This is a genomic window from Sphingomonas faeni (assembly GCF_040407505.1).
Lineage (GTDB): Bacteria > Pseudomonadota > Alphaproteobacteria > Sphingomonadales > Sphingomonadaceae > Sphingomonas > Sphingomonas faeni_E.
Window position 1 is genome coordinate 54705 of the sequence record NZ_JAPZPQ010000006.1, and the last position, 56776, is coordinate 111480.

At 66.5% G+C, this 56776-nt stretch carries 55 protein-coding genes and 1 tRNA gene (2 of these 56 only partly in view); 31 read left to right on the forward strand and 25 right to left on the reverse strand.

Translation table 11 applies throughout. The features are described from left to right. Positions 1–280, reverse strand: the 5' portion of a protein-coding gene (rpiB, locus tag O6X71_RS16720) for a ribose 5-phosphate isomerase B (RefSeq protein ID WP_353466878.1). Its footprint begins 155 nt before the window's first position; the window shows 280 of its 435 coding nt (coding positions 1–280); it begins with the start codon at positions 278–280; the stop codon falls past the left edge of the window. 146 nt (positions 281–426) lie between these two features. Here rpiB and O6X71_RS16725 point away from each other — a divergent pair, with 146 nt between their 5' ends. The 5 genes from O6X71_RS16725 to O6X71_RS16745 are packed head-to-tail and all read left to right on the forward strand — an operon-like array spanning position 427 to position 3217. Further along, positions 427–849 (forward strand): hypothetical protein, encoded by a 423-nt coding sequence (locus tag O6X71_RS16725; protein ID WP_353466879.1) that lies wholly within the window; start codon positions 427–429, stop codon positions 847–849. A 10-nt stretch (positions 850–859) separates the two neighbouring features. After that, positions 860–1429, forward strand: a complete 570-nt coding sequence (locus O6X71_RS16730; protein ID WP_353443280.1) for a sigma-70 family RNA polymerase sigma factor — start codon at positions 860–862, stop codon at positions 1427–1429. After that, positions 1422–2144 carry an anti-sigma factor gene (locus tag O6X71_RS16735; protein ID WP_353466880.1) on the forward strand — a complete coding sequence of 241 codons (723 nt, stop codon included), beginning with the start codon at positions 1422–1424 and terminating at the stop codon, positions 2142–2144. The genes O6X71_RS16730 and O6X71_RS16735 overlap by 8 nt, the downstream gene beginning before the upstream one ends. Next, the gene (locus tag O6X71_RS16740) at positions 2144–2608 is read left to right on the forward strand and encodes a DUF3429 domain-containing protein (RefSeq protein WP_353466881.1); all 465 of its coding nucleotides are present in this window, start codon (positions 2144–2146) and stop codon (positions 2606–2608) included. The genes O6X71_RS16735 and O6X71_RS16740 overlap by 1 nt, the downstream gene beginning before the upstream one ends. 51 nt (positions 2609–2659) lie before the next feature. Further along, positions 2660–3217 carry a Uma2 family endonuclease gene (locus O6X71_RS16745; protein ID WP_353466882.1) on the forward strand — a complete coding sequence of 186 codons (558 nt, stop codon included), beginning with the start codon at positions 2660–2662 and terminating at the stop codon, positions 3215–3217. A gap of 31 nt (positions 3218–3248) precedes the next feature. On the opposite strand, the gene hemA is transcribed toward O6X71_RS16745, so the two are convergent. Together hemA and murI are read right to left on the reverse strand one after the other, a co-directional pair. After that, the gene (hemA, locus tag O6X71_RS16750) at positions 3249–4475 is read right to left on the reverse strand and encodes a 5-aminolevulinate synthase (RefSeq protein WP_353467023.1); all 1227 of its coding nucleotides are present in this window, start codon (positions 4473–4475) and stop codon (positions 3249–3251) included. Between the two features lie 172 nt (positions 4476–4647). Beyond that, the gene (murI, locus tag O6X71_RS16755) at positions 4648–5436 is read right to left on the reverse strand and encodes a glutamate racemase (protein ID WP_353466883.1); all 789 of its coding nucleotides are present in this window, start codon (positions 5434–5436) and stop codon (positions 4648–4650) included. Between the two features lie 226 nt (positions 5437–5662). Here murI and plsY point away from each other — a divergent pair, with 226 nt between their 5' ends. The 3 genes from plsY to O6X71_RS16770 all read left to right on the forward strand — a co-directional run bounded on the left by plsY (position 5663) and on the right by O6X71_RS16770 (position 8414). After that, on the forward strand, positions 5663–6280 hold the full coding sequence (plsY, locus tag O6X71_RS16760; protein ID WP_353466884.1) for a glycerol-3-phosphate 1-O-acyltransferase PlsY: 618 nt from the start codon (positions 5663–5665) through the stop codon (positions 6278–6280). Next, the gene (dprA, locus tag O6X71_RS16765) at positions 6273–7364 is read left to right on the forward strand and encodes a DNA-processing protein DprA (RefSeq protein WP_353466885.1); all 1092 of its coding nucleotides are present in this window, start codon (positions 6273–6275) and stop codon (positions 7362–7364) included. Before plsY ends, dprA begins: the two co-directional genes overlap by 8 nt. A gap of 504 nt (positions 7365–7868) precedes the next feature. Further along, the gene (locus tag O6X71_RS16770; protein ID WP_353466886.1) at positions 7869–8414 is read left to right on the forward strand and encodes a GNAT family N-acetyltransferase; all 546 of its coding nucleotides are present in this window, start codon (positions 7869–7871) and stop codon (positions 8412–8414) included. A 57-nt stretch (positions 8415–8471) separates the two neighbouring features. Here the strand turns inward: O6X71_RS16770 and O6X71_RS16775 are convergent, their stop codons facing one another. Both O6X71_RS16775 and O6X71_RS16780 read right to left on the reverse strand, forming a co-directional pair. Next, positions 8472–9263 carry a DUF72 domain-containing protein gene (locus tag O6X71_RS16775; RefSeq protein WP_353466887.1) on the reverse strand — a complete coding sequence of 264 codons (792 nt, stop codon included), beginning with the start codon at positions 9261–9263 and terminating at the stop codon, positions 8472–8474. 41 nt (positions 9264–9304) lie between these two features. Further along, positions 9305–9970: a Crp/Fnr family transcriptional regulator gene (locus O6X71_RS16780; RefSeq protein WP_353466888.1), complete on the reverse strand. Its 666-nt coding sequence runs from the start codon at positions 9968–9970 to the stop codon at positions 9305–9307. A 95-nt stretch (positions 9971–10065) separates the two neighbouring features. On the opposite strand from O6X71_RS16780, the gene O6X71_RS16785 reads away from it, so the two are divergent. Both O6X71_RS16785 and O6X71_RS16790 read left to right on the forward strand, forming a co-directional pair. Further along, complete coding sequence (locus tag O6X71_RS16785) at positions 10066–10863, forward strand: class II aldolase/adducin family protein (protein ID WP_353466890.1); 798 nt, start codon at positions 10066–10068, stop codon at positions 10861–10863. Positions 10864–10889: 26 nt separating this feature from the next. After that, positions 10890–12056, forward strand: coding sequence for an alpha-hydroxy-acid oxidizing protein (locus O6X71_RS16790; protein ID WP_353466891.1), 1167 nt, complete (start codon positions 10890–10892; stop codon positions 12054–12056). A 10-nt stretch (positions 12057–12066) separates the two neighbouring features. Here O6X71_RS16790 and O6X71_RS16795 read toward each other — a convergent pair whose 3' ends face one another. The 7 genes from O6X71_RS16795 to O6X71_RS16825 form a co-directional block, all read right to left on the reverse strand. Beyond that, complete coding sequence (locus tag O6X71_RS16795; protein ID WP_353466893.1) at positions 12067–12252, reverse strand: Trm112 family protein; 186 nt, start codon at positions 12250–12252, stop codon at positions 12067–12069. 2 nt (positions 12253–12254) lie between these two features. Continuing rightward, positions 12255–12404 (reverse strand): hypothetical protein, encoded by a 150-nt coding sequence (locus O6X71_RS16800; protein ID WP_353466894.1) that lies wholly within the window; start codon positions 12402–12404, stop codon positions 12255–12257. A gap of 35 nt (positions 12405–12439) precedes the next feature. Next, positions 12440–13081 (reverse strand): LON peptidase substrate-binding domain-containing protein, encoded by a 642-nt coding sequence (locus tag O6X71_RS16805; protein ID WP_353466895.1) that lies wholly within the window; start codon positions 13079–13081, stop codon positions 12440–12442. After that, the gene (locus O6X71_RS16810; protein ID WP_353467024.1) at positions 13078–13974 is read right to left on the reverse strand and encodes a tetratricopeptide repeat protein; all 897 of its coding nucleotides are present in this window, start codon (positions 13972–13974) and stop codon (positions 13078–13080) included. The genes O6X71_RS16805 and O6X71_RS16810 overlap by 4 nt, the downstream gene beginning before the upstream one ends. Positions 13975–14288: 314 nt before the next feature. Then, a complete protein-coding gene (locus tag O6X71_RS16815; RefSeq protein ID WP_353466897.1) occupies positions 14289–17798 on the reverse strand; it encodes an error-prone DNA polymerase in 3510 nt (1169 codons plus the stop codon). A gap of 13 nt (positions 17799–17811) precedes the next feature. Then, on the reverse strand, positions 17812–19281 hold the full coding sequence (locus O6X71_RS16820) for a Y-family DNA polymerase (protein WP_353467025.1): 1470 nt from the start codon (positions 19279–19281) through the stop codon (positions 17812–17814). Beyond that, on the reverse strand, positions 19250–20047 hold the full coding sequence (locus O6X71_RS16825) for a hypothetical protein (RefSeq protein ID WP_353466899.1): 798 nt from the start codon (positions 20045–20047) through the stop codon (positions 19250–19252). Before O6X71_RS16825 ends, O6X71_RS16820 begins: the two co-directional genes overlap by 32 nt. A gap of 359 nt (positions 20048–20406) precedes the next feature. On the opposite strand from O6X71_RS16825, the gene O6X71_RS16830 reads away from it, so the two are divergent. Both O6X71_RS16830 and O6X71_RS16835 read left to right on the forward strand, forming a co-directional pair. After that, complete coding sequence (locus O6X71_RS16830; protein ID WP_353466900.1) at positions 20407–23355, forward strand: TonB-dependent receptor domain-containing protein; 2949 nt, start codon at positions 20407–20409, stop codon at positions 23353–23355. 191 nt (positions 23356–23546) lie between these two features. Beyond that, a tRNA-Gly gene (locus tag O6X71_RS16835) sits at positions 23547–23621 on the forward strand. Positions 23622–24483: 862 nt separating this feature from the next. Here O6X71_RS16835 and O6X71_RS16840 read toward each other — a convergent pair. Then, complete coding sequence (locus tag O6X71_RS16840; RefSeq protein ID WP_353466901.1) at positions 24484–25230, reverse strand: DUF4157 domain-containing protein; 747 nt, start codon at positions 25228–25230, stop codon at positions 24484–24486. A 151-nt stretch (positions 25231–25381) separates the two neighbouring features. Here O6X71_RS16840 and O6X71_RS16845 point away from each other — a divergent pair, with 151 nt between their 5' ends. From O6X71_RS16845 to O6X71_RS16870, 6 genes are all read left to right on the forward strand, one after another. Further along, positions 25382–25528: a penicillin acylase family protein gene (locus tag O6X71_RS16845; protein ID WP_435368506.1), complete on the forward strand. Its 147-nt coding sequence runs from the start codon at positions 25382–25384 to the stop codon at positions 25526–25528. A gap of 63 nt (positions 25529–25591) precedes the next feature. Then, on the forward strand, positions 25592–26278 hold the full coding sequence (locus O6X71_RS16850) for an ABC transporter ATP-binding protein (RefSeq protein ID WP_247599546.1): 687 nt from the start codon (positions 25592–25594) through the stop codon (positions 26276–26278). Beyond that, complete coding sequence (locus tag O6X71_RS16855) at positions 26268–28829, forward strand: FtsX-like permease family protein (RefSeq protein WP_353466902.1); 2562 nt, start codon at positions 26268–26270, stop codon at positions 28827–28829. The genes O6X71_RS16850 and O6X71_RS16855 overlap by 11 nt, the downstream gene beginning before the upstream one ends. Further along, positions 28829–29905, forward strand: coding sequence for a carotenoid 1,2-hydratase (locus tag O6X71_RS16860; RefSeq protein ID WP_353466903.1), 1077 nt, complete (start codon positions 28829–28831; stop codon positions 29903–29905). Before O6X71_RS16855 ends, O6X71_RS16860 begins: the two co-directional genes overlap by 1 nt. Positions 29906–29988: 83 nt before the next feature. Then, a complete protein-coding gene (locus O6X71_RS16865) occupies positions 29989–30873 on the forward strand; it encodes a type 1 glutamine amidotransferase (RefSeq protein ID WP_353466904.1) in 885 nt (294 codons plus the stop codon). A gap of 28 nt (positions 30874–30901) precedes the next feature. Further along, positions 30902–31207, forward strand: coding sequence for a hypothetical protein (locus O6X71_RS16870; protein WP_056064484.1), 306 nt, complete (start codon positions 30902–30904; stop codon positions 31205–31207). A gap of 46 nt (positions 31208–31253) precedes the next feature. On the opposite strand, the gene O6X71_RS16875 is transcribed toward O6X71_RS16870, so the two are convergent. The 3 genes from O6X71_RS16875 to O6X71_RS16885 all read right to left on the reverse strand — a co-directional run bounded on the left by O6X71_RS16875 (position 31254) and on the right by O6X71_RS16885 (position 33524). After that, positions 31254–31604, reverse strand: a complete 351-nt coding sequence (locus O6X71_RS16875) for a response regulator (protein WP_353466905.1) — start codon at positions 31602–31604, stop codon at positions 31254–31256. A 91-nt stretch (positions 31605–31695) separates the two neighbouring features. Further along, positions 31696–32028: a hypothetical protein gene (locus tag O6X71_RS16880; protein ID WP_353466906.1), complete on the reverse strand. Its 333-nt coding sequence runs from the start codon at positions 32026–32028 to the stop codon at positions 31696–31698. Positions 32029–32042: 14 nt separating this feature from the next. Then, on the reverse strand, positions 32043–33524 hold the full coding sequence (locus tag O6X71_RS16885) for a PAS domain-containing protein (RefSeq protein WP_353466907.1): 1482 nt from the start codon (positions 33522–33524) through the stop codon (positions 32043–32045). Positions 33525–33720: 196 nt separating this feature from the next. On the opposite strand from O6X71_RS16885, the gene O6X71_RS16890 reads away from it, so the two are divergent. Next, the gene (locus tag O6X71_RS16890) at positions 33721–34089 is read left to right on the forward strand and encodes a hypothetical protein (protein WP_353466908.1); all 369 of its coding nucleotides are present in this window, start codon (positions 33721–33723) and stop codon (positions 34087–34089) included. Between the two features lie 4 nt (positions 34090–34093). Here the strand turns inward: O6X71_RS16890 and O6X71_RS16895 are convergent, their stop codons facing one another. From O6X71_RS16895 to O6X71_RS16905, 3 genes are all read right to left on the reverse strand, one after another. Further along, a complete protein-coding gene (locus O6X71_RS16895) occupies positions 34094–36511 on the reverse strand; it encodes a bifunctional diguanylate cyclase/phosphodiesterase (RefSeq protein WP_353466909.1) in 2418 nt (805 codons plus the stop codon). A 90-nt stretch (positions 36512–36601) separates the two neighbouring features. After that, positions 36602–37996: a sensor histidine kinase gene (locus tag O6X71_RS16900; protein ID WP_353466910.1), complete on the reverse strand. Its 1395-nt coding sequence runs from the start codon at positions 37994–37996 to the stop codon at positions 36602–36604. Beyond that, positions 37986–38651 (reverse strand): response regulator transcription factor, encoded by a 666-nt coding sequence (locus O6X71_RS16905; protein ID WP_183037996.1) that lies wholly within the window; start codon positions 38649–38651, stop codon positions 37986–37988. Before O6X71_RS16905 ends, O6X71_RS16900 begins: the two co-directional genes overlap by 11 nt. A 91-nt stretch (positions 38652–38742) precedes the next feature. On the opposite strand from O6X71_RS16905, the gene O6X71_RS16910 reads away from it, so the two are divergent. The 4 genes from O6X71_RS16910 to O6X71_RS16925 all read left to right on the forward strand — a co-directional run bounded on the left by O6X71_RS16910 (position 38743) and on the right by O6X71_RS16925 (position 43483). Next, positions 38743–39822: an ABC transporter substrate-binding protein gene (locus O6X71_RS16910; RefSeq protein WP_353466911.1), complete on the forward strand. Its 1080-nt coding sequence runs from the start codon at positions 38743–38745 to the stop codon at positions 39820–39822. Next, on the forward strand, positions 39819–41300 hold the full coding sequence (locus O6X71_RS16915) for an OprO/OprP family phosphate-selective porin (RefSeq protein ID WP_353466913.1): 1482 nt from the start codon (positions 39819–39821) through the stop codon (positions 41298–41300). The genes O6X71_RS16910 and O6X71_RS16915 overlap by 4 nt, the downstream gene beginning before the upstream one ends. 181 nt (positions 41301–41481) lie before the next feature. Further along, the gene (locus O6X71_RS16920; protein ID WP_056064457.1) at positions 41482–42783 is read left to right on the forward strand and encodes a CitMHS family transporter; all 1302 of its coding nucleotides are present in this window, start codon (positions 41482–41484) and stop codon (positions 42781–42783) included. A gap of 40 nt (positions 42784–42823) precedes the next feature. After that, positions 42824–43483 (forward strand): alpha/beta fold hydrolase, encoded by a 660-nt coding sequence (locus tag O6X71_RS16925; RefSeq protein ID WP_353466914.1) that lies wholly within the window; start codon positions 42824–42826, stop codon positions 43481–43483. An 8-nt stretch (positions 43484–43491) separates the two neighbouring features. Here O6X71_RS16925 and O6X71_RS16930 read toward each other — a convergent pair whose 3' ends face one another. From O6X71_RS16930 to O6X71_RS16940, 3 genes are all read right to left on the reverse strand, one after another. Beyond that, entirely contained in the window at positions 43492–44175 is a 684-nt protein-coding gene (locus O6X71_RS16930; protein WP_353466915.1) for a hypothetical protein, read from the reverse strand. Beyond that, the gene (locus tag O6X71_RS16935; RefSeq protein ID WP_353466916.1) at positions 44172–44531 is read right to left on the reverse strand and encodes a hypothetical protein; all 360 of its coding nucleotides are present in this window, start codon (positions 44529–44531) and stop codon (positions 44172–44174) included. The genes O6X71_RS16930 and O6X71_RS16935 overlap by 4 nt, the downstream gene beginning before the upstream one ends. A gap of 61 nt (positions 44532–44592) precedes the next feature. Then, positions 44593–45807 carry a UbiH/UbiF/VisC/COQ6 family ubiquinone biosynthesis hydroxylase gene (locus O6X71_RS16940; RefSeq protein ID WP_353466918.1) on the reverse strand — a complete coding sequence of 405 codons (1215 nt, stop codon included), beginning with the start codon at positions 45805–45807 and terminating at the stop codon, positions 44593–44595. 163 nt (positions 45808–45970) lie between these two features. On the opposite strand from O6X71_RS16940, the gene O6X71_RS16945 reads away from it, so the two are divergent. From O6X71_RS16945 to O6X71_RS16970, 6 genes are all read left to right on the forward strand, one after another. Beyond that, positions 45971–48283 carry a DNA translocase FtsK gene (locus O6X71_RS16945; RefSeq protein WP_056064299.1) on the forward strand — a complete coding sequence of 771 codons (2313 nt, stop codon included), beginning with the start codon at positions 45971–45973 and terminating at the stop codon, positions 48281–48283. Positions 48284–48510: 227 nt separating this feature from the next. Continuing rightward, on the forward strand, positions 48511–49899 hold the full coding sequence (locus O6X71_RS16950) for a carbohydrate porin (RefSeq protein WP_353466919.1): 1389 nt from the start codon (positions 48511–48513) through the stop codon (positions 49897–49899). Between the two features lie 82 nt (positions 49900–49981). Then, positions 49982–50611 carry a LolA family protein gene (locus tag O6X71_RS16955; protein WP_353466920.1) on the forward strand — a complete coding sequence of 210 codons (630 nt, stop codon included), beginning with the start codon at positions 49982–49984 and terminating at the stop codon, positions 50609–50611. Between the two features lie 345 nt (positions 50612–50956). After that, positions 50957–51739, forward strand: a complete 783-nt coding sequence (locus O6X71_RS16960) for an exodeoxyribonuclease III (RefSeq protein ID WP_353466921.1) — start codon at positions 50957–50959, stop codon at positions 51737–51739. Next, the gene (gene ribA / locus O6X71_RS16965; protein ID WP_353466922.1) at positions 51736–52782 is read left to right on the forward strand and encodes a GTP cyclohydrolase II; all 1047 of its coding nucleotides are present in this window, start codon (positions 51736–51738) and stop codon (positions 52780–52782) included. Before O6X71_RS16960 ends, ribA begins: the two co-directional genes overlap by 4 nt. 29 nt (positions 52783–52811) lie before the next feature. Continuing rightward, positions 52812–53291, forward strand: a complete 480-nt coding sequence (locus tag O6X71_RS16970) for a YdcF family protein (protein ID WP_353466923.1) — start codon at positions 52812–52814, stop codon at positions 53289–53291. Between the two features lie 133 nt (positions 53292–53424). Here the strand turns inward: O6X71_RS16970 and O6X71_RS16975 are convergent, their stop codons facing one another. Further along, entirely contained in the window at positions 53425–54105 is a 681-nt protein-coding gene (locus O6X71_RS16975; protein WP_353466924.1) for an HAD family hydrolase, read from the reverse strand. After that, a complete protein-coding gene (locus O6X71_RS16980; protein ID WP_353466925.1) occupies positions 54102–54776 on the reverse strand; it encodes a YggS family pyridoxal phosphate-dependent enzyme in 675 nt (224 codons plus the stop codon). Before O6X71_RS16980 ends, O6X71_RS16975 begins: the two co-directional genes overlap by 4 nt. A 22-nt stretch (positions 54777–54798) precedes the next feature. Here O6X71_RS16980 and O6X71_RS16985 point away from each other — a divergent pair, with 22 nt between their 5' ends. Beyond that, positions 54799–55356, forward strand: coding sequence for a thiamine phosphate synthase (locus tag O6X71_RS16985; RefSeq protein ID WP_353466926.1), 558 nt, complete (start codon positions 54799–54801; stop codon positions 55354–55356). Between the two features lie 128 nt (positions 55357–55484). Here the strand turns inward: O6X71_RS16985 and O6X71_RS16990 are convergent, their stop codons facing one another. Continuing rightward, positions 55485–56192: a hypothetical protein gene (locus tag O6X71_RS16990; protein WP_353466927.1), complete on the reverse strand. Its 708-nt coding sequence runs from the start codon at positions 56190–56192 to the stop codon at positions 55485–55487. Positions 56193–56483: 291 nt separating this feature from the next. Here O6X71_RS16990 and O6X71_RS16995 point away from each other — a divergent pair, with 291 nt between their 5' ends. After that, on the forward strand, positions 56484–56776 hold the 5' portion of the coding sequence (locus O6X71_RS16995; RefSeq protein WP_056053843.1) for a DUF3576 domain-containing protein. The gene runs 139 nt beyond the window's last position; only the first 293 of its 432 coding nucleotides appear in the window; its start codon is at positions 56484–56486; its stop codon lies off the right edge, out of view.

Below are 56776 nucleotides of genomic sequence, written 5' to 3' on the forward strand. Positions count from 1 at the left end.
GGCTCGCCGACAGCGGTTCGGACACGAGCGCGCAGCGGCAGGCGGGATTGCGATTGGCAGCGATCGAAATACCGATCCCGGAGCCGCACAGCGCGATACCGCGCTCGGCTCGACCGTCGGCGATCGCAGACGCGAGCTTGAACCCGTAATCGGGATAATCGACGCTGGCGGTGCCCTCGGGCCCGAGATCGAGTACGTCATGCCCCGCCTCGCGCAGCCATGTTGCGAGCACCGCTTTTAACGAAACGGCGGCGTGATCGGACGCGATGGCGATGCGCACCTGGCGTATTCCTGTGACGGGAGATCGGGTGCCCAGCCCCCTACCCCCCCAAGCCGGAATTTGCCACACCTGTTCGCGGGCGCTTTCGTCAGGATGACGCGTTAAGGTCGGGAATTACGTCGAACGAGACCGTGAAGGAGACATTCATGAAGGCCCTCACCCTGCTTGCCGCCGCCGCGCTGACCGCCTGCTCCGGCCCCGCCCCCGATACCAGCAGCGACGGCAACATGACCTCCGCCGGATCGGTCGAGCGCAAGGTCGCTGCCCCAAAGCCCAGAGCGCCCGACTACACCGGCCGCTGGATCGGCGTAGAAGGCATGGTTCTCGACGTCGCCCAAGCCGCGGCACCTGGTCACTACGCGCTCACCATGCAGTGGGACCTCGACAACAAGGGCAATTTCGACGGCACCGCGGCCGGCGACACGATATCGTTCGATCGCAAAGGCATCCGCGAAACCCTGCGCCCGACCAACGGCGACGCGACCGGGCTCAAATATCTCGCCGGCAAAACCGACTGCCTCACCGTAAAGCCCGGCGAAGGCTATTGCCGCGACGGACTTAGCCGCTAGGTTCCCGAGCGTGACTATCGCACATGCCAACGCCGACGCCGCCCGCGCGCACCTCTCAGAAGTGCTCCTGCGCACCGGGCAAGAGGACCGCGACGCGTTTCGCGAACTCTATACGCTGACCAGCGCGAAGCTTTTCGGGATCACCCACCGTATCTGTGGCAACGCCCAAGCCGCGGAGGATGTGCTGCACGAGGTCTATCTCACGATCTGGAAACGCGCCGGTGCCTGGGAACCCGGCCGCGCGAGCCCGATAACCTGGTTGGCGACGATCGCGCGCAACCGCGCCATCGACTGGCAGCGCGCGCAGGGCGTCCGCCGCACGAGCCCGCTCGACGACGCGCCCGACGTCGCCGATCCCGGCGAGGGTGCCGAGGCAGGGATGCTGGCTAGCGAGTCGTCGCGTGAACTGATCGAGTGCCTCGACGGTCTCGAACCGCAGCAGCGCGACGCGATCCGGACCGCGTTCTTCGACGGCATCACCTACGCCGAACTCGCGATCAAGCGCGCCGTGCCGCTGGGCACGATGAAGAGCTGGGTCCGCCGCGGCCTCGCCCGCCTGAAGGATTGCCTCGATGGTTGATCCGACCACCGACACCGGCGTGCCCGAGGACGTCGCCGCCGCCGAACTCGCACTCGGCCTGCTCGAAGGCGAGGAGCGCGGGGCAGCGCTGCGCCGCGTGCTCGCCGAACCCGGTTTCGCCGCCCAGGTCGAATGGTGGCGGTCGCGCTTGGCGGTCCTGTTCGACCTTTGGCCCGAACGCGCCGCGCCGCCGCATCTCGCCGCCCGGATCGAAGCCAGCCTCGACGGAACGCCAGCCCCCGCGCAAACGAGCCGCTTCGCATGGCCCGCGCTCGCCGCCGTCACGAGCGCGATCGCCGCTTCGCTGTTGCTGTTCGTCATGATCCGCCCGGAGCCGACCGTGCCCGTCTCGCAACCGATCGCCCCCTCAATACCGGCCGCGCGGCCGACTAGCGTGCTCGTCGCGATGCTCGGCGATGCGAAGTCGCCGGTTGCAGCAGTGTACGATCCCGCAAACGGCGCGCTCCGCGTCGCGGCCGGCCCCGGCGTTCCGGACGCGCGCGTCGCGCAGCTCTGGGTGATCGGCGGCGACGGCGTGCCGCATTCGCTCGGCCTGCTCTCGGGCCGTCCGACCTCGCTGGCACCCAAGGGCGTCGACCGCGGTCGCATAACCCCCGGCGCGACGCTAGCGATCTCGGTCGAGCCGCTCGGCGGCTCGCCGACCGGCCTGCCGACCGGCCCGGTCGTCGCTACCGGCGTGGTCGCGCGCGTCTGATGATCAAGCGACCTACCGCGACCGGCGGCATCCCGCCGATCGCGCGGCTGCTCGGGCTGAGCGGCCTCCTCCCGCAACTCGCGGCGGTCGCGCTGCTGCTGAGCGGCGATCCGCAAAGCCGGTTCTCCGCGCTGGCGATCGCGTACGCCTATGCCGCGATCATCCTGAGCTTCCTCGGCGGGCTCTGGTGGGGCTTGGCCGCACGTACCGACTCGCCGCCGCGCTGGCTGTGGTTCGCCAGCGTTGCGCCCTCGCTGGTCGCGCTGGTGACCGCCTGGCCCTGGATGGTCGGCCTGCGCTGGCCCGGCCCCTCGCTGGTCGTGCTCGGCATCAGCCTGATCGCCGCGCTGCTCGTCGACCGAGCCCTGGTCCGCGGCGGCATCGCCCCGCCGGGCTGGATGGCACTACGCATACCCCTGTCGCTCGGCCTGGGGGTCCTAACGATGCTAGCCGCCGCGCTTTAACGGTTTGCAGGGCGACTCGTCGGAGCGATGGATTCATGGTACAACTCGGCGATGAATAAATCCGCCGTTATTCTCCGCACCGATCAGCAGACCAGGGCGCGTTTTACGACCGCCGAGTTCCTGCGCATGGGTGAGACCGGCGCGTTCGACGACATCAAGGTCGAACTGGTCGATGGGGAACTCGAACGGATGAACCCACCTTTGACAGCACATGCTGCACGCCAGATGCAGATCGGCATCCGTCTTTCGCGCCTGTTACCCGAAGCTCGGATTATGGGGGAAATTGGCGTCGATCTCGGCAACGACACCGTGCTCGGCTGTGACGTTGCCGTATTGCGCGAACCAGCCGAGGGTAACCGCCTGCTGGCCGCTGACGCTTTCCTACTCGTCATTGAGGTCGCGGAAACGTCGGTCGCGCGCGATACCACGATGAAGCGCTTCGCCTATGCGCGCGGCGGCATTCCTCACTATTGGGTGGTCGATGGAAACCGGTCAGTGGTCCATGTCTACGCCAACCCCTTGGAAGGCGATTACACGCGGTTCCATTCGGTAGGTTTCGGGGAAACGCTAGACGTGCCGGGCACCGACGGCACGATCACGATCGACTGATCAGCGCTGCACCGCCTGGACGGGACCAACCTCAGGCCGCCTTGCGCAAGTCCAGCCGGCTCCAGATCTCCACCAGCGCATCGGTCAGTTCCCGCATCATCGCCTCGGTATGCGCCGGGCCCGGCGTGAACCGCAGTCGCTCGGTGCCGCGCGGCACGGTCGGATAGTTGATCGGCTGCACGTACACGCCGTATTCGGCGAGCAGCACGTCGCTGATCTTCTTCGCCTTGACCGGGTCGCCGACCATCAGCGGCACGATATGCGTATCGCCGATCATCACCGGCAGCCCCGCGTCCTTGAGCATCGCCTTCAGCATTGCCGCAGACGCCTGCTGCCCCTCGCGCTCGACGCTCGAGCTTTTCAGATGCCGCACGCTCGCGAGCACGCCAGCGACCAGCACCGGCGACAGCGACGTCGTAAAGATGAACCCCGGTGCATACGAACGGATCACGTCGACGATCGTCCGATCGGCGGCGATATAGCCCCCCATCACGCCGAACGCCTTGCCCAGCGTCCCCTCGAGGATCGTGATTCGGTGCGCGACCTCGTCCCGTTCCGAAATGCCGCCGCCGCGCGCGCCGTACATCCCGACCGCATGGACTTCGTCGCAATAGGTCAGCGCGTTGTACCGGTCGGCGAGGTCGCACACCGCGGAGATCGGCGCGATGTCGCCCTCCATCGAATACACGCTCTCGAACGCGATCAGCTTTGGGGCAGCCGGATCTTCGGCCGCGAGGAGCTCTTCGAGATGCGCGAGATCGTTGTGGCGGAACACGCGCTTTTCACAGCCTGAATTACGGATGCCCGCGATCATCGACGCGTGGTTCAGTTCGTCGGAAAAGATGATGCAGCCCGGCAGCACCTTCGCCAACGTCGCCAGCGTAGCCTCGTTCGAGACGTAGCCACTCGTGAACAGCAAAGCCGCTTCCTTGCCGTGCAGGTCGGCGAGTTCGCCTTCCAGATCGACATGATAATGCGTGTTGCCGCCGATGTTGCGCGTGCCGCCAGAGCCCGCGCCGACGTCGTGCAGCGCCTCTTCCATCGCCGCGATCACCTTCGGGTGCTGGCCCATCGCGAGATAGTCGTTCGAGCACCACACCGTGATCGGCTTGGGCCCGTTATGCCCGGCGAAACAGCGCGCGTTCGGAAAGGCACCCTTGTTGCGGAGAATGTCGATGAACACGCGGTAGCGCCCTTCGGCATGCAACCGGTCGATCGCCTGCGTGAACACGCGCGAATAATCGACTCGCGGACCCATTGCGGAGTCCGTTGCCGAGATGCCGTTGGTAATCATAGGCTTGGGCACTACGCCTCGCTTTCACTCGTTTCCAGCGCAATACCGCTCTTACGGTGATCGCTTTCCTCATCCTGGGTGCACATTGCCACGATGCGCCCGCGAAGCAAGGTGCCATAGTGTCCCAGGTTAACGCCTAAAGCTGCTCGATCCTGGCAAAGCCGCGCGCCGCCAACGCCGGTCCGAGCGCACGTTCGTCGCCGCCCAACCGGGTAAAGACGGCAACGCCCTCCCCCGCTCCCGACCATGATTCGCCCTGCATGAGATGCACGATCCGTCGCGCGATCCCAGGTCCGCCGTCGACGAAGCACACACCGGGCGCAGCGACCGCAAGCTCCGCCTCCACCAGTGGAAAATGCGTGCAGGCGTTGACGATCACGTCGATCGCGTCGCCACCGGGTTTCGAAAACAAGCCATCGAGCACCGCTGCATAGCGGTCCGGCGCGACGACTCGGCCGTGCAATTTCGCCTCGGCCATCTCGACCAGAGCCGCCGAGCCGTAGCGCAGCACCCTGCAATCCCCCGCAAACTTCGTCGCCAGATCATCGACATACGCCTGCCGCACCGTCGCCTCGGTCCCTAGCACGCCGATCGTCCGCGTTTTCGAAAGCAGCGCGGCGGGCTTGATCGCCGGCACCGTTCCGACCACCGGCAAGTCAAGCGCGGCGCGCACCACCGGCAGCGCGATCGTCGAGGCCGTATTGCATGCGATCACGATCAACCGCGGCCGATACCGCTCCGCCAACCGCCCCAGCAACGCCGGCACCCGCGCCGCAATCTCCGCCTCGCTCTTGGTCCCGTAGGGAAAGCCCGCCGAGTCGGCGGCGTAGACGAACGGTGCATCGGGTAGCGCCGCGCGCGCCGGACCGACGATCGACAACCCGCCGACGCCGGAATCGAAGAACAGGATGGGGCGCGTGTCCATACAGCGCTCTTAGGCCCTATCAGCCCACCTGAGCCAGACCTACCGTCATCCCCGCACACCTCGTCATCCTGACGAAAGTCAGGACCCAGAGCCACGAAAGTCGTCCCCTGTAATCCTGGGTCCTGACTTTCGTCAGGATGAGGGATGGTGTGAGGTCGATGCCCAGCGACGCCATTTGCCGTCAGCCCCGCGTGGCCTATAAGCCCCTCCAGAACGGGGGACATAGTTGCAGACGGAAATTCTCTGGGTCGCGCCCACGCTATCGCTTGTGCTGAGTTATCTGCTCGGCTCGATCCCGTTCGGCGTCATCCTGACGCGGCTCGGCGGCGCAGGCGATCTGCGGACGATCGGCTCGGGCAACATCGGCGCGACCAACGTCCTTCGCACCGGGCGGAAAGGCCTCGCCGCCGCCACGCTGCTGCTCGACATGGCCAAGGGTGCGGTCGCCGTGCTGCTGGTCGCACACCTGTTCCCCGGCAACGCACTGCTCGCGGCTGCCAGTGCGTTCATCGGCCATTGCTACCCCGTCTGGCTGAACTTCAAGGGCGGCAAGGGCGTCGCAACCCTCATGGGCATCGTCGTCGCACTCCATTGGCCGCTTGGGCTGGTCTACGCGGTAGTCTGGCTCGGCCTGCTCGCCGGCCTGCGCATCTCATCGGTCGCCGGCATGGCCGCAGCCCTCAGCGCGCCATTTGCCGCGGCCCTGTTCGGTCGCTTCGACTTGGTCCTGCTCCTCCTCGCGCTCGCGCTGATCGTCCTGTGGAAGCACCGCGAGAACGTCGATCGCCTGTTCTCAGGCACCGAGCCACGCATCGGCCGCTCCAAACGACCACCGGGTGACTGACACCACCGTCTCAAGACTTCGGCTCATCCGCACGACCGGGATCGGACCGGTCACCTATCGCCAACTCATCGCCCGCTTCGGCAGCGCGGACGCCGCCATCGAGGCGCTCCCCATGCTCGCCCAACGCGGCGGCGGACGCGCACCGAAGATCGCTGACTCCGCCCTGGCCGAACGCGAAATGGCCGCCACCGCCAAGCTCGGCGCACGCTACCTCTTCCTCGACGACCTCGACTATCCCCGCCTGCTCGCCGAGATCGAGACTGCACCCCCGGCGCTCATCCTGCGCGGCGACGTCGCCCACGCAGCGCGCGCCTGCATCGCCATGGTCGGCGCGCGCAATGCGTCCGCCGCCGCCTGCCGCTTCGCCCGCCAGCTCGCGCTGCAACTCGCCGAGGAAGGCACCACCATCGTCTCCGGCCTAGCCCGCGGCATCGATACAGCCGCCCACATCGGCGCGCTCGGAGGCGGATCGAGCGGCGCCACGATCGGCGTGATCGCCAGCGGCATCGACATCGCCTACCCGCCCGACAACACCGCGCTACAGGAACGCATCGCCACCGAAGGCCTCCTGCTCGCCGAACAGCCCCCCGGCACCGAACCCAAGGCGCGCAACTTCCCCTCGCGCAACCGCATCATCGCCGGCCTGGCAATCGGCACGGTGGTGGTCGAGGCCGTCCCCAAATCCGGCTCGCTCATCACCGCAAGGCTTGCGAACGAATCCGGCCGCGAAGTCATGGCCGTCCCCGGCAGCCCACTCGACCCCCGCGCCCAAGGCTGCAACCTCCTGATCCGCGAAGGCGCCACGCTGGTGCAGTCGGCCGCCGATATCCTCGAACAGATCCGCCCGTTCGACCCGCGCTCCGTCCGCGCCCCGATCGACGCTTACGCCGCTTCGCCTCCGGAAGACGCGAGCGACACCGACCGTCGCAGAATCGCCGACCTGCTCGGCCCCGTCCCTGTCACGATCGACGAACTTATCCGCCAGTCGCAGCTCGCCCCCGCCGTCGTCCACACCGTCCTGCTAGAACTCGAACTCGGCGGCCGCCTGGAACGTCATGCTGGCGGTCGGGTAAGCGCAGTCTGATCAAACTGCATCGGATACACTCGACGTAGTGGGATTAACGTCACAGTAGGTCTTCAGCGGGTTGTAGATGAACGGGTTCGAGCAGTCCGACGCCAGCTCAGGTCCAGTCCTCACTTCACGACGAACCTCGCGACGAAGACCGTCGTCGTTGCGATCCAACGCCGACAGGAAGACAGCGCGTTGGCCTGCCATAGTACAAAGGTTATCCTGCTTTATTTTAGAGATGGTGGCTGCTCTGACGGTACATTTCGTGTTCCGGCCTCTGGTTCCGACATCGAGCGTCACAAATGCAGCACCGGACTGGACGCCCGCTCCCGAAAAGACGCTTTTTGAAATCCAACGATCTAACGAAATCGGGACCGCCCCACCGGTATTGTTGCCTCCCAGACGCTCCGGGCAATTTCCCGGAACTCTTCGTGGCAAAGCAGCCATTGGTATGTGCGAACGGGCGCGGCGGTGTGTATCGACAAGGCCACGACGGCGTTTGCTGGAAGAAGGCTTCGAATGACAACTGGACTCTCGTGGAGGCTGGCTGAGCCGGCCGACGTACCTCACATCAACGCGCTGACCGCTCGATCAATCCGTGCACTCCATGCTGGAAGCTATGATCCTACGGTCATCGATGAAGCGATCCGTCATGCTTATGGGGTGGATTGGCAACTCGTCCGAGACGGAACGTATTTCGTTGCCGAGATCGCTGGAACGGTAGCGGGCGCCGGTGGCTGGAGTTATCGACATACCATAGCCGGCGCGCACGGCCCGGATGACCCCGCCGGCAAGCGCCTCGACCCGGCGCTTGATGCGGCGCGTGTACGAGCCTTCTATGTCGACCCCATACACGTGCGCAGGGGTGTAGGCGCCCTTTTGCTGAGGCTCAGCGAAGATGGCGCTCGGGCAGCCGGCTTTATGACAGCCGAGCTGACATCTACCATTCCTGCCGTGCCGTTTTATGCTGCTTTCGGATACTCTCCCGTGCGCGAATTCAACATGCGCCTTCCGAGCGGATCGACCCTTCGTTTGGAGCTGATGGACAAGCGCCTGGTTCCTTAGCTGAACGTAGCTAGGCGAACGGGCGGCCCGTTCTGACGTCGGCTGACGAACGGCCCGTCAAGACGAAACCCTGTCGATCAGCGCCATTGCCGCATGGGGTGCACGAACCTTCGCGCCGTTGATGAAGAACACGAACGTCTCTCTCGGCGTCTTCGTTGGTGCGGCGTCCTCGACATAGGGCAGACCGTCAGGCCGTCCGCCCGCGGCCCAGATCTTCGCCTTGTCCGCCCATGCGTCCAGCGCAATCGGCGCATAACCCGCGACGAAGCGCTCCTCGGCATCCTCCAGTCGCGCATAGACGAAGTCACCGGTCACGTCGGCGATCGCGGGGTATTCCGCCGACTGCGCGAAGACGATCGCGACGCCGGCATCGCGGCACATCGCGACGAACTCCGGCACCGCGAAACTCTCGTGACGGACTTGTATCGCATGGCGCAGCGCGAGCCCGTCCTGCTTGGCGGGCAACAGCTTGAGGAATGCGGCGAAATCGTCGGCGTCGAATTTCTTGGTAGCCATGAACTGCCACAGGATCGGTCCGAGCCGATCGCCGAGTTCGACGATCCCCTGCCCGGTGAACTTGGCGATCGACTCCCCCGCCTCGGCCAGCACCTTGCGGTTGGTGCAATAGCGCGACGCCTTGAGCGAAAAGACGAACCCGTCGGGCACCGCCTTCGCCCAGGATGCGAACGTCGCGGGCTTCTGGCTGCCGTAATAGGTGCCGTTGATCTCGATCGCGGTGACGTGCTCGGCGGCATAGTCGAGCTCGCGCTTCTGCGCCCATTTCTCCGGATAAAAGGTCCCGCGCCACGGCTCGTAGGTCCAGCCGCCAATACCGATTCTGATGGTCATGCGCGCGAGTGTAGCGCGCTGGAGAAGCGCTTGGCGATGCCCTATTCCGTGATGACGCCGCGCAGCCCCGGCAGGTCGAGAATGCGAACCTGCGCATAGGCCACCGCGACCAGGCCATCGCGCTCGAACCGCTTCAGATGCCGATTGAGCGTCTGACGCGCGATGCCGACCACGCCGGCAAGCTCCTCCTGACGGATCGTGATCCGACCATCCCCCGCCTGCGACGCGCGCATCAGCGCCTGCGCAAGCCGTACCCGGATCGACTGCCCCACGCTCTGCGCGATGAACCGCAAGGCGGTGCGTTGGTGTGCACACACGAGCAGCCCGAGATCGCGGTAAAGCTCCGGGTCCGCCGCCGCCGCTCGCGCGAACGCCGCCACCGGCACATGCAGCAGCCGCGCCATGCCGAACGCCATCGCATCATGCGGCCTCGGATGGCCATCAAGCGTCGACAATTCGCCGAACCACGTTCCCGGCCGCACGATCAGCGCGAGCAGTTCGGCACCATTGGCGGACAAGCCCTTCAACCGGACCTGCCCGTCCAGAACCGCCCACAACCCGTTCGGCGGATCGCCCGAGCCGTAGATTCGCGCGCCGTTCTCCAGCACCTCGACACGCGCCTCCTGCAACAGGCGCTCGCGACGGCCCGCCGGTATCGCGCCGAACCAGCTATCGGCTGCCAATATCGCATGATCCGGATCGTGCATCGCTTAAGACTACGCGAAATTTCGAGATTGTCATCCTCGAGACAAAGTTTGCCGAATGCCGGTCGTACAAGGGGCAAAACATAAGGAGGCGGATGATGGCGACGGCATTGAAGGCGATGGAACCGACGGCGGCGGAAACGACGATCAAGGACCAGGTATCGGCGGAGGAATGGGCGCTGCGCGTCGATCTCGCCGCCGCGTACCGGCTGGTCGCGCTCTACGGCTGGGACGATCTGATCTTCACGCATCTCTCCGCGCGCGTCCCCGGCCCCGAGCATCATTTCCTGATCAACCCGTACACGCACATGTTCGAGGAGATCACCGCATCGTCGCTGGTCAAGATCGACGTCGACGGCAATAAGGTCATGGACACCCCTGCCCCGGTCAACCGCGCGGGCTTCGTGATCCACTCTGCGGTCCACGCCGCGCGGCACGACGCGGTGGCGGTGCTGCATCTCCACACGCCGCACGGCCAGGCGGTATCGGCGATGGCCGAAGGGCTGCTCCCGCACACGCAGACGGCGATGATCGCCGGGCACGACGTCGCCTATCACGACTTCGAGGGCATCGCGACGGAACTGGAGGAACGTGAGCGGCTGGTGCAGGATCTCGGCACCAAAAATGCGATGATCCTGCGCAATCACGGCACGCTGACCGTCGGTGAATCGGTGCCGCAGGCGTTCCTGCGGATGTATTTCCTCGAACGCGCCTGCGAGGCGCAGGTTCTGATGCTGAGCGCCGGTCGCGAGAATTTGAACAATCCGAACCAGGGCGTCGCGGAAAAGGTCGAGGGGCAATCGAGCGGTGCAGGCATCCGCATGCTCGCCGATGGGCTCGCCTGGCCGGCGTTGTTGCGTAAGCTCGACCGCGTCAATCCGGGCTATCGGGACTGATCGCAACCAGCTTCGGAGGGCGACGCATGCCGCATTACGGCGATTACCAGAACGAGATCTATTTCGCGGGGCTCGCCGGTGTCGTCCCGAAGGTCCCGGTCGATTTCGCATCGCTCGAGGCTCGGGCGGTAGCGGCCTTGCCACCGTCGGTACTCGGCTATCTGCAGGGCGGGTGCGGCGACGAGTTCACGCAGCGCCAGAATGCCGACGCGTTCCGGCACTGGGGCATGACGCCCCGGATGATGGTCGATGCCACGCGTCGCGACCTGTCGATCGACCTGTTCGGGATGACGCTGCCCAGCCCGATCTTCATGAGCCCGGTCGGAATCAACGGGCTGTGCACGCAGGATGGCCACGGCGATCTCGCCGCCGCGCGGGCTGCGGCGACGACCGGCGTCCCGCTGGTCCAGTCGACGCTGTCGAACGATCCGCTGGAAGACGTCGCCGCGGCGATGGGCGACACGCCCGGCTTCTTCCAGCTCTACACGCCGAAGGACAAGCCGCTCGCCGAGAGCCTCGTTCACCGTGCCGAGGCGGCGGGATACAAGGCGATCGTCGTGACGCTCGACACCTGGGTCACCGGCTGGCGCCCGCGCGACCTGAACGTCGCGAACTTCCCGCAACTGCGCGGCCATGTGCTGGAGAATTACTTCAGCGACCCCGTCTTCCGCGCGATGCTCGCCAAGCCACCGGGTGAGGACCTGCCCGCGGCGGTGCGGCAATGGGCCGGGACGTTCGGCAAGGTGCTGACGTGGGACGACATGCCGTGGCTGCGGTCGATGACCAAGCTGCCGATCGTCCTGAAGGGCATCTGCCACCCCGACGACGCGCGGCGCGCGATCGATCTGGGGGCGGACGCGATCTACTGCTCGAACCACGGCGGACGCCAGGCGAACGGCGGGATCGCCGCGATCGACATGCTGCCCGCCGTGGTCGCGGCGAGCGGGGCCGTGCCGGTGCTGTTCGACTCCGGCGTTCGGTCAGGGAGCGACGTGGTCAAGGCACTCGCACTCGGCGCCACTGCGGTCGGGATCGGCCGGCCCTACACCTATGGCTTAGCGCTCGATGGCGCGAATGGCGCGGCGCATGTGCTGAAGTGCATCCTAGCCGAAGCCGACCTGCTGATGGCCGTGAACGGCTACCCGACGCTCGCCGCCGTCCGGGAGGCCGGCGCGACACGGACGGGGTACTGAAACGAGACGATCAGGCGGCGGTTTTGTCGATCCGGCGTGCCTTTTCGATCAGCATCACGGGCACGCCATCGCGTATCGGATAGGCGAGCCCGGCCGCGTCCGAGATCAGTTCCTGCACAGCCTCGTCATAGCGAAGCGGCGTGCGCGTCATCGGGCAGACAAGGCGTTCGAGCAGCCAGGGATCCAGGGTTTTCATCGTCAAGCTCCTTTGCCCCGGGAAGGCGGCGCCGCGGCGGCCTGTGCAATACGACCAGACTCGCTGCCGATCCGTCGCTGCGTCGCGACGTGTTCGATCGCGGTGATCTTCTTCGGATCGAACAGATTGGCGAAGAACATGCCGATCATCATTACAGCACCGTGCGCGCGCCCCTTGCTGGGCGACTTCATTGCAACGTCACCGATTCGTCACCGTCGTGTCGCCCGAAGAACTGCATCAGCTGGATGATCAATTCGGCACGCTGCTCGATATCCGGCGCCTCGAGCAACGCCTGCTTTGCGGCTGCGTCGAAAGGCGCGATCTGCGCGATACCGTTGACTAGGCTCTCGTCGTCGAGCCGTCCGACCGCATCCCAATCGACCGCATAGCCCTGCATGTCCGCGAACCGGCGCGACTCCAGTTCCAGCGACGACCGCCGCCCAAGCGACAGCGCATCGTCCTCGATCAACGGCAGCAATTCCGCCTCGACCTGGCGGAATGCGGTCGTCACGTCCAACTCGCGGACGATCCGGAACAGCGCGAGGCCCTCCAGCACGACGTTGTAGCGCCCGTCATCCAGAGCCTCGACCTCGGCGATCTTGCCGACGCAGCCGATGTCGTACAGCGCGTCCGCGTCGTCATGCGGTCCGCCCCGCGGCTGGATCATCCCGATCCGCCGGTCACGCGCCATCGCATCGCTGATCATCGCCCGATAGCGCGGCTCGAACATGTGCAGCGGCAGGTGCATGCCGGGGAACAGCAGCGCCCCCGGCAGTGGGAAGATCGACAGTCGCGTGGTGGCGCGCGGAGGAGCGGACTCGGTGGTCATCCGAACAGGATCGCAGACAGGCGGCGTCGCTGTCCAGACACCCACGGGTCTTCGAGACCGACGACCTCGAACAGTTTCAGCAACTGCGTCCGCGCCGCGCCCTCGTTCCAATCGCGCTCGGTGGCGATGATGCCGAGGAACGTGTCGGCGGCGGCATCACGGTCGTTCGCCGCCATCTGGCCGTTGGCGAGTGCGAACCGGGCCTGCAAATCGTCGGGGTTCGCCTCGACCGCCGCCAGCAGCGGCGACAGGTCCTCGACCGGCGGCGCCGACTGCGCGAGTGCGAGCGCCGCCTGTGCGCGGGCGATCGCCGGGTCCTTGGCGATCGCCGGATCGAGGTTCGCCAGCCAGTCCGTCGCTTCGTCGAGCTGCCCGGTCGCGACCAGCGCGCGGACGAAGCCGGCATGGACCTGCGGATGCTCGGGCGCGATCTCGGCGATCTCGCGGAAGATGCCCAGTGCGCGCTCGCCGTCATTGGCCGCGAGCGCCTCTTCACCGATCGCGATCAACGGCTCGACGTCGGGCGCCGCGTCCGTCGCACCGGCTTCAATCGGCAGCTGCTTGAGCAACTGGTCGAGGATCACGCGCAGCTGAGATTCGGTGCGCGCACTGGTCATGTCGGCGACCAGCTGGCCCTGGAACATCGCATAGACGGTCGGGATCGACTTGATCTGGAATTGCGCGGCGATGAACTGGTTCTTGTCGGTATCGACCTTCGCCAGCACGACGCCCTTGTCGGCATAATCGGCGGCGACCTTCTCCAGCGTCGGGGTCAGCGCCTTGCACGGCCCGCACCATTCTGCCCAGAAATCGATGATCACGAGGCTCGTCATCGACGGTTCGACGACATCGCGACGGAACGCCTCGACGGCGTCCTTCTCCGCGGGGGACATTCCAAGCGTGGCCAAGTTCAACTCCCGTGTAATTCTCGCGTGCTATCTGGGGCGCCCCCGCGGCGAATGCCACCTCTAGAGGCCACCTGTAGAGCATCGCGGTCGAAATTCCACGTGGCGGCGGCGCCGTTGAAGCGGCCCGTCGATCCTTGGTCCGTCACCCCAGACCCGTCACCCCAGCGAAAGCTGGGGTATCCCCGTGAGGCGGTGGTCGCGTGCCACGTGAGATACCCTAGCTTTCGCTGGGGTGACGGCCGTAGGATTCGAGACGGGCCTTGGGCTCGACGAGATCGGGATCCGAGACGGGATTGGAATCAATGGAAGTCGCGCGATTTGGGCAGGACGCGGACGTCCCGGGGATGCTGGGCGCGCGGATGCTGGGCACGGGGTGTTCGTCCGTCAGGGCCGCGTGGCAGGACCGGACGGATCACCTCGTCGACTCGCGCAAGCGGCGGCTCCAGCGCTTGATCTTCCGACAACAGCCGCAGCATGTCGCTGCGATCCTGCACCCGCGACGTCATCAGGTGCGTGACGCCTTCCTCGCTGCGCTGGATCACGCCCTCCAGCACCATCAGCCGCGAGGCCATCACCGCGCGGCGGTTCGCCTCGAAGTCGCGCGCCCACATCAGCCCGTTGGTGATCCCGGTCTCGTCCTCGATCGTCACGAAGATCGCATTGCCCTTGCCCGGCCGCTGGCGGACGAGCACCACGCCCGCCACCTTCGCACGCCGACCGTCCTTGGTCGCATTGGCCTGCGCGCTCGACAGGATTCCCTCGGTGGCAAAGCGTTCGCGGAGGAACTGCATCGGGTGCGCCTTCAACGACAGCCGCGTCGTCTGGTAATCCGCCGCCACCTGTTCGGACAGCGGCATCGCCGGCAGATTCGCGTCGGGCTCCGCACCAAGCTCCGGCACCTCTGCCGCGGCAAACAGCGCAAGCTGCTTGGGCGGCGTCCGGCGCACATCCCACAAAGCCTCGCGCCGCTCCTTCGCCACCGATCGAAACGCATCCGCATCGGCGAGCAGGTTCATCGCCCGCTGCGGCAGGTTCGCCCGCCGCGCAAGGTCCTCGATACTAGCAAACGGCGTGGTCCGAACACGAACGATCTCGTCGGCCCAATCCTTCCGAAACCCATCCACTTGCCGAAACCCAAGGCGCAAATCCTCCCCGGCACGGGGAGGGGGACCATCCGCAGGATGGTGGAGGGGGGCCGCCGCAGACGCTCCGCCTGGAAGGGTGGCAGCCTCATCAGCGCCGCCAGTAACAAGGGCATCCGAAAGCGATACGTTCGCGGAAGCCCCCCTCCACCCCGCTTCGCGCGGTCCCCCTCCCCGTGCCGGGGAAGATAAGCTGTTATCCCACCCGCTCGCATTCACATCGACCGGCAGCACCGTCACCCCGTGTTCCACGGCATCCCGCACCAGTTGCGCCGGCGCATAAAACCCCATCGGCTGCGAATTGAGCAGCGCGCAACAGAACACCGCCGGGTGAAAGCATTTGATCCACGACGACACATACACCAGCCGCGCGAACGACAACGCATGGCTCTCCGGAAACCCGTACGATCCAAACCCCTCGATCTGCTTGAAACACCGCTCGGCGAACTCTGCCTCATACCCACGAGCGACCATGCCGCCGATAAGCTTGGCCTGAAAATTGTTCATCCCTCCGACCTTGCGAAACGTCGCCATCGATTTCCGCAGTTCGTTCGCCTCGTCGGGTGTGAACTTTGCCGCGACGATCGCCAGCTTCATCGCCTGTTCCTGGAACAACGGCACGCCGTATGTCTCGCCAAGCAGCACTTCGAGTTCGTCGCTTCGGCCATGCTCGGGCGATGGCGAGGGATAGACAACCACCTCCTTTTTCGCCCGCCGCCGCAAATACGGATGCACCATGTCGCCCTCGATCGGGCCGGGTCGAACGATCGCGACCTGCACCACCAGATCGTACAGTTTCCGCGGTCTCAGACGGGGCAGCATGTTGATCTGCGCCCGACTCTCGACTTGGAAGACGCCGATGCTGTCACCCTTGCACAGCATATTATAGACGTCCGGATTCTCGTCGTTGGCGATCGTCTTCAGTTCATGATCGCCGAGCCCGTGCTGTCGCATCAGGTCGAAGCTCTTGCGGATGCACGTCAGCATCCCGAGCGCGAGAATGTCGACCTTCATCAGCCCGAGGCAATCGATATCGTCCTTGTCCCATTCGATGAACGTACGATCCTCCATCGCGCCATTATGAATCGGTACGATCTCGTCAAGGCGTCCCTGCGTGAGCACGAACCCACCGACATGCTGCGACAAGTGGCGCGGGAATTCGAGCAGCCGTTCGACCATGTCCCGCAACCGGGCGATTTCCGGATTGGCGACATCGAACCCCGTTTCGGCAAAGCGACGTTCCGGGAAACGGTTCGAAAAACTGCCCCACACCGTGCTGGTCAGGCGCTGCGTGACGTCTTCGGTAAAGCCTAGCGCCTTACCGACCTCGCGCACGGTGCTGCGCGACCGAAAATGGATGACAGTCGCTGCGATCGCCGCGCGGTCGCGACCGTAACGGCGGTAGATATACTGCATCACCTCTTCGCGCCGCTCATGCTCGAAATCGACGTCGATATCGGGCGGCTCGCTACGTTCGGCCGAGACGAAGCGCGAGAACAGCAGGTCATGCTTCATCGGATCCACCGACGTGACGCCGAGCACGTAGCAGACCACCGAGTTGGCGGCCGATCCACGTCCCTGGCACAGGATCGGCGGATCGGCGCTGCGTGCGAACCGGACGATGTCGTGGACCGTCAGGAAATAATAGGCGTAGTTCTGTTGCCGGATCAGCGCGAACTCCTCGCGCAGAGACTTGACGAGCTTGTCCGGCACATAGCCGTCATATTGGTCGATCGCCGATTGCCAGGCGAGATGCTCCAGCCAGTCCTGAGGGTCCCAGCCTGCGGGGACGGGCTCATGCGGATATTCGTATTTGAGCTCGTCGAGCGTGAAGTCGATCCGCGCGAGCAGCCTTGCCGTCTCGGCGATCGCGTGCGGCCGGTCGCGGTAAAGATGCGCGATATCGTCCGCATCCTTCAAATGGCGTTCGCCATTGGCACCGAGCCGTTTGCCGGCACGCTGGATCGTCGTGCCCTCACGGATGCAGGTGACGATGTCGTGAAGCGAGCGATCGTCGGCGACCGCATAACGCACGTCGTTGGTCGCCAGGATCGGCACGCGCGCCTTGACGGCGATTCGGGCAAGCCGGGTCTGGCGTCGCCGATCGTGACCGCCTTGCGGCATCGTTACACCAAGCCACACCGATCGCCGCGCGAGTGGGCGGAGCGCGACAAGCGTGGCCTCGAGACTGGCATCGTGGCGCTTGGGAAGCACGAAATCCTTGTGCGCGACCACCGGCCGCGCCGTGCACTCCGGCATGACGATCAACAGGATTTCGCCGAGATGCGCCACCAGATCGTCGAAGCCGAGGATGCAGCCGCCTTTCTCCGCCCGTCGGTTGCCCAGCGTCAGCAACCGCGTCAGCCGTCCCCATCCGGCCCGGGTTGCGGGATAGGCGACGATGTCCGGCGTACCGTCGGCGAATACGAGACGCGCGCCGACCACCAGCTTGAAATCGAACGGCGGCAGCTTCGCACCGAGTTGCCCTCGTTTTGCGCGTTCCAGGGCATCATAGGCGCGGACTACGCCGGCGACCGTGTTGCGATCGGCTATGCCGATACCGGCCAGTTTCAATTCTATGGCGCGACCTACGATATCGCTGGGGTGGCTCGCCCCGTCGAGAAACGAGTAGTTGGTAGCGGCGACGAGTTCCGCGAACCCGGTCATGGCGCCACGCCGTTCAAGCGAAGACGCCGTGGAGGTACCAGCGGGGCGTCTCCATCTCGGAATACAGGCCGTGGCGGAAGATCCAGAAGCGGCGGCCGCGGCGGTCTTCGATGCGGTAGTAATCGCGCGTCGGGATGTCCTGGCGTCGCCACCATTCGCCGGCGATCCGCTCGGGGCCCTCGCTGTGCGCGACGTCGTGAACGGTGCGGCGCCAGCGGAAGCGGTGCGGCGGGCCATCGGGGACCTCGGCCATCATCGATTCGATCGGCTGCGGCGGGTCGAACAGGTAGATCGGGCGCAGCGGTGGTTCGCCGGTTTCGGGCGCGGTCCAAGGGGTTGGGGCTGGTGCTTCAGCGGCCGGCAGCATGAGCTCCGCCTGCTCGGGGATATGGCTGTCGCGCGCCGAGAACCGGCGTACCCGCGCCCGCCCCAGTCGCGTGCCAAGCTGGTCGACAAGTTGCGCGACCTCACCCTTCTGCGCCTCGCCGCCCTCCAGCTTCAACTGCGACGCATCGAGCTTCTCCGCGAGCGCCACGTCGAGCCGGACCAGATCGTATCCGAAACCGGGATCGAGCGGATCGGCGAGGCTGTCGATCCGCTCGCGGAAGAGGCGCATCAGCAGTGTCACGTCACGGGTCGGCTGGCCGGTCTCTATTCGCAGCCGCTGGACGAGGCCGTCGGCACGGAAGAGGCGCGCTTCCCAGCGGCGGCCGCCTTCGTGCCGGTCCGCAAGCTGAGCTGCGGCTTCGGTGGCAAGTTCGGAGAGCATTTCCAGCGCGTATTCGGTGCGTGCGATGGGTTCTGCGAAGCGACGTTCGACACCGATCTTCGGCACCGTCCGCCGCGCGACGATCGCTCCCTTCACCGAGCCGTCGAGCCGGCGGATCATCATCGCCGCCTCCTCGCCGAACCGTGCGGCGATCGTCGCCAAGGGCCGCGCCATCACGTCGCCGACCGTCTTCAGCCCGGCGCGCGACAACGCGGTCGTCGCATCCTCGTCGAGCCCCAGCGCCGCCACCGGCAACCGCTTGACCGCGCGCTTTTCATCCGGCGCAGGTGCCCCCGCATACCGCGCCAGCGCACGCGCCGTATCGGGCGTATCGCCGAACGCATGGCGCACCAGCACACCGCGGCGCGCAAGCCGCTCCTCCAGATCGGCAGCCAGACGCCGTTCGCCCTCGAACTCGTGCACGCACCCGGCGATGTCGAGGATCAGCCCATCGGGTTCGTCTAGCGCCACCGACGGCGTGTATCGCTGGCACCCATCCGCGAGCCGCTCGAGCCATTCGTGATCGGCATGCGCGTCATGCTCGTACACCTCCAGTTCCGGCACCCGCGCCCGCGCATCGGCCAGCGTCAGTCCCGGCTGGAGCCCCGCCCGCACCGCCTCGCGGTCGAGCGCCTTCAGTCGCACCCCACCCGAGACCGTCTCGACGAACGCGATCGGTGTCTCAGCCCGTCCGACGAACAGATGCGGCCGCATCGTCCGCAGCCGCTCGATCGGCAGCCACGGGAACACCAGCGCCAGGTAGCGCCGCGGAATCACCAGAGGCGAAGGCGGTTTGGTCGAAGGCGATATTGTCGAAGATGTGCGCGTCACGGTCCCACTCCACACGCCAGCGAAGCCCGGCCTGGCCTCCGCGTCGACGCAGCAATTCGATGTCGAAGGCAGGTTTGCCCGGTGCGTCGGCTTCCAGCGGTCGCGAGCGACACGCGGCAACCTGCCAGCGCGATGCGGCCGCACTCGGCACCGGCTCGGCACCGATGCGCAGGCTGAGAATGGTGACGCCCGAGGCTTCGGCCGCCAGCATCAGCCGCCGCGTCGCGGTCAGGTCGATCTTCGGTGCACGTCCCCAAGACTCGATAAGCAACGTGCCGAGCCCGTGGCACCGCGCGGCATCGGCAGCGGCGCGTAGCAAGCTGGCCTCGTCCTCGACCAGTCCCAGCACCAGCGACGTCACGTCGAGCCCCATCTCGACCAGCCCGGTCGCATGCAGCCGCCCGCCCTGTCGCTCGCTCGCCTCCGTCCGCAGCCACATCACCGGCGCCGCCCGAGCCGCCAGAACCGAGGCGACCGCAAACCCAGCGCCACTCGCCGAATCGTCGACCGTCGCGAAGACCTCGTGCAACTGCGCCTTAGCCATCCCCTGAGTCAGCCAGGCATCGTCCGCACGACCATCGCCCTGGGTCGGCATGCCCGTCGTGGCGATCCGCTTCAGGCGGGCGATCAGGGCAGACGACTCGTTCACAATTGTTCTTGTAATGTTCTTGTGTCGGAGTCGCCAAGCGGAATCTTTTCCGATGGTCGATCCCAAACTCAAATCGATGTTGATAAAATCACCTCCACACGGCGTTTCGGTCGCTCGCAGATGATGCACGGCTCGTCCGCGAGCATGACGCGCATATGAAAAATACGACAGGAACCGTGTCATTCCTGCGACACCGAATTCGCGATCTCACGAGCGCCTGATCTCGCATATTTACAGTTTTGAGACACGGCCTCAGGTCTTGCGCCGCGCCACATTCCTCCCCGGGTGCGGCCGTTCCGGAACGCGCTCGATGCCATCCTGACCAAGGTGGAGACGGGCCTAGTAAGAGATCGCCTGCCATGACCACCACTATCGCTTTCCGGCCGACGCTGCTTCGTAGCTCGGCGCTTTCGGCACTTGTTTTGGCCGGGTTGATCGGCACCGCACCTGCGTTCGCGCAGGATGCCCAGGTCCAGCCGAGCACGTCCGTCTCGACCCCATCGCAGGGCGACGTTTCGCCTGCCCCGACATCGGCACCGACCGCCGCCCCTGCCCCCGCTGCTCAGGCCGACCAGCCGCAGGACATCGTCGTCACCGGCTCGCTGTTCCGCCGCACCGATACCGAGACGCCGTCGCCGGTCACCGTGCTGACCGCCGACTCGCTCGCCAAGGCCGGCATCAACAACGTGTCCGACGCGGTCCGCTCGATCTCCGCCGACAGCAGCGGCTCGGTCCCGACCTCGTTCACCAACGGCTTCGGTGCGGGCTCGTCGGGCGTGTCGCTGCGCGGCCTGACCGTCAACTCGACGCTGACGCTGATCGACGGCGTGCGCACCGCGAACTATCCGCTCGCCGATGACGGCCAGCGCTCGTTCGTCGATCTCAACACCATCCCCAACGCGATCGTCGACCGCGTCGAAGTTCTCAAGGACGGCGCATCGTCGAGCTATGGCGCGGACGCGATCGGCGGCGTCGTCAACATCATCATGAAGAAGGAGATCGTCGGCGCGTACGGCACGGTCGAGGGCGGCGTGACACAGCGCGGCGACGGCGGCAGCCAGCGCGCGACGCTGACGCTCGGCACCGGACGGCTGAAGGAGCAGGGCTTCAACTTCTACGTCAGCGGCGAATATCAGCACAACGACGCGATCTACAATCGCAACCGCGGCTTCCCATACAACACCGCCGACCTGACCTCGATCGGCGGCGACAACAACAATGCGGGCTCGGTCGCACCGAGCAGCACGACCAGCGCGGTCGTCGCGCCCACCACGCAGACCACGCCGGGTAATATCCTGTCGGGTACCGGCCTCGCCACCGGTCCGTTCCAGGTACTCAACCCCAATGGCTGCGCGGCCGGGCAGACGCTCGTCACCACGCCGCGCTCTGGCACCGGTTTCATCGACCAGGGTTGCGAGCAGAACCTCGTTTCGCAATACGGCCAGATCCAGCCCGAGCAGACCCGGTTCGGCGTCACCGTCCACGGCACCGCGCAGATCAACGACAAGACGCAAGCGTATTTGATTGCGTCGTATTTCCAGAACGACGTCAAGTCGCAGGGCAGCCCGTCGCTGATCCGTTCGGCCAATCCGGTGAATACGCAGAACATCGTCCTGCCGGCGCTGCTCGCGAACGGCACTGACAATCCCAACAACCCGTTCAACACGCCGGCTGCGATCCGCTACCGGTTCGGCGACATCGCCAGCTCGTCCGAGTACAAGAACCACGTAATCCGCGCCGCCGCCGGCATCGACGGCCAGTTCGGCGAAGGCTGGGGTTATTCCGCCACGATCACCGCGGCGCATTCTTGGCTCGACATCACGCAGGACGGCTATCTGAACCTCGCCGGATTGCAGACCGCGATCACCAGCGGCAGCTATAATTTCGTCAATCCCGAGCTGAACACCGCCGCCGTCCGTGCCGCGGTCTCGCCGACCGTCCGCTCGCAGGCGACCAGCGATCTCGACATGGTCCAGGGCGTCATCACCAAGGACCTGTTCCAGCTTCCGGGTGGCGCGCTCCAGCTCGGCGTCGGCGGGTCGGTCCGCTACGAGGCGCAGAACGATCCGAGCCAGAACCCGGACTTCACGACGATCAACCTCAACCAGTTCTCGGCCGTCGGCAACCGCACCGTCGAATCGGCCTATTTCGAGGTCAACGCGCCGATCCTCACCAGCCTGGAAATCGACGGCTCGGGCCGCTTCGATCACTATTCGGAAGGCTATAGCCACTTCTCGCCCAAGATCGGGGTGAAGTTCACGCCGATCCGCCAGGTCGCGCTGCGCGGCACCTTCTCGAAGGGCTTCCGCGCACCGAGCTTTGCCGAGACGTCGGGCTCGGTGGTCGGCTTCACCGCGGCCACCCCGCCCTGCTCGCTCCAGGCGCAGCACGGCGCCACGGTTACCGGCACGACCTGCTCGGGCGGCAGCGCGTACAACCAGTCCTACTCGATCGGCTTCAACACCGCCGGCAACCCCGACATCAAGCCCGAGCTGTCGCGCAGCTTCACCGGTGGCGTGGTCGTCCAGCCGCTCCGCTGGCTGAGCTTCACCGCCGATTACTACAACATCAAGAAGACGCGGGTGATCACCGGCGGGCCGCTCTCGAACCAGGCACTTGCCGCCTATTATGCAGGCACTGCGCTGCCCGCGGGCTACAGCGTGACGCCAGACGCGATCGATCCGTCCTATCCGAACGCCCCAACCCGCGCGCTGTTCGTCAACTCGCCGTATGCCAATGCAGCCGCGCTCAAGACCTCGGGGCTCGACTTCTCGGCCCTCGTCCAGCTGAAGCCGAGCGACGACTTCCACTTCACGAGCCGCGCCGAGGCGACCTACATCCTGCATTACGACTTCAAGCAGAGCGATGCCGATCCGTTCGTCGATTTCGTCGGTACGCAGGCGCCGTACATCACCTCGTCGGGCGCGGGCACGCCGGCCTGGCGCGGCAACTGGCAGAACAGCATCGACTACAAGGCGTACACGCTCACCGCGACGGCGTACTACACGTCGGGTTACAAGGCCGTTGCGTACGACCAGTTCGGCACCACCGACTGCGACGGCGGCAGCACCTATGGCGGCACGGACCCCGAGTTCAACTGCCACGTGAAGCACTTCGTCGACGTCGACCTGACCGGCAACGTGAAGGTCAACGACAAGTTCGACCTGTACTTCAACGTCGTCAACCTGCTCGACCAGAAGGCGCCGCTGAACGCGGGCAACTATGCCGCGGTCAACTACAACCCGACCTATACGCAGATCGGTGCGGTCGGCCGGACGATCCGGGTGGGCGCGAACTTCCAGTTCTGATCGGCTGCATCGGCATGAAAACCTCGGGGGCGGACGGCAACGTCCGCCCCTTTTTCATGCCCTCCAAATCCACGCCCGTCAGATTTTTACACGAAGAATGCAGAAGGCGCTTGCCGTCCCGGAAACACCGGGCTAACAGCGCGCCTCACCCAGTCACCGTGTCGCTTCAGACCGGAGACATAGGCGCCAGAGCGGGCGTAGCTCAGGGGTAGAGCACAACCTTGCCAAGGTTGGGGTCGAGGGTTCGAATCCCTTCGCCCGCTCCAGTTTTCTACAGTGCATACACTTAGAGGCTGGCCGCCGAGGCCGAGGGTATCATTCTATAGCTTTGGGGTAACGCTGGGGTAACTCGCAGTGATTTGCTTATTGGCGCTGACCATCAGCCTGCGATTCGGGGCATATCGATCGCCACCGTCTTCTATGATGGATAGCAGGTAGTGTGGGCGGTTTGCGCTTCTGCATGACAGACGGGCAGGTAGCGACCACAAGCTCGATGGCCTGGCGAAGGCGCAGCAGCTGCCTGGTGACAGGATCTACGATACCGATTGGTTCAGGGATGCCCTGAAAGCGAAGGGCATACAGCGCTGCAACAAAGGTCACAAATCGCGCAACGAATTGGTCAGACGCGAAGAGGCCCCGAACCCATACGACAGGTGCCAACGGGATTCTTCTCCACTTGCCTTCGCTGCCACCGTTATCTCTGGCTACGATCCATCCATCCTGACCTAGGGGGTCAGGATGGTGGCTTTTTCTCGATCGAACCTTCTCGACCGGGCTCAAAGAAGCTTAGCCCCGTAGCGCCCGACCGCGACACCGATACCAGATAGAGTTTACCCGGAACCAAGGGCGCGACGGGACCGCGTTGTTCGAAACCGTCAGGCACCACCCCATATTGCACTCGGGTCGTACAAGGGCCCTTAGTCGATGTATCGATTAGCCAGATGGGGTTAGCCCGGTCGCTGGCGGAATAAACGGTGATACGGTCCAGACAATAGGGATCTGATTTGGGCACGTCGAATAGTACCCGCCCCCGTTGGGACGTGACGGTTACCGCATAGTCTTGTTCACAGGCAGCCAACGATAGTGTTGCCATCAGAAACCAGGTGAAACGCGTGATGTCCACCCTCATCATTGGCCGAGAATACCCGTAGCTTGCAATTTGGAACGCAATTGCTGAATCAGGGCTGGCGTCCTTCGCGCAGCCGGTAGCGCGAGCTGCTCGCCGAAATCTCCCACCAGCGCCGCCTGGCCCTCAAGACTCTCTTCATCGAAACTTTTCTTACGGTTCTTGTAGTCATACATCTTATTGGCGTCGCCGCCCGCCGCCTTGAACTCGGTCGCATAGCGGGCACCAAACCGCGCGAACCCTAGTCGGCCATATTGCAAAACGTGAGTATATTCATGCAGCAGCATTTCGACACCTTCCGGGGTGGCGGCAAGATTACTGCCACCTCTCTCTCGGTAAACATGCTGCTTAATGTATACGGTATTACCGATGGTGATCGCCGGATTGCCATTGAGAAACGCGATGGCCGCCAGTGTCTGGAATCCCGGCCCAGGAACAATTCGAACTTGTGATGGCGACACGGGTTGCTTGCCGAACGCCCAAGCCACGATCTTAATCTCAGCGGGGGTCAATGTGCGAGCGAACGGCCCACGATATGAATCTGCTACGACGTTTGCGGTACCGTGAGAAAGCTTGCCAAGTACCGATGTGAAAAAGACGATCCGACCCGCAAGGCTCTGGATTTTGGACTGGGCGGCACGGCGGATAGAGGATTGCGCGGACGCGATCGCACGTTCAAGCGCCAAGGCCACAACTTGTCCGGCCGCTTTACGGGCGTGATCGAAAAGCTCGTCGACCGGATTGCTCATAACGCCTGTCCCTATCGTGGAGAAAGAACTGCGTAACACCGTATCAGGTTCCAATAGGGCGTGGCTGTTGCCAGTGGATGATGGGACAGAAGGCGGCTGGCAGCAATCCCCATACAGCCGTGATGGTGCTCACTAGAAGGCAACGGCGGTCATGGCCGGCGGCCAGAGCGGCGACGTCCGATCGCCGCATTTCGCCGACCAGGTAGCGCGCTATGCCGAGGGACGGTTGCGGCCGGTCTATTTCCATCCCGACGAACTGACGGGGCACGTCGACCGAACCTATCGGCCGGGTAACTGATCTACCGCATATCCAACGATGTCGGTGCTTGCGGCGCCACCCAAGCTATTGCACGGACTGGACATGCCTGACGCCCCTCCCCTTCTCGCGGTCCGTGCGCTCGGTAAGTCGGTGCCGGGGCCGCGGCGGTTGTTCCGGCATCTGGATCTGGAGGTCGGCGCGGGCGAACTGGTCGCGATCATCGGCGAGTCGGGGGTCGGCAAATCGACGCTGCTCAATATCCTCGCCGGGCTGGACGAGGCGGACGAAGGCAGCGTGGCGATCGACGGCATCGACCTCGGTACGCTCGACGAGACCGCGCGGACGCGGTTGCGGCGCGAGCGGATCGGCTTCGTCTTCCAGGCCTTCCACATCCTTCCCTATCTGACGCTGCGCCAGAACGTCGCGCTGCCGCTGGCGCTCGTCTCGCCGGACAACGTCGCGGCATCGACGCGCGCCGAAGAGATGCTCGATGCGGTCGGGCTGGACGGTCGCGGCGACGGCTATGCGCGCGATCTGTCGGGGGGCGAGTTGCAGCGCGTGGCGATCGCCCGTGCGCTCGTCCACCGCCCCGCGCTGATCCTCGCGGACGAACCGACCGGCAACCTCGATCCGGAGACGGCGGCGCGCGTGCTGTCGCTGTTCGCCGACGCGGTGCGCGGCAATGGTGCGGCCGGCGTGATGGTGACGCATTCGGACGCGAGCGCGGCGATCGCCGACCGCGTGCTGACGCTGGGCGCCGAAGGGCTGGTGGAGCGGCGTGGCGCCTGAGATCGGCCTGAAGTCCGGGTCCGGGCTCTGGTCGGGACGGCTGGGACTCCGCTGGCTGATCGCGGGCGAGTGGCGGTTCCACCCTGCCCGCTTCCTGTTGACGGCGGTCGCGATCGCAGTCGGCGTTGCGCTCGGCTTCGCGGTGCATCTGGTCAACGGTTCGGCGCTGGCGTCGTTCGATGGCGCGATGCGCGGCGTCAGCGGGGCCGCCGAACTGTCGGTCCGCGCGACCAGCCCGCTCGGCTTCGACGAAAGCCTCTATCCCCGCGTCGCGCGTGCCGATGGCGTCGGCGATGCCAGCCCGGTGCTCCGCCTCGATGCGCGGGTCGGCAAGGCGCGGCTGACGCTGTTGGGCGTCGACGTGATCCGTGCCGCCACGGTGACGCCGTCGCTGATCGGCATCCGCCCGCGTGGCCCCGATACCGGCAACGATACGGCGTTCGACGAGTCCGCGCTGTTCCTGTCCCGTGCGGCGCTGACCCAGGTCGGCGCCAAGATTGGGACGCAAGTGGTCGTCGTCGCCAATGGCCGATCGGTGCCGCTGCGGGTTGCGGGCACGCTGCCGGCGACGGACGAATCGACCGCGGTCGGCGTCATGGATATCGCCGCGGCGCAGTGGCGGTTCGGACGTCTCGGGCGGATCGATCGGCTCGACCTGGCACTGTCGGATCGCGCGACCGCGGAGCCGGCGTTGCGCGCGATCCTGCCCGCGGACGCGATCCTGTCGACCGCCGAGACGCAGAACGCGCAGGGCGATGCCCTGTCGCGCGCGTACCGCGTCAATCTCGACATGCTGGCGCTGGTCGCGCTGCTGACCGGCGGTTTCCTCGTCTATTCGGCGCAGTCGCTGTCGGTGGTGCGGCGGCAACGCGCGTTCGCATTGCTTCGGACATTGGGCATGCCGCGCGCCGGGATCATCGCCGCGGTCGTGATCGAGGGGCTTGCGATCGGACTGGTCGGCGCGGCGGCGGGATTGGCGGCAGGATACGGCCTGGCATGGGCGGCGCTTCACTGGTTCGGCGGCGACCTGGGTGCGGGCTATTTCGGCGGCAGCACCGCGCGCGTCGTGATCCAGCCCGGTGCCGCGATCGGGTTCTTCGCGCTCGGCCTGCTCGCGGCGATCCTCGGCAGCGCGTTGCCTGCACGCGTCGCGGCGCGCGCTGCACCGGCCGCAGCGCTCAAGAACGCCGGCGACGTACTCGATCCGCGGCGGCCGGTCGCGTGGTGGCCCGCTGCCGCGTTGCTCGTCGCGGGAGGCGCCGCGTCGCTGTTGCCTGCGATCGCCGGGCTGCCGCTGTTCGGATTCCTGGGGATGGCGCTGATGCTCGCGGGCGGCGTCGCGGGCGTGCCGTGGTTCGCGCGCACGCTGCTGACCCCGTTGGCGCGGCGGACGCGAGGCAGCGTGCCCGGGCTGCTCGCGGTCCGTCACCTTCACGGCGCGCCCGGCGAGGCGGCGACCGCATTGTGCGGGATCGTCGCGTCGACTGCGCTGATGATCGCGATGGCGACGATGGTTACGAGCTTCCGCGGCGCGGTCGACGAGTGGCTCAACCAGGTGCTCGGCGCGGATCTGTATCTGCGCACCACCGCTGGCGCGACGTTCGATCCGGCGACCCGCATGCGTATCGCAGGCACGCCGGGTATCGCCCGCCTCGCCTTCAGTCGCCAGATCCCGCTGACCATCGCCGCAGATCGCCCACCCGTCAGCCTGATCGCGCGGCCCGAGCGCGGTGGCCGCGATCCGTTGCTGGTGCTGATCGATCGCGGACCGTCGGTGCAGAAGGGGGCGGTGCCGAAGGACGCGCTGCCGATCTGGGTCTCCGAGCCCGCACACCGCCTGTACGGCTGGGATACGGGGGAGCGCATCACGCTGCCGATCGCCGGCCGCACGCAGTTCATGGTCGCCGGCATATGGCGTGACTACGGACGCCAGGCGGGCGCGGTGCTGATCGACGAGGGCGATTACCAGCGCCTGACGGGCGACGATCGCCGCGACGAGATTTCCGCGACGATTCTGCCCGGTGCGGATCCGGCGAAGGTCGCGCGCGCGATGACCGATCGCCTGCCCACGGACCTGCGTCCCCAGGTAGAGGTCGGCCAGCCGGCGACGCTGCGCAAGCTCGCACTGACTCTGTTCGATCGCAGTTTCGCGGTCACCTATCTGCTGGAGGCGGTGGCGATCCTGGTCGGGCTGGCGGGCGTCGCGGCGACGATGTCGGCGCAGACGATCGCGCGCGAACGCGAGTTCGGGATGTTGCGGCATCTCGGCCTCACCCGCGGCCAGCTCACCAGGATGCTCGCCACCGAGGGCGCGATCGTCGGGCTCACCGGCGCGCTCGCGGGGATCGGGCTCGGGCTGGTCCTGTCACAGGTGCTGATCCACGTCATCAACCCGCAGTCGTTCAACTGGACGATGACCACCCGCATTCCGGTCGGCACGCTGATCGGCGTCGCGACCGCGCTGACGGGTGCGGCGGCGGCGACCGCGATGCTGGCGGGGCGGCGCGCGACGGCGAAGAGCGCGGTACAGTCGGTGCGGGAGGATTGGTGATGCTGCGACCCTGGGCCCTGCTCGGCTGGATCGCCGCGATCGGTGTCGCCGCGCCAGCCGCCACGCCGCCCGCCCCCTATCCGGTCGTGCGGCCGGGGATCACGCTTCGTTTCCCCGCGGATCACGGCGCGCACCCGGCGTTTCGCACCGAATGGTGGTACGTCACCGGCTGGCTGCGGACCGAGGATGGCAAGGATCTCGGTTTTCAGGTGACGTTCTTCCGCACGCGCCCGCCGGTCGATCCGCGCAACCCGAGCCGGTTTGCCGCACGCCAGGTCCTGTTCGCGCACGCCGCGCTGTCCGATCCGACCACCGGCAAGCTGCTCCAAGGCGAGCAGGCGGCACGCGAAGGCTTCGGTCTCGCGCAGGCGCGCACCGGCGATGCCGACGTCGCGATCCGCGACTGGCGATTGCGCCGCGTGGGGAATGGCCGCTGGACGACGCGTGTAAACGCGGACGGCTTCGGCCTCGCGCTCGATTTCCAGCCGACTCAGCCTCCCCTGCCGCAGGGAATCGGGGGCTATAGCCGCAAGGGGCCACGCCCCGAGGAAGCGAGCTATTATTACTCGGTGCCACATCTCCGCGTGACCGGCCGCGTCCGCAGAGGTGGCGGAACGGTCGCGGTGACCGGCGAGGCGTGGCTCGATCGCGAATGGTCGTCCAACTACCTCGCCCCCGCCGCGCAAGGCTGGGACTGGACCGGGCTCAATTTCGACGACGGCTCCGCGCTGATGGCGTTCCGCATCCGGCGCAAAGGCGGCGGCACGGTTTGGACGGGCGGCTCGCTCCGTCGCGCCGACGGCAGCATGACGGTGTTCGGCCCTAACGACGTCGTCTTCCGCCCGCTCGCGACATGGCGCAGCAAGGCGACCGGCGCGCTCTACCCGGTCTCGCAGGAACTGAGCGTCCGCATAGCCGGCGGCGTCCAGCGCTGGCGCCTCGTCCCGATGTTCGCTGCGCAGGAACTCGACGCCCGCCGCAGCGGCCTGCCGATCTATTGGGAGGGCGCGGTCCGAACCCGCGGCGGTCGCGGCTATCTCGAACTCACCGGGTACGAGCGCGCGCTCGAGATGTAAGCGCGCAAAATTTGCGGCGGCGGCGGACGAAACGCGTACCAGCGCGTTGAGGTCGCTCGAACCGAAACGGGAGAGGACCAGGTTTGCCGCATTTTCTGGTTGCCGAAAGCGAGACCGCGGACGAGCGCGAGGCGCGTCGTCGCCACGCCGGCAAAAGCTCGGGCGAAACCTACGCGTCGACGCTTCGTCAGCTCCGTCCCGATGCCGAGATCACGATCGTCGCACCCGCCGACGACGATGCGCAGGTCTACGAGGCCAGCGCCCTGGGCCTGTTCGACGCGGTGTTCATCACCGGATCGCCGCTCCACGTCTATGACGACAGCCCGGAGGTCCGACGCCAGCTGACCTTCATGCGATCGGTGTTCGCATCGGGCACGCCATCGTTCGGATCCTGCGCCGGGCTGCAGCTCGCGGTCGCCGCCGCCGGAGGGAAAGTCCGCAAGATGCCGCAGCGGATGGAGGCCGGGATCGCACGCCGCATCACGCCGACCGACGCCGGCCGCGATCATCCGCTGCTCGCCGGCCGTGCTGCCAGCTGGGACGCCCCCGCGATCCACGGCGACGAGGTCGAGACGCTTCCCGCAGACGCGACCCTGCTCGCGAGCAACGCCGTCACGACGGTTCAGGCTGCCGAGATCCGCCACGACGGCGGGATTTTCTGGGGCGTGCAATATCACCCCGAACTCGCGCTCGGCGAGATCGCGGTGGCGTTGCGGCGCCAGGCCGAGGACATCGTCGAAGCCGGGCTTGCGGAGACGACCGGCGACGTCGAGCACCGCGCGGACCAACTCGATGCGCTCCACGACGATCCCGATCGACGCTCGCTGCTATGGGCGCTCGGCGTCGACCGCGAGTTCGCCGACGAGGCGCGCCGCCGCACCGAACTGACCAACTTCCTCGATCACCTCGCGGACATCGACGCCAGCGATCGCGCATACGCCGCATCGCCCGATCTGTGTCCCGCCTGACCCTTTTACCCGCAACAAGGAGCGACCAATGTCCACCACTCTCAAGGCAAAGTTCGATACCCGCCGCGAAGCCGAGATGACCGTCGAGCGCCTCGTTCAGGAGCAGGGCATCGAGCGGACCGATATCTTCATCACCACCGACGGCGCAGACAACAGCGTCGGCGACGAGAAGGCCGGCTCGGATACCGAAGGCAAGAACCCGACGCCGGAATCGCGCGACGATGCGGCGCTGGAAGGCAAAATCGTCGTCTCCGTCGACATCGCGGACGATGCGCGCGCCGCCGAGGTGAAGGCCGCGTTCAAGGAATTCGACGCGAGCGATATCCAGGGCTGAAAGCCAATCGAGGTACGGCGCTCACCACGCCGTACCTTGCCGCCGCTCAGTGCGGGGCAAGTCTCCGGAACGTCTCGATAACCGAAGATTCGCTGATCGGCTTGTCGAGTATCGCGGCCGGCGGATCGCACGGCACGCATGCCTCGGGCGTTCCGGTGATGAACATGACGGGGATGTTGCCGTGCACGGCGATGATCCGCTGCACCGCCAGCGGTCCGGTCCCTTCGCGTAGCTTTACGTCGGACACGATCATGTCCGGGGTGCGTGCTCCAGCCGCGTCAACCGCATCGGTCTCGCAATCGGCTTGGTCATAGGACGTCGCGCCAGCCTGCTCGATCAAGCTTATGATATGATCCGCGATCAGCCAGTCGTCTTCGATTACAAGCACGTGGCACATCTGCGTTTCCCGTAAAACCAGTGTCCCTCAACGCGCTGGGTCCGGCCCGGGTCCGGCTTGGACATATTTTATGGTTAAATAGGTTACTCGGTTACGCGGCGTCATCCACCGTCGCAAACCAGTCCGCATAGGGCGTCGTGCGCTCCATGTGCCGGTTGAGATCGGGCGCGCCATCGGTCCACCATACCGGCCCGCGCTCGCCCAGACCGTGCTTCACCGCATCCACCGCGGCCCGCGCAGCAGCCTCCGCTGCGCCATCGCCATCCCGCTTCGCCGCGGCCACGCCTCGCCTGCCGTCCATCAACGCCGCAACCAGTCGCACGCGTTCGTCTTTGTCCAAGCCGGGGTTCGCGGTCCGCCAGAGCCGTCCGCGCACCACGATATAGCGTCCGTCGGGGGTCGTCAGCGGGGGCGGTTTCGGCATCGACGCAAGCGAGCCTAAAGCGGCGCGTCGATCGTGAAGACGACGCCGGTGTCGCGATACTCGATCCGGGCGGTGCCGCGCATGTGCTGTGCGAGCACGCGTTCGATCATCCGCGATCCGAAGCCGGTGCGCGTCGGCGTGGTGACCACCGGGCCGCCGGTCTCCTCCCACATGAAGGCCAGCCGGCGTCCACCTTCACCGATGCCGACGCTCCATGAAATCGTGACATGCCCGCCCGCGACGTGGAGCGCGCCATATTTGGCGGCGTTGGTCGCCAGCTCGTGCAGCGCCATCGACAAGGCGAGCGTCACGCGCGGCTCGAGCCGAACGTGCGGCCCCTCGACCGAGAACAGGCGACCGCCGCCATCGTCGAACGGCGCCATCACCCCGGTCACGATATCCGCGATCGTCGCACCCTCGACCTCGTCGCGCAGCAACAGGTCGTGCGCGACCGCCAGCGATCCGATCCGCGCACCGATCGTGTCGCGCGCCTCGGACATCGAGGCGGCATCGCGCAACGTCTGGTTGACGATCGCGCTGACCGTCGCGAGCGTGTTCTTGACCCGGTGCGTCAGCTCGCCCGCCAGCAGGGCGCGATGTTCCTCGGTCCGCTTGCGCTCGGTGATGTCGGTCGAGAAGCCGGTCATCGACAGCGCCGTGCCATCCGCGCGCGTCAGCAATTCGCCGCGGATCGCGACCCAGCGAACCTCGGCCGTCGGCGTCATGATGCGGTATTCGATGTCGTAGTCGCACCCCGTCGCGATCGTCTCCTGGATCGCCTCGACGACGCGCGCGCGATCCTCCGGATGGATCGTTTCGAGGAACTCGGGATAACCGAACGCCGCGCCCGGATCATAGCCGAAGACGATCTTGCAGCCATCCGACGCGTCGAGATGCTGGCTGGCGGGATCGAAGGTCCACGCGCCCAGCCGCCCCGCCTTCAACGCGAATTGCAGCCGCGCGGCGCTGTCGGCGAGCCGAACCTGAGTCTCTGCGGCGGACGCCTCGAGTTCGCGCTGCTCGGCCTCCAGCAGCGCGAGCGTTTCGCGTTCGAGCGTCACGTCGTGCTGTGACGCGACATAATAGCGCAGATGCCGGCTGCGATCGAACACCGGCGCGACCAGCAGCCGGTTCCAGAACGGCGTCCCGTCCTTGCGGTGGTTGAGCAGGTCGATCTCGATCCGCTCGGACCGCCCGATCGCATCCCGCAGCCGCGACACGTCCTCGGGACGCGTCTCCGGCCCTTGCAGGAACCGGCAATTCCGGCCGACCACCTCGTCGCGGGCATAGCCGGTCAGGCGCTCGAACGCCGCGTTCAGGTGAATGATCGGGTTGTCGGGAAGCGTCGGATCGCTGATCGCCATAGGCAGGATCGCTTCGTTGAACCCGACCACGAAAGGATCCGCCGCGTCGAGCGAACGGCCGAATGCCGCCAGGATCAGCGTATGATCGGCATCCTCGTCCCGCAAGGACGTCTGGTTCTTACTCTGTTCCAAGCAAGTATTTGCTACCTAAAGTCTGGCACGTCCACAATAGCATACCGTCATTGTGCGGGGCATTTCAACTTCCGGGCAATATTTGGCGATGCGGGGGTGTGGCGTCCTCGCCCGCGGTGGCGCGCACAACCAGCGTTCAGTTTGATCCAGGTAAGGCCGCTCGTGCACCAATGGGGTGCGTGGCAGGAGAGCAATCGTGAAAAGTCTCATGTTCGTCGTCTTGGCGGTCGGCGCGACCGGTGCCACGGCGCAGACCCCACGACAGGATTATCCGAGCTGCAACCGGACCGAGCAGCACGCGGTCGAGGGCGAGCTCGGTGGATCGATCAAGGACCCGCGCCAGGCGCACATCTCGGTGCGCGCGAACATCCTCCAAGCCGATATCGGCACCGCGCGGAAAGCCCGACGGATCTCCGAACGCCAAGGCACGCAACTCTGGCAGCGAGTCGACAAGGTCCGCCGCGCCACCGACCGCTTCGTCGCCAAACAGGGCTTCCTGAGCGCGGCCGAGCGCGCCAGCTACGACCGCGAACTCGACGCGATCGCGTTGCAGATCTGCCGATAAGTCGTCAGGCGGCGATCCGTGCGACAGCCGCCGGGTCGTCGCCTGTCGGGCTGGGGACCATACCCACCGACATCGGCACGAGATTTTCGACCGCATCGGTGAACGGCACGACCGGTCGCCCGACCAGATAGCCCTGGACCGCGTCGCAGCCGATCGACCGCAGCAGTTCGAGCTGTTCGCGCGTCTCAACGCCCTCCGCGTGCGTCAGGACGCCGAGTTCCTGGCCGATCGCGACGGTCGCGCGCAACACCGCCATGCACCGCGGGTCCGAGCCCGCGTCGATGACGAAGCTCCGATCGATCTTAATCCGGTCGAACTGGAAATCGCGCAGATGCGCGAGCGAGGATTGACCAGTGCCGAAATCGTCGAGCGCGACCTTGATCCCGGTCCTGCGGATCCGGGCCAGCATTGCCGCCGTGCGCGCGGCATCGTCGATCAGCGCGGTCTCGGTGATCTCGACCTCGACCCGCTCCGGCGCGATACCGTGGACCAGGATCGCCTGCGTCAGGTGGTGCAGCAGCGCGTCCGACTTCAGCTGTCCCGCCGAGACGTTGATCGCGACGTGGAGGTGCGGCGACCAGCCCGCCAGCTGCCGGCACGCCTCCATGATCACCCACCGGCCGATCTCCTCGATCAGGCCGCAGTCCTCGGCGATCGGGATGAAGGTATCGGGCGAGATCCAGCCGCGCGTCGGGTGGTTCCAGCGGATCAGCGCCTCGTATCCCGTCGTGATGCCCGACGACAGCGCCACCACCGGCTGGAACGCGAGCGAGAAGCCGCCGTTCTGCACCGCCTCGTACAGGTCGTCGGTGATGTGCTGCCGTTCGACCAGGCGCTCGGCAAGGCCCGAGACATAGGGTTGCGCACGCCGGCGCCCGCGTCGCTTCGCCTCGTACAGCGCCATGTCGGCGCGCTTCATCAGTTCGTCGGGGGTCAGGTCGTTGGCGAACCCGGCGATGCCGATGCTGCATCCGGGCAGCAGCCGGCGTTCGTCGATGATCACCGGCGCGCTCAGCCGGACGACGATCGTGTCGGCCAGCGCGGTCGCCGCGTCGCCCAGTTGCGTGGCGATGATCGCGATCTCGTCGCCGCCCATCCGCGCAACGAAGCTGTCGTCGGGCAGCAGGCTCGTCAGCTCGGCCGCGACATGGATCAGCAGCGTATCGCCGACCGCATGGCCATACGCATCGTTGATCCGCTTGAAATCGTCGAGGTCGATCAACAGCAGCGAGAACGGCTTGCCGAGACCGATCCGTGCCTCCTTCTCCTCGCGCAGCGCGCGACGGTTGCGCAGTCCGGTCAGCGGATCGTGATAGGCGAGATGCGTCAGGTTATCGAGCGCACGGCGTTCGGCGCTGACGTCGTTGAACGTCAGAACGATGCCCTGTCGCGGGATCGACCGGCACTGCATCTGATAGGTGCGGCCATCCTCCATCTCGCACTCGCGGTCGAAATCGTCGTCGAGCTGCACCCACTGCTTCATCGCGCCCCCGACCAGCGTACGCTTTTCCGCCGCCCAGCCGCGGCATGTCGCGATGACGTCGAGGAACTGGTCGATCGTCAGCCCCGGGCCGATCGCGTCGACCGGCGTGTTGAACAGGTCGAGGAAACGCCGGTTGAAATGACGCAGGCGGCCTTCGCGGTCGATGAACACCAGCCCGTCGGACATGCTCTCCATCACCGACTTCAGCGTCTGCGCCTCTTCCTCGCGCGTCGTCTTGAAGCGCGCGAAGGTCAGCAGGCTGCCGAGGCACGTGACCGACACTGCGAACGTCATGCAGGCCGCGACCAGCCCCGGCGACAACACGCTGCCGGGCACGTCGTTGATGCTGCCGAGGACGAGGTCGCCCGACAGCGACAGGAAATGCGTGACGCAGATCGACAGCGCGAACACCAGGCACCCGATCGGCCGCGAGCGCGACCATCTGCGGTTGATCTGCCACGACGACAGCAGCAGCGTCCCCATAATCAGCCCGGCGGCATTGGTGGGCCACGAAAAGACGTGGATACAGTCGGTCATGCCGGTGATGCCGACCGCGTGCATGCACCAGATCCCCGCCCCCGCCGCACCCGCCGCGACGATCCGCCCCTTGTGCGACCGCAACCGCGTGATCGCGACGATCGGCACGCCGACGGTCAGGATCCCGACCAGCGCCGACACCGTCGTCACGAACGGGTCGTACCGCAGCAGCAGGTCGGGCCGATATGCGAGGATCGCGATGAAGTGCGTCGCCCACACCCCCAGCCCGGCCGCCAGTGCCAGCGCGCCGTGACGCCAGCCGAACGGCTCGCGCTGCGGGGCGTTGGCCATGTCGGTGGTCAGCAGCGACACCGACCAGCTCGCGGTCAGGCAGATGCCGATCGCGACGACGACCAGATAGCCGGAGTGCTGGAAATGGAGATTGAAGAGGGTGGGTAGCATGGTCGCTCGGTCGTTTTTTCCCGAGTGACACGAACACCTTAACGAAAAGGCACGCGCCGCTGCCCGCCTGTTGGGCCGCGTTGATGCAGGTTACTCGTTCGCGTGAAAGAACCGCAGGATCACGCTCGTCCCGCTGGTCACCTCGCCAAACGCCACGGTCGCGTTGAGGCGAGTCGCTGCCGACCGCACGATCGCCAGGCCGAGGCCGCTTCCCTCCGGACTCCCAGTCGCGCCGAGCCGGACGAACCGGTCGAACGCCTTGTCGCGCTGGTCGATCGGTATCCCCGGCCCATCATCGACCACCGCGATCGTAGTTTCCGACGGCGTCGTCCGGAGCCTCACCGACACGGTGCCGCCGCGCCGGTTGTAGCGGATGCCGTTGTCGATCAGGTTCGACACGATCTCGAAGATCAGCGTGCGGTGGCCGGGAACGACGTGGCTGACCTCGGGGTCGCCCTCGATCGTCAGGTCGATGCCGGCTTCGATCGCGCGGTTGATCTGGCGCGTGATGACCGCCACCGCCACCTCGCGCAGATCGACCGCCTCGAGTGGCGCGGACACGCCGGCCTCCTCGGCGCGCGCCAACGCCAGCAGCTGCGTCACCAGGCGTTCGAGGCGCACCACCGCGTCGGCGATCTCGTCGAGCGCGACGCTGCGTTCCGGGCCCGAGCCGCGGCGGGCGAGTGCGACCTGGACCTTCAGCACCGACAGCGGCGTGCGCATCTGATGCGAGGCGTCGGCGGTGAAGCGGCGGACGCCGACGGTGGCGGTGTCGAGCTGCGCCAGCAGGCGGTCGAACGCACCGGCGAGCGGGCGAAGTTCGCTGGGAAGTGGGCCGGTGTCGAGCGGCGAGAAATCGGGGCGGGCGCGTCCATCACGTGCTTCGACGGCACCGCGCAGGCGGGCGAGCGGGCGGAGGCTCCAGCCTAACGCAGGCCGGATGAGCAACGCCGCGGCACCGACGAGAACGCATTCGCCGATCAGCAACGCGAGCATCAGCCGACGGGTGAGCGCGCCGCGGTTGTCGAGCGTCTCGGCGATCTGGACGATCACGGGCTTGTCGATCCGGGGAAGCGAGCGGCGGACTTCGGCGATGCGGATCTGCTGCCCGCGGTAGCGCGCGAAGCGATAGCGCGGCACGTCGATGGAGAGCGTGGCGGGATCGGGGGCTGGCAAGTCGGCATAGCCCGTAAGCAGGTCCGGGCCGACGGCGACGCGGTAGTAGACGTTGTCGCGCTCGGTATTCTCCAACATCCCGAACGCGGCGGACGGAAGGTCGAGCGTCACCTCGCCGCGTTCGACCTGCACCGTCTCGGCGATCGCACCGAGCGCTCCGCCGAGCACGCGATCGTTGGTGCGGCGGACGACGTCGGCGATCAGCGTCGCACCGACCACGCCGATCAGGATCGCCGCCGCCAGCAACGGCCCGAGCACCGCGACCAGCAGGCGCGTTCTCAGTGCGGGCGTGCGGGTCTCAGCCGGCATCGAGCATGTAGCCGACGCCGCGGACGGTGCGGATACCGGGGCCGTCGGGCGCAAGTTTTCCCCGCAGCCGCGTGACATGGACCTCGATCGCATTGTCGCCGACCGGCTCGTCGAACCCGAACACCTCGCCGATCAGCAACGCTCGGGGGACGACCCGGCCTGCTCGGGTGGCAAGCGCCTCCAGAACCGCCCGCTCCCGCCGACGCAGGTCGAGCGCACGGCCGGCGATGTCCGCGTCGCCGGTCGAGCGGTTGATCGTCAGCGTACCGACGCTGAGCACCGGCAGCGGGTCGCCCCCGCGCCGCCGCCCCAGCGCCCGAACGCGCGCCTCCAGCTCTTCGGGCTCGAACGGCTTCCGCAGATAATCGTCAGCGCCGAGGTCGAGCCCGCGCACGCGGTCGTCTAGCGCATCGCGCGCGGTCAGCATCAGCACCGGGACACGCTCGCCACGCCGCCGGAGCGTCTCCAGCACGGTGAACCCGTCGATCCCCGGCAACCCGACATCGAGGATCACCAGCGCATACGGCTCCCCCGCTACCACCGACAACGCGTCCTCGCCCGTCGCGACGTGATCGACCGCATTGCCGCCCGCGCGCAGCAACGCCGCGATGCTGCGCGCCAACGCCGCGTCGTCCTCGATCAGCAGGATGCGCATGAAAACCCATGAAAGGTTGGTGACAGGTTCGGTTCGTACTCCACCGTTGCAGTCTATCCGAACACAGAGACGGAAGGCGAGGAGAGTGACGATGGCACGAATTTTTCTGAAGATCGCACTGCTGGCTACGAGCTTCACCGCGACCGCCGTCGTGGCGCAGCGCCCTGCCAACTATCCGCGCTCCTACGACCAGCTGATCTCCGACGCGCGCGCCGAGCGGCAGGTGCGGATCTACGGCAATGCCGATCGCGCCGAGCTGCTGCCGGTCGTTGCAGCATTCCGGAAGCGCTATCCGGGGATCACCGTGCTGTACGCGGACATCGGCTCGACCGAGATGTACCGCCGCTTCGTCACCGAGACGCGCGCGAAAAAAATGTCCGCCGACCTCGTCTGGTCGTCGGCGATGGACCTCCAGGTGAAGCTGATCAACGACGGCTTCGCGCAAGGCTATGCGAGCCCCGAAAAGCCCGCGCTGCCGCCGGTATCGGTGTGGAAGAACATGGGTTTCGGCGTCACCGCGGAGCCGATCGGGATCGTCTACAACAAGCGCCTCGTGCCCGCCGGACAGGTGCCGCGCACGCATGCCGCGCTGGAGACATGGCTGCGCAAGAACGTCCGCGCGCTCAACGGGCGCGTCACGACGTTCGATCCGGCACGCTCCAACGTCGGCTATCTGTACCTGTCGGAGGACCTCGCGATCACGCGCGATACGCGGTCGCTGCTGGAGGCGATCGCCGCGACAAAGCCCGTGCTGTCGCGCACCAGCGAGCCGATGCTGCGCGGCGTCGCCGAGGGGCGGCAGGCGCTCGCCTACAACGTCATCGGCTCGTACGCGCTGGAACGCGCCCGCACCGATCCCCGCATCGGCGTCGCGTTCCTCCAGGACTATACGATCGTCACCTCGCGGATCGCGTTCATCGCGCGCGAGGCCGCGCACCCCGCGGCGGCGAAACTGTTCCTCGATTTCCTGCTGTCGCGCGAGGGCCAGTCGCTGCTCGCCAAGCGCAGCCTGTGGCCGGTCCGCACCGACGTTGCCGCCCGTCGCCTTCCCCAAGCCCAAGCGCGCCCGATCCGCGTGGGTCCACAACTTCTCGTCAACCTCGACCGCGTCAAGCGCCAGCGTTTCCTGCGCGACTGGACCGCGATTCTCGCCACCGGAGCCCAACAATGACTCTCTTCCGTACCGGGTGCGCCGCACTCGCGCTGATCGCCGCGACGCCGGCGCTGGCCCAAGCTCCGACCGACGCCGACCTCGCCGCGCTGGTCCGTGCGCAGGCCGCCGAGATCGCCGCGCTGAAGTCGCGTCTCGACCGGCTGGAGAACAACGCCGCCGTCGCGCAGGCGTCGGCGCCCATACCGCCCGTCCAAATCGCACCGCAGGCAGTCGCGCAGAACACCGAGCCACGTCGCACGGTGCCGTTCGCGCCGCAGCTCGCCCCTCCCGGCCCCGCCGATCGCAGCGTCGCGCAGGCGGTCGCCGCGCGCGACAATCCGTCGGGCGTGACCACCGAATGGGGCGCCGGCCTGCCCGTCTTCCACTCGGCGGACGGCGTCTACACGTTCAAACCGCGCGGCCGCATCCTGACCGATGTCAGCTCCAGCTTCGGCTCGAAGTACGACGGCCGCAACATCACCACGACCGGCATGCGCGCGCTGCGCCTCGGTCTCGAAGGCGGCGTCGGCACGCACTTCTTCTACCAGTTCGAGAGCGATTTCTCGGAGAACGAGGTCGACGTCGTCACCGCGTTCGTCGGCTGGCGCAACAAGATCAAGCCGGGCCTCGACTACGACGTCCGCGCCGGCCACCTGTTCAACGATCGCGGCTTCGAAGGCTCGACCGGCTCGGATTCGACCCCGTTCCTGGAGCGCACCACGGTCTCGACCGCGATCATCCCGCAGCGTGGCTTCTACGGCATCGGCGTGATGCCGCGCATCTTCTGGAAGACCGGCCACGCCTCGGTCACCGTCACCGGCGATCGGATCGACGGAACGCAGGCGGTCGGCGACAGCCGCACGGTGCTGGGCCGCGCACACTGGAACCCGATCAAGTCCGACACCGGCGTGCTGCACGTCGGCGCGTGGGGCTTCGACGAATCGCTATCGTCGGTCGCGGGCACGCTGACGCGCAACACGGTGATCGGCGGCCGCTTCAACGGCGCGCTGCGCGTGTCGACCGGCCCGCTGATCGGCGGCACCGGCACGACCGGCTACGGCGTCGAGCTCGGCGGCTATCGCGGGCCGTTGTGGGTGATGGGCGAAGCGGGCCGCCGCAACGCGCGGCTCGACGGCGGGCGTCCCGATTTCGTCAGCAAGGCGTGGAGCGTCTCGGGCGGTCTGTTCCTGACTGGCGACCTGCCGCCGTACAATCCGCGGCTGGGCAGCTTTGGCCAGCCCAAGGTGTTGAAGCCGACCTTCGACGGCGGGGTCGGCGCGATCGAACTCACCGCGCGCTACGAAAGCCTCGATTTCGACAATCTGCTGACCGGCGGCGACGGCTGGGCGGCGACCGTCGGCGTCAACTGGTACCTCAACAGCTTCACCCGCTTCCAGGTGAACGCGATCCAGTGGAACACCGACAACCGCGCCGGCGACTATGTCGGCAACGACAGCGGCCAGACCCTCAGCGCCCGCGTCGGCGTCACCTTCTGATGCATAGCGTCGGTCCTGTCTTTGGTGCTGCAATCAGCCTCCCGCGCTCCGTCATCCTGACGAAAGTCAGGATCCAGAGCCACAAGGGACCATGCTCAATAACCCTGGATCCTGACTTTCGTCAGGATGACGGTGGTGTTGCAGCCACCCCCCTATTCACGCCCTTTTCTAGGACGAAGCGATGAACCTTGCCCTGCTCGGCTTCCTGATGGTCGCCACGTTCATGACGTTGATCATGACCAAGAAGATGACGCCGCTGGTCGCGCTCATCGTGATTCCGTCGATCTTCGGCGTGTTCGCGGGTGAGGCCGCGGGTCTCGGCCCGATGATGATCGACGGCATCAAGAACCTCGCGCCGACCGGCGTCATGCTGTTGTTCGCGATCCTGTTCTTCTCGACGATGACCGACACGGGCCTGTTCGATCCGCTGGTCGGACGGCTGATCCGGATGGTCCACGGCGATCCGATGCGGATCCTGATCGGGACGGTCGTGCTGTGCGCGCTCGTCAGCCTCGATGGCGACGGCTCCACCACCTACATCATCACGATCGCCGCGCTGTTGCCGCTCTACAAGCGCTTCAACATGAACCGGTTGTACCTCGTCTGCCTGTTGATGACGACGAGCGGCATCATGAACCTGACGCCCTGGGGCGGGCCGACCGCACGTGCCGCGAGCGCGCTGAAGCTTGATCCGGCGACGCTGTTCCTGCCGCTGATCCCCGGCATGATCGCCGGCCTCGCCTTCCTGATCGGTCTCGCCGTGTATTTCGGCCGGAAAGAGCGCGTCCGGATGGGCGAAGCGGGAATCACCGCGGACACCGAGTTCACCGGCATGGCCGTCTCGCAATATCCCGAGGCACGTCGCCCCAAGCTGATCTGGTTCAACGCAGCCCTCGTCATTACGCTGCTGACGTTGCTGGTCTGGGGCATTCTCCCCTTGTCGGTGCTGATGATGCTGGCGTTCGCGATCGCGATGATCGTCAACTATCCCGGCGTCGCCGACCAGAAGGAGCGCATCTCCGCGCATGCCGGCAACGTGCTCGCGGTGGTGTCGCTGATCTTCGCGGCGGGCATCTTCACCGGCATTCTCGGCGGCACCGGCATGGTCGAGGCGATGAGCAAGGCGGTGGTTGGCGTGATCCCGCCCGCGCTCGGGCCGTACATGGCGCCGATTACTGCGGTGCTGAGCATGCCGTTCACCTTCTTCATCTCGAACGACGCGTTCTATTTCGGGATGCTGCCGATCCTCGCCGAGGCCGGCGCGCATTACGGCGTCGCCCCCGAGGCGATCGCCCGTGCTTCGCTGATGGGCCAGCCGGTCCACCTGCTCAGCCCGCTGGTGCCGTCGACCTATCTGCTCGTCAGCCTGGTCGGCATCGACCTCGCCGATCACCAGCGCTTCACGCTCGTGCCCGCGATCGCGGTCTGCGTGGTGATGACGATCGTCGGCATGATCGCGCTCGCCTTCCCGTTCGTCGCCTGAGGTGAGCATCCCCGCAACCCGCCGCTACCGGAGATTTCGCATGGTCCGACCGCGTACACCGTTGATGCTGCTCCCCGCGATGGGCTGCGACGGGCAGCTCTGGGCGCGCCAGATCGTCGACCTCGCCGCCGTCGCACAGGTCGATTTCGGCGACCTGTCGCAGGACGATACGCTGTCCGAAATGGCCGCGCGCGTCCTCGCCAGCGCACCGCCGCGGTTCGCAGTCGCGGGCGTCAGCCTCGGCGGCTACGTCGCGATGGAGATGGTGCGGCAAGCCCCCGACCGTATCGAGCGGATCGCATTGTTCGGCGCCCGCGCGTCGATGGAAGTGCGTCCGCGCACCGTCGTCGGCCAAGGCCTGCTCGCCACCGCGCCGCACGCCGACCCGCGCCTGACCGCGATCGTCGCCGGCCCCGCACAGGCGATGGCGGAGCGCGTCGGCCAGACCGTCTTCGAACGCCAGCAACGCGCGCTGCTCGCCCGTCCCGACATCAGCGAGGCGATCGCCGCGATCCACGTCCCGACGCTGGTAGCCGTCGGCGACCGCGACCTGATCTGCACACCCGACGACGCACGCGCGCTGAGTGCGCGGATCGAAGGCTCGCGGTTCCACATGCTGCGCTCCTGCGGCCACCTCGCACCGATGGAGCGTCCCGGCGAAGTCACCGCGCTGCTCCGCCAGTGGCTGAAGACCGGCTGATCGATCGGCTAGTCGCGGACGCGATCGAGCCGCGCATACGCCGTGCCGATCTCGACCTCGAGCCGATCCGCGCGGGGATCGAGCGCGATCGCGGGAATGTCGAACGGCTCGACGTCGCTCGGGTGATAGGTGAAGCGAAAGCTGTTCGGCCCCCCGCGGCCAAGCGGCACGACCGTCAGCACCTTGCGATCCGACAGCCTCACGACCGAAAACCGTGCCGCGTCGCCCAACTCCTCCACCGAAGCCGAGTGTCGCCCGTCGCTCATCGCGAACAGGCCGTTGGATTCGGGCCATGTCGCCCCGAGCCCCTCGGCCGGCGTACCGTCCGCGTTCGCGACCGTAACGGACAGCCCGATGGCGGGATCACGAACCGGGTTCGGCACCTGTTCGAGCCGAACCGGGCTCGGCCGGTTGTGGATGTGGATCACGTCACCTGCGAGCGTCCAGAAACCCTCCGCCTTCATGAAGTCCGCATCGGTCTCGCCAGAGGTGATATGGTACAGCGCGCTATGGTCGGCGTTGAGGCGGACCGTCACTTTCATGCCATCGGCGCGCTCGACATAGCGGTACGTCCCGACCAGCACGCGCTCGTCCTGGATCAGCACGGGAACGCTGTTCGACGGCAGCTGCGCGTCGACCGGGGCCGCCGCCATCATCGCCAGGCAACACGCCCATACCCGCGAGATCGTCATGTGCTCCTGAACCACAGCGACCACGACGCGGGTGTCGTCACCGTGCGGGTCTCGTCCATGCTGTAATTCAGTTCCGCGTCGCGAGCGTCCCGCACGACCTTGTCCAAAGTCGCGGCGGTCAGGTCGGCCGGGAGTGCCGTCTCGATCCGAACGACACCGTGTGCAGAGGGCTTGATCGGCACCTGCCTAAACGCAGGCACGGTCGCGCCTTCGATCGCAACGAAGCGCCGGACGTTGTCGGCCTCGCCCCAGATCGTCATGCGCTTCGAGGCGTGCACCGTCGGCGGCTGCCGATTGCTGCACCCCGCGACCGCGCCGACCGCGACCGCGAGTGCCAATGCCCATTTACCCTGCATGATCGGTTCCCCCCGGTGCGATGCTAGGGCGACCGCCGCGTCATATCCAGAGGCGTGCGACTTAGATTACCATGCCTTGCAACAGCTTGGGCAGGTCACCCGATTCACCGCGTGCTTCGGCCATGAAGCGGTCCTTGAGCGGCGGGATCGCATTCACCGCGCTGATGCCGAACCGACGCACGGCGCTGGCGGTCTTGCCGGGAAGGCCGAACAGGCGAGTGAGCGTGTCGGTGGCCGCCGCGGTCATGAACGTGTCGAGCCCGCGCCAACGCTGGTAGCGCGCGAGCAGCGCGGCGTCGCCGAGATCGAGGCCGAGACGCTTGCCCTCGACCAGCACTTCGGCGAGCGTCGCGACGTCGCGAAAACCCAGGTTGAGCCCTTGTCCGGCGATCGGGTGGATGCCGTGGCCGGCGTCGCCGACCAGCGCGAGCCGCGTGTCGGTGATCCGGGCCGCGTGGTGGAAGCCGAGCGGGTAGGACGACCGCGGCGTCGCCATCGACAGCTTGCCGAGGAAACCGCCCATGCTCTTTTCCGCTTCAGCGAGGAACGCGCGGTCGCCGAGCTTGAGCATGCCGGGCGCGTTCTTCGCGTCGACCGTCCAGACGATTGCGGAGCGGTGGCCGTCGGCGTCGTCGGGGAGCGGGAGCAGCGCGAACGGGCCGCTCGCGTAGAAGATCTCGTACGCGACGTCCTCGTGCGAGCGTTCGTGATGGAACGCGGCGATGATCGCGGTGTGCTCGTACGACCAGCGCGCGATCGTGATGCCCGCGGCCTCGCGCGTCGGCGAGTTGCGGCCTTCCGCGGCGATCAACAGCGGCGCGCGGATCGTGTCGCCCGAGTCCAGCGTGGCGGTGACGCCCGATTCGGCACGGTCGACCGAGGTAGCGCGCGTCTGCATGCGGAGGTCGACATGCGGCGCGGCGGTCGCGGCGTCGAACAGCGTGCGGCGGAGCAGCTTGTTCTCGTACATCGTGCCCAGTGCACCATCGTCCGCGGCGGGAACGAAATCGAGCGCGCCGGGTTCGAGGCCATCGCTCACCCGGATCTGGCGGATCGCACACCCCTGCCCCGCCAGCGTCGCGCCGATCCCGATCACGTCGAGCATGCGGTGGCTCGCGCTCGCGACTGCCGAGGCGCGGCCGTCGAAGCCGGGCTCCAGCGTCACCGCGGGGTCGGCGGGGTCGATCACGATCGTCGAGATGCCGTGCACGTCGAGCGCCACGGCGAGCGTCGCGCCGACCAGCCCGCCACCGAGGATGATTACATCTGTGTCCATGGTCGCGCTGTATCCCGGTAGTCGGTCGCTGCCAACGACGATCCGGGTGCGGTTTAACCCGTGTTGCAGAGGACCGCGCTTGACGTTCAACCCGCCCGGCGCGATGAATTTTCAACCTTAAGTTGAAACTTCACCATTTAGTTGAATCTGGAGAATACGGGTCATGGCCAGCCGCGCGCAGCCAGCCTTGTGGCGTGAGACGGTGAAGGCGGGCGCCGTCCGCAGCGGCGCGCTGATCGCGGCGATCGCGTTGTTCGTCGGCACGCTGCTGATGGCGCTGGCGCTGGCGAGCTATCACCCGAGCGACCCCGCGCTGAACACCGCGTCGGGCGGCGACCCCGCCAACCTCGTCGGGCCGCCGGGCGCGTGGTTCGCGGATATCGCGCTCACGCTGTTCGGGCCGGCGGTCGCGTTGCTGCTGCCGATCGGGCCGATTCTGGGCATGCGCCTGTGGCGTGACGCGCCGCTCGGGCATTGGGTGCGGATGGTGCGCGGCGCGGCGATCGGCGTCGCGCTGATGGCAAGCGCGCTGGCGTTCGTGTCGGGCACGTCGGTGCTCGCGCTCCCAGCCGGCTGGGGCGGCGTGATCGGCCTGTCGGTCTCCAGCGCGGTACACTGGGCGTTGAGCTTCATCGGCCAGCCGGTCGCCGAGCTCTGGTCCGCCCGCGCGATCGGGCTGGTCGCGGCGATTGCGGGCGCGATCGTCTGGGGCAAGAGCATCGAGATCGATCTCGGCGAGCGCAAATGGCGCCTCCCCCGCCGCAATCGGACCGAGGCGCTGGGCTATGACGGCTTCGCGGAGATCGACGAGGACGACGACGAGCCGCTGACCTTGACGCGCAAGCCGGTCGAGCCGCGCGCGGTTGCCGAGCCCGACCCGCGCCCTGCCCCGGTGATCGCGGATCGTCAGAACGCGCCGTCGCAGGCCAAGCCAAAGGAGCGCCAGTCGTCGCTCGACCTGCGCGACAATTTCACGCTGCCGAGCCTCGATCTGCTGACCCCGTCACCGCCGAGCCAGGGCAATGTGATCGACAAGGCCGGCCTGGAGCGTAACGCGCGGCTGCTCGAGAACGTGCTCGACGATTTCCACGTCAAGGGATCGATCATCGAGGTCCGGCCGGGTCCGGTCGTGACGATGTACGAACTCGAGCCTGCGCCCGGCATCAAGGCGAGCCGCGTGATCGCGCTGGCCGACGATATCGCCCGCAACATGTCCGCGATTTCCGCACGCGTCGCGGTGATTCCGGGGCGCAACGTGATCGGCATCGAGCTGCCGAATGCGCGGCGCGAGGCGGTCAGCTTGCACGAACTCGTCGGCAGCCAGACGTTCGAGGACCAGTCGGCGCAGTTGCCGATCATCCTCGGCAAGAACATCGCGGGCGATTCGGTGATCGCCGATCTCGCGCCGATGCCGCATCTGCTGGTCGCGGGTACGACCGGCTCGGGCAAGTCGGTCGGGCTGAACAGCATGATCCTGTCGCTGCTCTACAAGCTGACGCCGAACCAGTGCCGGATGATCATGATCGATCCGAAGATGCTCGAACTGAGCATGTACGACGACATTCCGCATTTGTTGTCGCCGGTCGTGACGGACCCAGCCAAGGCGGTGCGCGCGCTGAAATGGGCGGTCGAGACGATGGAGGATCGCTATCGCCAGATGTCCTCCGTCGGCGTGCGCAGCCTCGCCGGCTTCAACGACAAGGTGCGTGGCGCGAAGGCCAAGGGGCAGCCGCTCGGGCGCAAGGTGCAGACGGGGTATCATCCCGACACCGGCGCGCCGATGTACGAGGAGGAGAAGCTCGAATACGACGTTTTGCCGCAGATTGTGGTGATCGTCGACGAGCTCGCCGACCTGATGATGACCGCGGGCAAGGAGGTCGAATTCCTGATCCAGCGGCTCGCGCAGAAGGCACGCGCGGCGGGCATCCACCTGATCATGGCGACGCAGCGGCCGTCGGTCGACGTCATCACCGGCGTCATCAAGGCAAACCTGCCGACGCGGATCAGCTTCCACGTTACCTCGAAGATCGATTCGCGCACCATCCTCGGCGAACAGGGCGCGGAACAGCTGCTCGGCAAGGGCGACATGCTCTACATGCCCGGCGGCAAGGGCATCGTCCGTGTCCACGGCCCGTTCGTGACCGACGACGAAGTGCGGCTGGTCGCCGATCACTGGCGCTCGCAGGGGCTGCCCGACTACATCTCGTCGGTGACCGAGGAGCCCGAGGAGAGCTTCGCGCTGGAGGGCTCGCCGACCGGTGAGGATTCGGCGGAGGACCAGCAATATCGCCAGGCGATCCAGCTGGTCTGCGAGTCGCAGAAGGCGTCGACCTCGTGGCTCCAGCGCCAATTGCGGATCGGCTACAACTCGGCTGCGCGGTTGATCGAGCGGATGGAGAAGGACGGCATTGTCGGCCGGCCGGACCATGTCGGGCGCCGCGAAGTGCTGCGCGATACCGAGGGGCATGCGATCTAGCGCTGCATCACGATCCTCCCCCGCCAGGGGGAGCTGGCTGGCACTTGCCAGGCGGAGGGGGAGGCAAGCGACCACCTCGGCTCCGTGCCCTCCCCCTCCGTCACCTGCGGCGCCACCTCCCCCTGGCGGGGGAGGATTCCTGGAGTCCCTTTGGCCTGTCGAGGGTTTCGATCAGCCGACGCCCGGTATACGGGGTTGATACAAGTTACGAAAAACAGGTGGGCGTGATGGGGTATCGGCGGTTCTGTGCAGCGGCAGCGGTGGCGCTCGCCCTACCCGGTCAGGTCTCCGCGCAGGATACCGCCAAGCAGACCCTCGGCAGCAGCGCGACCGACACGCAGCACCGCCCGCGCTCCGGCGTGCGCCGGGACAGCGATCTGTCGCCCTCCGCGCTGACCGCCGATACGCAGCGTACCCCGCCGCCTGGCCTGTTCGCCGACTGGTTCGACATCCGCAAACGCCTGGCCGATCGCGGCATAGGGCTCAGCGCGCGCTATGCCTCGGAAAGCGCGTATAATTTCTCCGGCGGCGACCGGAAACTGTTGCGCGAGACCGGCCAGTTCGACGTCGGCGTGCTGCTCGATCTCGACAAGGTCGTCGGCCTCAGGGGCGGCGCGTTCCAGGCGACCGTCACCTACCGCCGCGGCCGCGATCTGGGTGCGGATGCGAATCTCGGCGTGCTGCAACAGGTGCAGGAAGTGTACGGCCGCGGGCAAACCGTCCGCCTCACGCAATTCTGGTACGAACAAATGCTCGGCGAAAAGCTCGAACTGAAGATCGGCCGCACCAATCCGGGCGAGGATTTCGCGTCCTTCTCGTGCTATTTCCAGAACCTCAGCTTCTGCGGTGCGCCGCCGGGCAATCTGAACGGCGATTACTGGCAGAACTGGCCAATCAGCCAATGGGGCGCGCGGCTGCGCTACGACGTCAACGATCACCTCACGCTGAAGACCGCCGCCTACGAAGTGAACCCGCGCAACCTCGATAACGACTTCGTGATCGGCCATTTCCACGGCGCGACCGGCGCTCTGATCCCCGTCGAGGCCGAATGGCGGCGCGGCGACGATGACGGTCGGGTCGGCGCGTACAAGGTCGGCGGTTGGGTCAACACCTCGAACGGCGACGACGTTTTCTACGATTTGAACCGCCGGCCGATCGCGATCACCGGGCTCGAACCGCTCCGCCGCAGCGCGCGCTACGGCGTATATTTCAACATCCAGCAGCAGATCACCGGCACGTCGAAGGACGGCAAGTCGGTCACCGGGCTCAGCGTGTTCCTCAACGCGACGCAGGCCGATCGTGCCACCTCGACCACCGACAACCAGATCGCCGCCGGGCTGTTCTACAAGGGGCTGGTGCCGTGGCGGCCGAACGACATCCTCGGCTTCGGCGTGGCGCGGACCAACGTGAACGGACGCGTGGCGAAGGGCCAGGAGCTCGATCCGGCGCGGCCCGCGGTGCAGGATGCCGAATACGCGTCTGAAATCTATTACAGCGTCCATCCGACCAAGTGGCTGGAACTGCGCCCGAACGTGCAATTTATCCACAACCCCGGCGGCGTGCACGACGCCAACGACGTCGCGGTGCTCGGGCTGAAGGGCGCGATTACGCTGTAGTCCGTACGCTCTGACGGAACCCGCCGAATTCAGTGGCGGTTCAAGCGCGGGCGGGCAACGGTCGCGCCTTGAGGAGATTTCGATGTTCAATACCCGCCCCGCGGTGATCGCGACGATCGCCGCTTTGTCCGTTGCCGCCGTGCCTGCCCCGATCGCCGCGCAGGCGACCGGTGATCTCGCCGCCGTGCAGAAGCACCTGCAATCGGTCGAGACGATGACCGCGAATTTCTCGCAGGCGGATCGCAACGGCAAGGTGCTGACCGGCGTGCTGACGCTGAAGAAGCCCGGCAAGCTGCGTTTTCAGTATGAGAAGGGCGTGCCGATCCTGATCGTCGCGGAGGGCGGCGCGCTGACCTTCATCGATTATTCGGTGAAGCAGGTGCAGCGCTGGCCGATCAAGAACTCGCCGCTGGGCGTGCTGCTCGATCCGACCCGCGACATCACGCGTTATGCGAAACTCGTCCCCGGCTACGACCAGCGGATCGTGTCGGTTGAGGCGAACGATCCGAAGCACCCCGAATATGGCCGCATCACGCTGGTGTTCGTCCGCAACGCGAGCGCGCCGGGCGGGCTGATGCTGCAAGGCTGGGTTGCACTCGACAGCCAGAACAACCGGACTACGATCCGCCTGACCAACCAGAAGTTCGGCGAAGCGGTCAGCGACAACACCTTCCGCTGGAACGATCCGCGCCGCACGGGTGTAAGAAAATAACATAAAATTCGTGTCATTCATGCAAGCGACAGGTTCGGCCCCCTAGAGAGTGGCTCGCGGATGTGGGGCATTCGGGATTTTTCCCCCTGTTGCCCGGATGGTTTCCTCACTTCTCGCCTGCGTGACGAACGCTGAGTCGGCCCTCGCTCCATGCCCCCGGAGCGGGGGTCATTTCATGTGAAGGGCGGCGTGCAAAAGCATTTTGCAAGACTCGCCCAAGCACGGCCGACGGGCAAAGCCCGGTCGACGACAGCGGCTTTGCCGATGGCGCCTTCTACCTCTGCTTCTTCCGCACCCCCAGCAGCGTTCCTTGTCCCCACCCCCCCGCAACGCTACATCGCGCTCGTGAAGATCGTCTCCTGGAACATCAACTCGGTCCGTTTCCGGATCGCCATCGTCGAACAGTTTCTGCGCGACGAGCAGCCCGACATCCTGTGCCTGCAGGAGACCAAGGTCATCGACGGCGACTTCCCGTTGGCGGCGTTCCGCGCGCTCGGCTACGAGCACATCGTCCTGCACGGCCAGCGCATGCACCACGGCGTCGCGATCCTCAGCCGCGTGCCGATCGTCGAGGACGACCGCTTCGACTGGCAGGCGAACAGCGAGGCGCGCCACATCGGCGTCCGGCTGGAAAACGGCGTACGGCTCGAGAACGTCTACGTCCCCGCCGGCGGCGACGTGCCCGATCGCGACGTGAACCCCAAGTTCGGCCAGAAACTGGATTTCATCGAGCGCATGACGACGTGGTCGGAAACGCTGCCAGGCCCCACCATCCTGGTCGGCGACTTCAACATAGCCCCGCTCGAATCGGACGTCTGGAGCCACAAGCAGCTGCTCGACGTCGTCAGCCACACCCCCATCGAGGTCGAGGCGCTGGGCAAGTTGCAGGCAGCCGGCGACTGGGTCGATCTCGGCCGCCGCTTCCACCCCGCCCCCGCGCGCCTGTTCACCTGGTGGAGCTACCGCGCCAAGGACTGGGCGGCGTCGGACCGTGGCCGCCGGCTCGATCACATGTGGGCAACCGGTGCCGCCGCCGAAGCCGCGGTGTCTCATCACGTCTATGAACGTTGCCGGAGTTGGCTGAAGCCGTCCGACCACGTTCCTATCATGACCGAGTTCGCGTTTTGAGTGATCCGCGCGCCGCCGCCCGCGCGGTCGATGCGCTCCGGCGCGGTTGGCCGATCGCGATCGACGGGCTGGTGCTGCTCGCAGTCGAGACGGCGGATGCGGATCGGTTGGCGGCGTTCGATCCAGACGCGAATGGCGGCGTGCTGATCTCGTCGGGTCGTGCGGCGACGTTGAAGCTTGCGAACCAGCTTGCGGCAGCGGATCCCACCGAGCCCGTGCTTGTCGATCGCGCCCCGTGGATCGACTTCGCCGGGGCCACCGCGATGGCCGATCCGCAATTCGACTTGGCGACTCCGTTGAAGGGTCCGTTCCGCACGCTCCCGGTGAGCGATCCCGAAGCGGCCGCCGCGGCGCTACGCCTTGCGCGGATTGCCGGACTGCTCCCCGCCTTCTTCCTCGGCACCGGCGAGCCCGAAGTCAGCATAAGCGCCGTTGATATAGACGCGCACGAGGATGCGACCCGCCTGACGCTCGCAACGCGCGCACGCCTCCCCGTCGAGGGCGCAGAGGATGCGGAGATCGTCGCGTTCCGCAGTCCCGAGAGCGCGGACGAGCATATCGCGCTGCTGATCGGCCAGCCCGACGGACAGCCGCCGCTCGTCCGGCTGCACAGCGAGTGCCTGACGGGCGACGTGCTGGGCAGTCTCAAATGTGACTGCGGGCCACAACTGCACGCCGCGATCCACGCGATCCAGCATAGCGGCTGGGGTATCCTGCTATATCTGCGTCAGGAGGGGCGCGGGATCGGGCTGGTCAACAAACTGCGGGCCTATGCGTTGCAGGATCAGGGGTTCGACACGGTCGACGCGAATACCCGGCTCGGCTTTGCGGTCGATGCGCGCGATTTCGGGGTGGCGGCGCGGATGCTGACGCTGCTCGGCCAGCGCGAGATTCGGTTGCTGACCAACAACCCCGCCAAGGTCGCAGGGCTCGAAGCCGCAGGCGTGACGGTGATCGAACGCGTGCCGCATTTCCTCCCGTCGAACCCGCACAACGCGCAGTATCTCGCGACCAAGCGCGACCGCACGGGCCACCAGTTCTGACCGAGATCCCTCCCTCACGCCGCCTGATCGTGGTGTTCGGCGCGGCCGTTCGGCCCGATGGCAGCCCCAGCCCAACGCTTGCCCGCCGCATCGCCTTCGCAGCGGCGGCGGCGGCGCGCTACGTCGATGCGGACCTGTTCTGCTCCGGCGCGAAGGGCACGCATGGGCCTTCGGAAGCATCGGTGATGGCGGATGTGCTGGCAGAAACGGTCGACCGGTCGCGAATCCATCTCGACGAAGCCAGCGTGGACACGTTGCAGAGCGTCGTGGCCGCGACCGCGTTCGCGCGCGCGGGGCAGTATGCGCAGTGCATGATCTGCACCGACGGCTACCACCAGCCCCGCATTCGCATGCTGTTCGCGATGCTCGGTATGCCCGCGAGCGCGATCCACGTGCCGCATGGCGGGAGCCGGCGGTACCAGCTCAAGATGCGGTCGCGGGAAGCGGCGGCGATTCCGTATGATCTGGTTGCAGGGATCGGCGCGATCTGGCGACGCAAGCGGGCCTAGCGGTTCTCCTGCGAACGCAGGAGCCCAGGGTACCGAACCCCGTCCGTGGTTACCCTGGATTCCTGTGTTCGCAGGAAAACGGTTTTGCAGCCCCGATACCTTCTCCGTCACCGCGGCATGACGGGGCAAGCCGCTAGCGTGCCTCGATCAACCGCACGACGTCCTCAAAACTCTCCGCCAACGCATCGACGCCGATCGCCTTCAGCCGCGCGCCGTGCTCCGCATTACAATGCGACCCCGCCGACAAACCAATGACATAGCCCCCTGACGCCACTGCCCCAGTCGCCCCCACAGGCGAATCCTCCAGGATAGCCGTCCGCGCGATATCGACCCCAAGTTGCCGCGCCCCGAACAGATACAGATCCGGCGCCGGCTTGCCGTTCTTCACGTGTTCGCGGCCGCTATAGAGGTGATCGCCGAACGCATCGCGCAAGCCGATATGCTCCAGATGCCGCGCGATCCACGAGACCGGGCTCGACGACACGATCGCCTTGGGCAAGTCGGCAGGGAGCGAGCGGACGAACGCCACCGCGCCCTCGATCGCGTCGACGCCAGCCGCCATCACGCGCTCGTCCTCGGCCTTCCGCGCGGCGTAGAACTCCTCGGGGAGAGGCCGGTCGATCCAGCGTTCGACCGCGTCGATGAACTGAGGCCCGGCAAGCCCCATAAAGTTCGCCATCGAATCTTCAGCGCTGGTCGGGTGCCCCGCGGCGGTCAGCCATTCGGCGATGTGCCGGTTGCCCACGGCTTCGCTGTCGATCAGCACGCCGTCGAAGTCGAACAGCAGTGCGTCGAACCGAACCGGTATGCTCATGCGCCCGTCCCCCGCGCACCGAACAACGCGCTGCCGATCCGGACGTGAGTCGCGCCGATCGTCACCGCGGTCTCGAAATCGTCGGACATGCCCATGCTGAGGCCGGTCAGCCCGTGATCGCGCGCCAGCTTTGCGAGAAGCGCGAAATACGGTGCCGGCTCGATATCGGCGGGCGGCAGGCACATCAGCCCGGCGATCGGCAGGCCGGCGGCGCGCGCCTGTTCCACCAGCGCGGGCAGGTCCGCGATCGCGCAGCCGCCCTTTTGCGGTTCGTCACCGATGTTGACCTGGAGGAAGCAGTCCGGCCGACGATCGCTCGCCTCCATCGCCTTGCCCAGCGCGGTGACCAACGACGGGCGATCGACCGCGTGGATGCAGTCGAACAACGCCACCGCCTCGGCCGCCTTGTTCGACTGGAGCTGGCCGATCAGGTGCAGTTCGACGTCGGGATACGCCGCACGCAATGCCGGCCATTTCTCGGCGGCCTCCTGCACGCGGTTCTCGCCGAACACGCGCTGGCCTTCGACGAGCAGCGGTTCGATCGCCTCGACCGGATGCGTCTTGGAGACCGCGATCAGCGTCACGTCGTCCGCGCGGCGATCCGCGATCTCTGCGGCCTTGGCGATCCGGCTGCGGATGGCCTGCAATTTGGTGGTGTCGTCAGCAATCATGCGGCGCGCTATAGGCAGCGGCGTGGCCTGTCGTAACCCCATTCCCGCGCGCTGGCTGATGACCGACGAGCGGATGGGCGACGCCTTGTGGCCTGCGCTCAGGCGGTTGCCGCCGGGATCCGGCGTGGTGTTTCGGCATTATGCAACGCCCGAGCGGGAACGGCGGGCATTGCTGCGGCGGGTTATTCGCGTCGCGCACGCGCGACGGTTGACCGTGGTAGTGGCAGGAAAGTCTACGATCGACGCCGACGGCGTGCATGGTCGGGCACGGACTCACGGGATCAGAACCTGGCCAGCGCATTCGAGAAGCGAGGCCTTGGCTGGCAAGCGCGCCCGAGCTGATGCCCTGTTCGTGTCGCCGATCCACGTCACCCGATCGCACCAAGGTGCCGCCGGCATCGGCTCGGCGCGGGCTATGCGAATCGGAAGAGGACTCGGGATACCAATGATCGCGCTAGGCGGAATGACCGAGTCGCGCTGGCGGCGCATCCAGCGTTTCGGCTTCCACGGCTGGGCCGCGATCGATGCCTGGATGCCTATAGTACGCCGTCATCCTGACGAAAGTCAGAATCCAAAATAACCGATTGCTGCGTCTCATGGCACTGGATCCTGACTTTCGTCAGGATGACGGGAAGGGAGAACTGCGCCCCCCGATCCAGCTCGCCACGATCGGTCTCGATTTCCGACGAGCCTCGCTCCGTCGGACGCTTAGAAGCGGAAGGCGGTGCCCAGATACACGGCCTGGCTGTCACGACGGTCGTCATCGACCTTCACGAAGCGCTCGCGGTCCGACCGATACCGCACGCCGGCCGTCACCGCGAGGCTACGCGTCAGAGCGTAAGACCCCCCAAGATCGACCGAATAGCTCGGCGCGTCCTCGACGAGGCGCGGCGCGCTCGACAGCGGACGATCCGCCACAGCCTTCACCGTGCCGCTGAAGCGCTTGGCGCTATAGCTCACCGCAAGGTCAGCCGCCTCACGCCCACCCGGCATCACGCCGAGATCGAGCTTGTTCACGTCACCCGAGATCGCAAACCGCTTCCAGCCCACCGACATGCCGAGGTTGTAGGCGATCGGCGCGATACCGACGGTCGGCGTGGTCGAAGCGAGGCTGGCCGTGTTCGCGACACCGCGGTTAGTCTGCGCACGAACCGCAACGGTCACAGCGCGATTATCCTGGCGCGTCTCGGCGGGCGTGAACTTGAAACTACCCGCGTCGAAGCCACCGCGCGCGAACATCGCGGCAAGGCGGGGGTCGGCGGCGGCCGGCGTAAACGATCCGATACCGCGAACCGCGGCGACGTTGTGCTTGGCGATCCGGGCGGGCTGTTCGCTGGCGCCGAAGGCAGGCGCGACGATCGCGGCGGTGGCGACAAGCGCCCCGGCAACCACCCCAACTATTCCCCCACGCGTCATCACAACGAATCTGTCCTTCGAATCCCGTAATCGGATCCTGTTAAACCGCATCTAACATGAATTGATCCACAGCAAAGGCCGCAGAACCGCCCATTCCCACCCTTCGTCGCCGAATTGTCGGACAGTGTTGCAATCAGCACACAGATCGCCGCGATAGCGCTACCGAATCGGTTGTTCTCCCAGTCGGGGCAGCCCCCCGCGCATACGCTCGTCGCGCACGCCGGCGTCTGCTTGCGGGCACGCGGGCTCGCCTGTAGAGCAAGGGCTGATTTTCTTGCCAGGATGATGCCCATGTTCCGCCGCTCGCGTATCGCAGTCGTGCTGTTTGCCCTGCCTCTCGTCGCTTGCGGCGGCGGATCGGCGCGTCCCAAGGCGGATCTCGCCGCGTCGAAGATCACGACGATCGGCGTGAACAGCTATCTGTGGCGCGCGAGCCTCGACACGCTCGGCTTCATGCCGCTGCTGCAGACCGATTCCAACGGCGGCGTGATCGTCACCGACTGGTACATCAACCCGCAGACCCCGACCGAGCGCATGAAGGTCACCGTCTCGATCCTCGACCAGGATCTGCGCGCCGATGCGCT

Coding starts and splice junctions, on each gene's coding strand:
- O6X71_RS16920 (WP_056064457.1), top strand. CDS start 41,482: ATGAACCTTGCCCTGCTCGGCTTCCTGATGGTCGCCACGTTCATGACG.
- O6X71_RS16915 (WP_353466913.1), top strand. CDS start 39,819: ATGACTCTCTTCCGTACCGGGTGCGCCGCACTCGCGCTGATCGCCGCG.
- O6X71_RS16735 (WP_353466880.1), top strand. CDS start 1,422: ATGGTTGATCCGACCACCGACACCGGCGTGCCCGAGGACGTCGCCGCC.
- O6X71_RS16990 (WP_353466927.1), bottom strand. CDS start 56,192: ATGACGCGTGGGGGAATAGTTGGGGTGGTTGCCGGGGCGCTTGTCGCC.
- O6X71_RS16900 (WP_353466910.1), bottom strand. CDS start 37,996: ATGCCGGCTGAGACCCGCACGCCCGCACTGAGAACGCGCCTGCTGGTC.
- O6X71_RS16955 (WP_353466920.1), top strand. CDS start 49,982: ATGTTCAATACCCGCCCCGCGGTGATCGCGACGATCGCCGCTTTGTCC.
- O6X71_RS16725 (WP_353466879.1), top strand. CDS start 427: ATGAAGGCCCTCACCCTGCTTGCCGCCGCCGCGCTGACCGCCTGCTCC.
- murI (WP_353466883.1), bottom strand. CDS start 5,436: ATGGACACGCGCCCCATCCTGTTCTTCGATTCCGGCGTCGGCGGGTTG.
- O6X71_RS16845 (WP_435368506.1), top strand. CDS start 25,382: ATGGCCGGCGGCCAGAGCGGCGACGTCCGATCGCCGCATTTCGCCGAC.
- O6X71_RS16910 (WP_353466911.1), top strand. CDS start 38,743: ATGGCACGAATTTTTCTGAAGATCGCACTGCTGGCTACGAGCTTCACC.
- O6X71_RS16895 (WP_353466909.1), bottom strand. CDS start 36,511: ATGCTACCCACCCTCTTCAATCTCCATTTCCAGCACTCCGGCTATCTG.
- hemA (WP_353467023.1), bottom strand. CDS start 4,475: ATGGGTCCGCGAGTCGATTATTCGCGCGTGTTCACGCAGGCGATCGAC.
- O6X71_RS16980 (WP_353466925.1), bottom strand. CDS start 54,776: ATGATTGCTGACGACACCACCAAATTGCAGGCCATCCGCAGCCGGATC.
- O6X71_RS16780 (WP_353466888.1), bottom strand. CDS start 9,970: ATGCACGATCCGGATCATGCGATATTGGCAGCCGATAGCTGGTTCGGC.
- O6X71_RS16805 (WP_353466895.1), bottom strand. CDS start 13,081: ATGACCACCGAGTCCGCTCCTCCGCGCGCCACCACGCGACTGTCGATC.
- O6X71_RS16820 (WP_353467025.1), bottom strand. CDS start 19,281: ATGCGGCCGCATCTGTTCGTCGGACGGGCTGAGACACCGATCGCGTTC.
- O6X71_RS16810 (WP_353467024.1), bottom strand. CDS start 13,974: ATGTCCCCCGCGGAGAAGGACGCCGTCGAGGCGTTCCGTCGCGATGTC.
- O6X71_RS16905 (WP_183037996.1), bottom strand. CDS start 38,651: ATGCGCATCCTGCTGATCGAGGACGACGCGGCGTTGGCGCGCAGCATC.
- O6X71_RS16785 (WP_353466890.1), top strand. CDS start 10,066: ATGGCGACGGCATTGAAGGCGATGGAACCGACGGCGGCGGAAACGACG.
- O6X71_RS16815 (WP_353466897.1), bottom strand. CDS start 17,798: ATGACCGGGTTCGCGGAACTCGTCGCCGCTACCAACTACTCGTTTCTC.
- O6X71_RS16770 (WP_353466886.1), top strand. CDS start 7,869: ATGACAACTGGACTCTCGTGGAGGCTGGCTGAGCCGGCCGACGTACCT.
- O6X71_RS16975 (WP_353466924.1), bottom strand. CDS start 54,105: ATGAGCATACCGGTTCGGTTCGACGCACTGCTGTTCGACTTCGACGGC.
- O6X71_RS16745 (WP_353466882.1), top strand. CDS start 2,660: ATGAATAAATCCGCCGTTATTCTCCGCACCGATCAGCAGACCAGGGCG.
- O6X71_RS16930 (WP_353466915.1), bottom strand. CDS start 44,175: ATGACGATCTCGCGGGTATGGGCGTGTTGCCTGGCGATGATGGCGGCG.
- O6X71_RS16850 (WP_247599546.1), top strand. CDS start 25,592: ATGCCTGACGCCCCTCCCCTTCTCGCGGTCCGTGCGCTCGGTAAGTCG.
- O6X71_RS16950 (WP_353466919.1), top strand. CDS start 48,511: ATGGGGTATCGGCGGTTCTGTGCAGCGGCAGCGGTGGCGCTCGCCCTA.
- O6X71_RS16860 (WP_353466903.1), top strand. CDS start 28,829: ATGCTGCGACCCTGGGCCCTGCTCGGCTGGATCGCCGCGATCGGTGTC.
- O6X71_RS16740 (WP_353466881.1), top strand. CDS start 2,144: ATGATCAAGCGACCTACCGCGACCGGCGGCATCCCGCCGATCGCGCGG.
- O6X71_RS16875 (WP_353466905.1), bottom strand. CDS start 31,604: ATGTGCCACGTGCTTGTAATCGAAGACGACTGGCTGATCGCGGATCAT.
- O6X71_RS16795 (WP_353466893.1), bottom strand. CDS start 12,252: ATGAAAACCCTGGATCCCTGGCTGCTCGAACGCCTTGTCTGCCCGATG.
- O6X71_RS16800 (WP_353466894.1), bottom strand. CDS start 12,404: ATGATGATCGGCATGTTCTTCGCCAATCTGTTCGATCCGAAGAAGATC.
- O6X71_RS16830 (WP_353466900.1), top strand. CDS start 20,407: ATGACCACCACTATCGCTTTCCGGCCGACGCTGCTTCGTAGCTCGGCG.
- O6X71_RS16925 (WP_353466914.1), top strand. CDS start 42,824: ATGGTCCGACCGCGTACACCGTTGATGCTGCTCCCCGCGATGGGCTGC.
- O6X71_RS16880 (WP_353466906.1), bottom strand. CDS start 32,028: ATGCCGAAACCGCCCCCGCTGACGACCCCCGACGGACGCTATATCGTG.
- O6X71_RS16870 (WP_056064484.1), top strand. CDS start 30,902: ATGTCCACCACTCTCAAGGCAAAGTTCGATACCCGCCGCGAAGCCGAG.
- O6X71_RS16775 (WP_353466887.1), bottom strand. CDS start 9,263: ATGACCATCAGAATCGGTATTGGCGGCTGGACCTACGAGCCGTGGCGC.
- O6X71_RS16945 (WP_056064299.1), top strand. CDS start 45,971: ATGGCCAGCCGCGCGCAGCCAGCCTTGTGGCGTGAGACGGTGAAGGCG.
- O6X71_RS16790 (WP_353466891.1), top strand. CDS start 10,890: ATGCCGCATTACGGCGATTACCAGAACGAGATCTATTTCGCGGGGCTC.
- O6X71_RS16935 (WP_353466916.1), bottom strand. CDS start 44,531: ATGCAGGGTAAATGGGCATTGGCACTCGCGGTCGCGGTCGGCGCGGTC.
- O6X71_RS16840 (WP_353466901.1), bottom strand. CDS start 25,230: ATGAGCAATCCGGTCGACGAGCTTTTCGATCACGCCCGTAAAGCGGCC.
- O6X71_RS16940 (WP_353466918.1), bottom strand. CDS start 45,807: ATGGACACAGATGTAATCATCCTCGGTGGCGGGCTGGTCGGCGCGACG.